Origin of the sequence: Jezberella montanilacus (assembly GCF_003003055.1) — a bacterium.
In the GTDB taxonomy this organism is placed as follows: domain Bacteria; phylum Pseudomonadota; class Gammaproteobacteria; order Burkholderiales; family Burkholderiaceae_B; genus Zwartia; species Zwartia montanilacus.
Genome location: NZ_PVTV01000001.1, coordinates 1 through 57,671, shown reverse-complemented (window position 1 = coordinate 57,671; position 57,671 = coordinate 1). Strand labels below are relative to the sequence as shown.

51 protein-coding genes, 3 tRNA genes and 1 pseudogene (1 of these 55 running past the window's edge) are annotated in these 57,671 nt (G+C 52.7%); 30 read left to right on the top strand and 25 right to left on the bottom strand.

The window, feature by feature from the left end; translation table 11 throughout:
* Positions 1-310 carry the start of a glycosyltransferase family 2 protein gene (locus tag BCM14_RS00270; RefSeq protein ID WP_106225998.1) on the bottom strand. It extends 722 nt beyond the left edge of the window, so only the first 310 of its 1,032 coding nucleotides appear in the window; its start codon is at positions 308-310; its stop codon lies off the left edge, out of view.
* 42 nt (positions 311-352) lie between these two features.
* Positions 353-484 (bottom strand): hypothetical protein, encoded by a 132-nt coding sequence (locus BCM14_RS15190; RefSeq protein WP_259673308.1) that lies wholly within the window; start codon positions 482-484, stop codon positions 353-355.
* Between the two features lie 96 nt (positions 485-580).
* On the opposite strand from BCM14_RS15190, the pseudogene uvrA reads away from it, so the two are divergent.
* Positions 581-4,277 (top strand): annotated as a pseudogene (uvrA, locus tag BCM14_RS00265) (excinuclease ABC subunit UvrA); the annotation flags it as partial.
* 2,078 nt (positions 4,278-6,355) lie between these two features.
* Here uvrA and BCM14_RS00260 read toward each other — a convergent pair.
* From BCM14_RS00260 to BCM14_RS00240, 5 genes are all read right to left on the bottom strand, one after another.
* Positions 6,356-6,760 carry a DUF2306 domain-containing protein gene (locus BCM14_RS00260; protein ID WP_106225996.1) on the bottom strand — a complete coding sequence of 135 codons (405 nt, stop codon included), beginning with the start codon at positions 6,758-6,760 and terminating at the stop codon, positions 6,356-6,358.
* A gap of 4 nt (positions 6,761-6,764) precedes the next feature.
* Positions 6,765-7,790, bottom strand: a complete 1,026-nt coding sequence (locus BCM14_RS00255) for a hydroxyacid dehydrogenase (protein WP_106225995.1) — start codon at positions 7,788-7,790, stop codon at positions 6,765-6,767.
* 117 nt (positions 7,791-7,907) lie between these two features.
* Positions 7,908-8,579: an RraA family protein gene (locus BCM14_RS00250; RefSeq protein WP_106225994.1), complete on the bottom strand. Its 672-nt coding sequence runs from the start codon at positions 8,577-8,579 to the stop codon at positions 7,908-7,910.
* Between the two features lie 43 nt (positions 8,580-8,622).
* On the bottom strand, positions 8,623-9,804 hold the full coding sequence (locus BCM14_RS00245; protein ID WP_106225993.1) for an alpha-hydroxy acid oxidase: 1,182 nt from the start codon (positions 9,802-9,804) through the stop codon (positions 8,623-8,625).
* Between the two features lie 36 nt (positions 9,805-9,840).
* Complete coding sequence (locus tag BCM14_RS00240) at positions 9,841-10,677, bottom strand: tRNA threonylcarbamoyladenosine dehydratase (RefSeq protein ID WP_106226039.1); 837 nt, start codon at positions 10,675-10,677, stop codon at positions 9,841-9,843.
* Positions 10,678-10,793: 116 nt separating this feature from the next.
* Here BCM14_RS00240 and BCM14_RS00235 point away from each other — a divergent pair, with 116 nt between their 5' ends.
* From BCM14_RS00235 to BCM14_RS00190, 10 genes are all read left to right on the top strand, one after another.
* Positions 10,794-12,017, top strand: coding sequence for an MFS transporter (locus BCM14_RS00235; RefSeq protein ID WP_259673305.1), 1,224 nt, complete (start codon positions 10,794-10,796; stop codon positions 12,015-12,017).
* Positions 12,018-12,040: 23 nt separating this feature from the next.
* Positions 12,041-12,673: a gamma-glutamylcyclotransferase gene (locus BCM14_RS00230; protein ID WP_106226038.1), complete on the top strand. Its 633-nt coding sequence runs from the start codon at positions 12,041-12,043 to the stop codon at positions 12,671-12,673.
* Positions 12,674-12,759: 86 nt separating this feature from the next.
* Positions 12,760-13,392 (top strand): pyridoxamine 5'-phosphate oxidase, encoded by a 633-nt coding sequence (gene pdxH / locus BCM14_RS00225; protein WP_106225991.1) that lies wholly within the window; start codon positions 12,760-12,762, stop codon positions 13,390-13,392.
* 2 nt (positions 13,393-13,394) lie between these two features.
* Positions 13,395-13,946: a flavin reductase family protein gene (locus BCM14_RS00220; protein WP_375318450.1), complete on the top strand. Its 552-nt coding sequence runs from the start codon at positions 13,395-13,397 to the stop codon at positions 13,944-13,946.
* A 16-nt stretch (positions 13,947-13,962) separates the two neighbouring features.
* Positions 13,963-15,081: an L-2-hydroxyglutarate dehydrogenase LghO gene (gene lhgO / locus BCM14_RS00215; protein WP_106225989.1), complete on the top strand. Its 1,119-nt coding sequence runs from the start codon at positions 13,963-13,965 to the stop codon at positions 15,079-15,081.
* Positions 15,057-15,911: a formyltetrahydrofolate deformylase gene (gene purU, locus BCM14_RS00210; RefSeq protein ID WP_106225988.1), complete on the top strand. Its 855-nt coding sequence runs from the start codon at positions 15,057-15,059 to the stop codon at positions 15,909-15,911. The genes lhgO and purU overlap by 25 nt, the downstream gene beginning before the upstream one ends.
* Positions 15,908-17,617 carry an acyl-CoA dehydrogenase family protein gene (locus tag BCM14_RS00205; protein WP_106225987.1) on the top strand — a complete coding sequence of 570 codons (1,710 nt, stop codon included), beginning with the start codon at positions 15,908-15,910 and terminating at the stop codon, positions 17,615-17,617. Before purU ends, BCM14_RS00205 begins: the two co-directional genes overlap by 4 nt.
* 4 nt (positions 17,618-17,621) lie before the next feature.
* Positions 17,622-18,737 (top strand): CaiB/BaiF CoA transferase family protein, encoded by a 1,116-nt coding sequence (locus tag BCM14_RS00200; RefSeq protein ID WP_106225986.1) that lies wholly within the window; start codon positions 17,622-17,624, stop codon positions 18,735-18,737.
* 52 nt (positions 18,738-18,789) lie between these two features.
* Positions 18,790-20,481: a thiamine pyrophosphate-binding protein gene (locus BCM14_RS00195; RefSeq protein ID WP_106225985.1), complete on the top strand. Its 1,692-nt coding sequence runs from the start codon at positions 18,790-18,792 to the stop codon at positions 20,479-20,481.
* Between the two features lie 77 nt (positions 20,482-20,558).
* Positions 20,559-21,752: an acyl-CoA dehydrogenase gene (locus BCM14_RS00190; protein ID WP_106225984.1), complete on the top strand. Its 1,194-nt coding sequence runs from the start codon at positions 20,559-20,561 to the stop codon at positions 21,750-21,752.
* A gap of 16 nt (positions 21,753-21,768) precedes the next feature.
* Here BCM14_RS00190 and alkB read toward each other — a convergent pair whose 3' ends face one another.
* The 6 genes from alkB to fba form a co-directional block, all read right to left on the bottom strand.
* Complete coding sequence (gene alkB / locus BCM14_RS00185; protein WP_106225983.1) at positions 21,769-22,419, bottom strand: DNA oxidative demethylase AlkB; 651 nt, start codon at positions 22,417-22,419, stop codon at positions 21,769-21,771.
* Entirely contained in the window at positions 22,416-23,507 is a 1,092-nt protein-coding gene (locus BCM14_RS00180; protein WP_106225982.1) for an L-threonylcarbamoyladenylate synthase, read from the bottom strand. Before BCM14_RS00180 ends, alkB begins: the two co-directional genes overlap by 4 nt.
* Positions 23,507-24,667: a 5-(carboxyamino)imidazole ribonucleotide synthase gene (locus BCM14_RS00175; protein ID WP_106225981.1), complete on the bottom strand. Its 1,161-nt coding sequence runs from the start codon at positions 24,665-24,667 to the stop codon at positions 23,507-23,509. Before BCM14_RS00175 ends, BCM14_RS00180 begins: the two co-directional genes overlap by 1 nt.
* Positions 24,664-25,125: a 5-(carboxyamino)imidazole ribonucleotide mutase gene (purE, locus tag BCM14_RS00170; protein WP_259673316.1), complete on the bottom strand. Its 462-nt coding sequence runs from the start codon at positions 25,123-25,125 to the stop codon at positions 24,664-24,666. The genes BCM14_RS00175 and purE overlap by 4 nt, the downstream gene beginning before the upstream one ends.
* 110 nt (positions 25,126-25,235) lie before the next feature.
* Complete coding sequence (locus tag BCM14_RS00165) at positions 25,236-26,129, bottom strand: phosphoribosylaminoimidazolesuccinocarboxamide synthase (protein ID WP_375318448.1); 894 nt, start codon at positions 26,127-26,129, stop codon at positions 25,236-25,238.
* Between the two features lie 30 nt (positions 26,130-26,159).
* Positions 26,160-27,224 carry a class II fructose-bisphosphate aldolase gene (gene fba / locus BCM14_RS00160; protein WP_106225979.1) on the bottom strand — a complete coding sequence of 355 codons (1,065 nt, stop codon included), beginning with the start codon at positions 27,222-27,224 and terminating at the stop codon, positions 26,160-26,162.
* A 27-nt stretch (positions 27,225-27,251) separates the two neighbouring features.
* Between fba and BCM14_RS00155 the strand changes: the two genes are divergently transcribed.
* A complete protein-coding gene (locus BCM14_RS00155; protein ID WP_106225978.1) occupies positions 27,252-28,400 on the top strand; it encodes a methyltransferase in 1,149 nt (382 codons plus the stop codon).
* An 18-nt stretch (positions 28,401-28,418) separates the two neighbouring features.
* Here BCM14_RS00155 and mog read toward each other — a convergent pair whose 3' ends face one another.
* Positions 28,419-29,045: a molybdopterin adenylyltransferase gene (gene mog / locus BCM14_RS00150; RefSeq protein ID WP_106225977.1), complete on the bottom strand. Its 627-nt coding sequence runs from the start codon at positions 29,043-29,045 to the stop codon at positions 28,419-28,421.
* A gap of 100 nt (positions 29,046-29,145) precedes the next feature.
* On the opposite strand from mog, the gene BCM14_RS00145 reads away from it, so the two are divergent.
* Positions 29,146-29,475 (top strand): DHCW motif cupin fold protein, encoded by a 330-nt coding sequence (locus tag BCM14_RS00145; protein WP_106225976.1) that lies wholly within the window; start codon positions 29,146-29,148, stop codon positions 29,473-29,475.
* Here BCM14_RS00145 and BCM14_RS00140 read toward each other — a convergent pair.
* The 3 genes from BCM14_RS00140 to tkt form a co-directional block, all read right to left on the bottom strand.
* A complete protein-coding gene (locus BCM14_RS00140; protein ID WP_106226036.1) occupies positions 29,472-30,662 on the bottom strand; it encodes a phosphoglycerate kinase in 1,191 nt (396 codons plus the stop codon). The two genes, BCM14_RS00145 and BCM14_RS00140, sit on opposite strands and share 4 nt — an antisense overlap.
* A 78-nt stretch (positions 30,663-30,740) precedes the next feature.
* Positions 30,741-31,751: a type I glyceraldehyde-3-phosphate dehydrogenase gene (gene gap / locus BCM14_RS00135; RefSeq protein ID WP_106225975.1), complete on the bottom strand. Its 1,011-nt coding sequence runs from the start codon at positions 31,749-31,751 to the stop codon at positions 30,741-30,743.
* A 45-nt stretch (positions 31,752-31,796) separates the two neighbouring features.
* Complete coding sequence (gene tkt / locus BCM14_RS00130; RefSeq protein WP_375318447.1) at positions 31,797-33,866, bottom strand: transketolase; 2,070 nt, start codon at positions 33,864-33,866, stop codon at positions 31,797-31,799.
* 75 nt (positions 33,867-33,941) lie between these two features.
* Between tkt and BCM14_RS00125 the strand changes: the two genes are divergently transcribed.
* Complete coding sequence (locus BCM14_RS00125; protein WP_106225973.1) at positions 33,942-34,673, top strand: 16S rRNA (uracil(1498)-N(3))-methyltransferase; 732 nt, start codon at positions 33,942-33,944, stop codon at positions 34,671-34,673.
* 8 nt (positions 34,674-34,681) lie between these two features.
* On the opposite strand, the gene BCM14_RS00120 is transcribed toward BCM14_RS00125, so the two are convergent.
* The 3 genes from BCM14_RS00120 to BCM14_RS00110 form a co-directional block, all read right to left on the bottom strand.
* A complete protein-coding gene (locus BCM14_RS00120; protein WP_106225972.1) occupies positions 34,682-35,146 on the bottom strand; it encodes a barstar family protein in 465 nt (154 codons plus the stop codon).
* A gap of 89 nt (positions 35,147-35,235) precedes the next feature.
* Entirely contained in the window at positions 35,236-37,533 is a 2,298-nt protein-coding gene (locus tag BCM14_RS00115) for an NADP-dependent malic enzyme (protein ID WP_106225971.1), read from the bottom strand.
* Between the two features lie 36 nt (positions 37,534-37,569).
* On the bottom strand, positions 37,570-38,502 hold the full coding sequence (locus tag BCM14_RS00110) for a hypothetical protein (protein WP_106225970.1): 933 nt from the start codon (positions 38,500-38,502) through the stop codon (positions 37,570-37,572).
* Between the two features lie 39 nt (positions 38,503-38,541).
* On the opposite strand from BCM14_RS00110, the gene BCM14_RS00105 reads away from it, so the two are divergent.
* Entirely contained in the window at positions 38,542-39,699 is a 1,158-nt protein-coding gene (locus BCM14_RS00105) for a pyridoxal phosphate-dependent aminotransferase (protein ID WP_106225969.1), read from the top strand.
* Between the two features lie 13 nt (positions 39,700-39,712).
* Here the strand turns inward: BCM14_RS00105 and BCM14_RS00100 are convergent, their stop codons facing one another.
* Complete coding sequence (locus BCM14_RS00100; protein WP_259673300.1) at positions 39,713-40,615, bottom strand: transglycosylase SLT domain-containing protein; 903 nt, start codon at positions 40,613-40,615, stop codon at positions 39,713-39,715.
* Positions 40,616-40,697: 82 nt separating this feature from the next.
* Here BCM14_RS00100 and BCM14_RS00095 point away from each other — a divergent pair, with 82 nt between their 5' ends.
* Complete coding sequence (locus tag BCM14_RS00095) at positions 40,698-42,242, top strand: UbiD family decarboxylase (protein WP_106225967.1); 1,545 nt, start codon at positions 40,698-40,700, stop codon at positions 42,240-42,242.
* 20 nt (positions 42,243-42,262) lie between these two features.
* Here the strand turns inward: BCM14_RS00095 and BCM14_RS00090 are convergent, their stop codons facing one another.
* The 4 genes from BCM14_RS00090 to dacB form a co-directional block, all read right to left on the bottom strand.
* Complete coding sequence (locus tag BCM14_RS00090; RefSeq protein ID WP_146129705.1) at positions 42,263-42,613, bottom strand: hypothetical protein; 351 nt, start codon at positions 42,611-42,613, stop codon at positions 42,263-42,265.
* Entirely contained in the window at positions 42,610-43,044 is a 435-nt protein-coding gene (locus tag BCM14_RS00085; RefSeq protein ID WP_106225965.1) for a phage holin family protein, read from the bottom strand. The genes BCM14_RS00090 and BCM14_RS00085 overlap by 4 nt, the downstream gene beginning before the upstream one ends.
* Positions 43,045-43,053: 9 nt before the next feature.
* Complete coding sequence (locus BCM14_RS00080; protein WP_106225964.1) at positions 43,054-43,365, bottom strand: ElaB/YgaM/YqjD family protein; 312 nt, start codon at positions 43,363-43,365, stop codon at positions 43,054-43,056.
* A 115-nt stretch (positions 43,366-43,480) separates the two neighbouring features.
* A complete protein-coding gene (dacB, locus tag BCM14_RS00075; protein ID WP_259673299.1) occupies positions 43,481-44,920 on the bottom strand; it encodes a D-alanyl-D-alanine carboxypeptidase/D-alanyl-D-alanine endopeptidase in 1,440 nt (479 codons plus the stop codon).
* A gap of 91 nt (positions 44,921-45,011) precedes the next feature.
* On the opposite strand from dacB, the gene queA reads away from it, so the two are divergent.
* The 14 genes from queA (at position 45,012) to BCM14_RS00005 (ending at position 57,567) form a co-directional block, all read left to right on the top strand.
* A complete protein-coding gene (gene queA / locus BCM14_RS00070; protein ID WP_106225962.1) occupies positions 45,012-46,079 on the top strand; it encodes a tRNA preQ1(34) S-adenosylmethionine ribosyltransferase-isomerase QueA in 1,068 nt (355 codons plus the stop codon).
* On the top strand, positions 46,060-47,199 hold the full coding sequence (gene tgt / locus BCM14_RS00065; protein WP_106225961.1) for a tRNA guanosine(34) transglycosylase Tgt: 1,140 nt from the start codon (positions 46,060-46,062) through the stop codon (positions 47,197-47,199). The genes queA and tgt overlap by 20 nt, the downstream gene beginning before the upstream one ends.
* Before the next feature lie 31 nt (positions 47,200-47,230).
* Positions 47,231-47,572 (top strand): preprotein translocase subunit YajC, encoded by a 342-nt coding sequence (gene yajC, locus BCM14_RS00060; protein ID WP_106225960.1) that lies wholly within the window; start codon positions 47,231-47,233, stop codon positions 47,570-47,572.
* 60 nt (positions 47,573-47,632) lie between these two features.
* Positions 47,633-49,501 carry a protein translocase subunit SecD gene (gene secD / locus BCM14_RS00055; protein WP_106225959.1) on the top strand — a complete coding sequence of 623 codons (1,869 nt, stop codon included), beginning with the start codon at positions 47,633-47,635 and terminating at the stop codon, positions 49,499-49,501.
* 15 nt (positions 49,502-49,516) lie between these two features.
* Positions 49,517-50,464, top strand: a complete 948-nt coding sequence (secF, locus tag BCM14_RS00050; protein WP_106225958.1) for a protein translocase subunit SecF — start codon at positions 49,517-49,519, stop codon at positions 50,462-50,464.
* Between the two features lie 95 nt (positions 50,465-50,559).
* Entirely contained in the window at positions 50,560-51,951 is a 1,392-nt protein-coding gene (gene miaB / locus BCM14_RS00045) for a tRNA (N6-isopentenyl adenosine(37)-C2)-methylthiotransferase MiaB (RefSeq protein WP_106226035.1), read from the top strand.
* Positions 51,948-52,976 (top strand): PhoH family protein, encoded by a 1,029-nt coding sequence (locus tag BCM14_RS00040; protein ID WP_106225957.1) that lies wholly within the window; start codon positions 51,948-51,950, stop codon positions 52,974-52,976. The genes miaB and BCM14_RS00040 overlap by 4 nt, the downstream gene beginning before the upstream one ends.
* Entirely contained in the window at positions 52,969-53,436 is a 468-nt protein-coding gene (gene ybeY, locus BCM14_RS00035) for an rRNA maturation RNase YbeY (protein ID WP_106225956.1), read from the top strand. Before BCM14_RS00040 ends, ybeY begins: the two co-directional genes overlap by 8 nt.
* Before the next feature lie 92 nt (positions 53,437-53,528).
* A complete protein-coding gene (locus BCM14_RS00030) occupies positions 53,529-54,401 on the top strand; it encodes a CorC family transporter (RefSeq protein ID WP_106225955.1) in 873 nt (290 codons plus the stop codon).
* 15 nt (positions 54,402-54,416) lie between these two features.
* The gene (lnt, locus tag BCM14_RS00025) at positions 54,417-56,000 is read left to right on the top strand and encodes an apolipoprotein N-acyltransferase (protein WP_106225954.1); all 1,584 of its coding nucleotides are present in this window, start codon (positions 54,417-54,419) and stop codon (positions 55,998-56,000) included.
* Positions 55,997-57,145, top strand: a complete 1,149-nt coding sequence (locus tag BCM14_RS00020; protein WP_106225953.1) for a GNAT family N-acetyltransferase — start codon at positions 55,997-55,999, stop codon at positions 57,143-57,145. Before lnt ends, BCM14_RS00020 begins: the two co-directional genes overlap by 4 nt.
* Positions 57,146-57,279: 134 nt before the next feature.
* Positions 57,280-57,355, top strand: a tRNA-Ala gene (locus tag BCM14_RS00015).
* 29 nt (positions 57,356-57,384) lie between these two features.
* A tRNA-Glu gene (locus BCM14_RS00010) sits at positions 57,385-57,460 on the top strand.
* 30 nt (positions 57,461-57,490) lie between these two features.
* A tRNA-Asp gene (locus tag BCM14_RS00005) sits at positions 57,491-57,567 on the top strand.
* The last annotated feature ends 104 nt before the right edge of the window (positions 57,568-57,671 follow it).

Sequence of the window (57,671 nt, the reverse complement as noted above, 5' to 3'; positions counted from 1 at the left end):
ACAATTCGCCTTGGGCGAGACGTACGCCGTGATTGAGGGCGACTTTTTTATGACTATTTGGCTGCCAGGCGTAGCGAATCGTAAACGGAGCTATTTTCTGACATCGCTCAACCCACGCACGCGTGTCGTCAGTTGAACCATCGTCGACGATAAGCCACTCAAAATCCCGACAAGATTGTGCGCACAGGGATTCGTATACCCGTGGCAACAGTTTCACACGGTTATAGGTGGCGGTGAGGACGGTAAAAAGCAAAAGGCCCGTTTGAGGGCCTTTTTCTTGCGCAGCAAACACATCGCCAGCACTAAGCATTGCGCAGGTCTTGTAGAAGTGCTTAAGTCTCAGACGCGAATATTAAACGCGCTTAACTTTCTCAAGCATTTTGAACACGCCTTTGGGCGAGTTAGCAAACAGGCGCTTGAAGGCCTTGCCCAAACATTTACGCTCGAGCGTGTTGCGACGTGTACGTTTTTTTTCAGAAGCCATGACTTTCTCCAGCAGGTAACTGAGTATATTAACTCAATTCTATCTCCCCATACACAATGGGGCATAAATGTCACGATTTAGACCTATGATTGAAGCATGAATCCAACTATCAAAATCACTGGCGCACGCCAAAACAACCTTAAAAATCTAGATGTCACACTGAATACTGGGGAGCTCACGGTTATTACTGGTGTCAGCGGCTCTGGAAAAAGTTCTTTGGCCTTTGACACGCTTTACGCAGAAGGTCAACGGCGCTACGTTGAAACGTTTTCGCCCTACGCGCGCCAGTTTCTAGATAGGATGGATAAGCCTCAGGTTGATCGCATAGAGGGCATTCTGCCAGCGATCGCGATTGATCAAACCAACCCGGTACGAAGTTCACGCAGCACAGTCGGTACGATGACTGAGCTGAACGACCACGTGAAACTGTTATTTGCCCGAGGGGCACACCTGCATTGTCGAGGTTGCGGCCAACTCGTTTGCAAAGATTCGACTGGGTCGATACTCAAAGCAATCACAGCCCGCGCTAGTGAGGCTAACGATCCAAGGCTCGTGGTTACCTTCCCGATCCAAGTCCCTGCCAATTTCACGCAGGACGAAGTCAAAGGCTTTCTGGATCAGCAGGGCTATACCCGAATCCATGCAGATTTGGCCACGGTTAATCCTGTTGCGCCGCCCACCTCGACCAAGACGAAGAAATCGACCAAGAAAGCTGCCACAGTCTCCCTACGGACTCTGCTGGTGGTACAAGATCGTTTTAGGCTCTCTAATGCTGATCCGTCCCGAGTGATGGAAGCCTTGGATATTGCCTTGAAAATGGGCAACGGCCTGATGGCCGTTCACGCCGTCGACGACGACGGGCAAGACCTGCATCATTGGAAATTCAGTGACAAGTTGCACTGTGCTGATTGCAACATCAGCTACAGCGACCCCCTGCCCAGTACTTTTTCATTTAACTCGCCCTTGGGTGCCTGTGAGGCCTGCCGGGGATTTGGCCGTGTGATCGGCATCGATTTCGGCCTGGTGATCCCTGACGAGAATAAAACGCTTGAAGGCGGCGCGATCAAACCGTTTCAGACACCGACCTATAAAGAATGTCAGGACGAAATGGCGAAGTATGCCGCGCGCGCCAACGTCTCGATGAACACGCCTTGGAAGCATCTTCCCCCTGAGCATCAAGACTGGGTGCTGCTGGGCGATCCGGCATGGGTTGGCGGCAACCAAGCCTGGAAGTCACAGTGGTACGGGGTACAACGTTTCTTTGGTTATCTCGAGAGCAAATCGTACAAGATGCATGTACGGGTATTGTTATCGAAGTACCGTAGCTACACGCCCTGCCCAAGCTGTCACGGTGCACGCCTGAAAGCTGACGCGTTGCTTTGGAAGCTACACGGTCACTCAGTGCAAGACTTAATGTTGATGCCCATCACCAAATTACGTGATTTTTTCGAGACCTTGAGCTTTCCTGGCGCGATGGATGCCGCGATGGATCTGGTCATGACAGAGATTCGCGCACGCGTGAAATTTCTTGGCGATGTGGGGTTAGGGTATCTCACGCTAGATCGACAAAGCCGCACGCTATCTGGGGGGGAGGTCCAGCGCATCAATTTGACGACGGCGCTTGGCACCTCGCTGGTCAATACTTTATTCGTTCTGGATGAACCCTCTATCGGTTTGCATCCCCGCGATATTCATCGTGTCGTGGAGGTTATGCAGCGTCTCGTCGTTGCTGGCAACACCTTAGTCGTTGTCGAACATGATCCCCAAGTGATGATTGCAGCGGATCGTATCATTGACGTGGGTCCTGGGCCTGGTGAGCGCGGTGGTCAGATCGTCTTCGATGGCACGCCCGCTGCCATTAAGTCGGCTGACACACTCACTGGTCAGTACATGGGTGGCATACTCAAGGTCGAGTCACCCAGGCCATTGCCCGTTGCCGACAACACGCCCCGCCTGTTGTTAGAGGGTGCCACTGCCAACAATCTAAAAAATATTTCGGTGGCTATCCCGCTCGGGCGACTGGTTTGCGTGACAGGTGTTTCTGGCTCTGGAAAGTCCACACTCATTCAGGATGTGCTCTATCCTGGTTTACTAAAAATCATGGGAAAACCAACCGAGTCACCGGGTGCGTTTGACCGCATTCTCGGCGCAGAGCAGCTTGCTGATGTAGTGATGGTTGATCAAGCGCAAATCGGCAAGACGGCTCGCTCGAACCCCGCCAGTTATGTTGGTGCCTTCGATCCGATTCGTAAATTATTCTCGCAAGCACCTTTGGCGCGTGAGCGCGGTTATACGGCCGGCACCTTTAGCTTTAACAGTGGCGATGGTCGTTGTCCCACCTGCGGCGGAACGGGTTTTGAGCACGTTGAGATGCAGTTTCTGTCTGATGTTTATATCCGCTGCCCAGACTGTGATGGCAAGCGCTTCAGACCAGAAGTGCGCGAAGTTGAAGTCGAGCATTTAGGGCGCCGCGCATCGATTGATGCCGTGCTGAACATGACGGTTTCAGAGGCACTTGAATTTTTTAAAGGGCTGAGAGATGTACAGCTTGGCCTGGCGCCCCTTGCCGATGTCGGACTCGAATATGTCAAGCTCGGTCAGCCTGTCCCGACGCTGTCGGGTGGTGAAGCACAGAGGCTAAAGCTAGCAGGCCATTTGGCCGAAGCCGCACGCAGTGGGATATCGACAGCCAAAGTCGCCAAAAAAGGCAGCCTGTTTCTCTTTGATGAACCCACCACTGGATTGCACTTTGACGATGTGTCGCGTTTAATGCGCGCTTTTAGAAAGCTGCTGGGTGCTGGCCATACGCTGCTTATCATTGAACACAACCTGGACGTGATTCGTGCTGCAGACTGGATTATCGATCTGGGACCTGAAGGCGGCGACGCGGGTGGCGAGCTGCTCGTATCCGGCACGCCCGATCAGGTGATGGCGCACGCCGGCTCATACACTGGCGCGGCCTTACGCGAGTACGCAACGGCAATGACGCCCGATGCGATCGGTGGCACAGTCGCTGCTGGGTCAATCAGGTCAAGCGCCTTGAAGGAGTCCGACTCTGGCAGCTCGTTACAAACCATCGTGAAAGAGCGACGTCGACTGGCGACGCATATCGATATCCTGCACGCGCGCGAGCACAATCTTAAGAATATTAGTGTCAAAATCCCTCACGACAAATTTACTGTCATCACTGGGGTCTCTGGTTCGGGCAAGTCCACGCTTGCTTTTGACATTCTGTTCAACGAAGGACAACGGCGCTATTTAGAATCTCTAAACGCTTATGCACGTGCCATTGTCCAACCTGCAGGCAAACCCGACGTCGACGCCATTTTTGGTATCCCACCAACCGTTGCGATCGAGCAGAGAACCAGCCGCGGCGGTCGTAAATCGACTGTAGCGACGATGACCGAGATTCACCATTTCCTGCGTTTGCTTTATATGAAGCTCGGTACGCAAATGTGTCCGACCTGTCACGTGAGCGTCGAGCCTCAAAGTGCAGATCAGATTGTCGCCAAGTTGCTACGCGAACACAAAGGTCAACATATCGGGCTCTTATCGCCTTTGGTCACCGCTCGCAAGGGTTTTTATACTGACCTGGCAAAATGGGCTGCAGGCAAAGGCCACACCCATCTACGCGTCGACGAGGCGTTTATCCCGACTGCTAATTGGCCGCGCCTTGATCGCTTTAAAGAACATACGATTGAGTTGCCGGTTGCTGATCTGACTGTCAGCGCAGACAACGAAGCAACGCTAAGAAAAGCGGTGCAAAGCGCGCTTGAACATGGCCAAGGCGTCATGAGTGTGGTTTGGCCTCTAGGCAAACTACATACAGATTTACAAGCCAAACTTGAACAACAGCATTTTTCGGTCAAGCGCGCCTGTCCGAGCTGCGGTACAAGTTTTCCAGAACCTGATCCGCGCATGTTCTCTTACAACAGTAAACACGGTTGGTGTCATAGCTGTTTTGGTACAGGTCTGCAATTGCAAGGCTTTGATGCAGAACAGACCGGTGAAGAAACTGCCTGGAACGCCTGGTACGAGGGTGAGGCGAAAGCTTGCAACAGTTGTCATGGTGCGCGATTGAATCCCGTTTCTCGTGCTGTCATTTGGCGCGAAAAGTCGATAGCAGAACTGGCCTCACTTGCTGTGTCCGATGCGCATACGTTTTTTACCGCCCTGGTAGCGAAAGGGCGTGAGGCTGAAATTGCCAGAGATATCCTGAGCGAGATCCGCAGCCGCTTGCTTTTCATGCAAGAAGTAGGCCTGGGCTATCTGGCTTTAGATCGCGCGGCTCCCACGCTGTCGGGTGGCGAAGCTCAACGCATTCGTCTGGCCGCGCAGTTAGGGTCAAATATGCAAGGTGTTTGCTATGTGCTGGATGAACCAACAATTGGTTTGCATCCGCGAGATAATCGTATTTTGCTTAGTGCCTTGACGCGTCTTGAAAAAAACGGCAACACCCTGGTTGTGGTTGAACATGACGACGATACGATCCGTCGAGCCGAACACATCATCGATATCGGCCCCGGTGCTGGGATCAGAGGTGGTCGCGTCGTCGCGGAAGGGACGCTACAAGACTTGATGGATGCCCCTGAGTCTGTGACGGGACACTATTTGAGGCATCCTCTCAAACATCCGCTGCAGCCAAGACGGGTGATCAATAAAGAAACACAAATGATCACAGTCAAGGGTGCTCGCCTGCATAATTTGCGTCACGTCGATGCCCACTTCCCGGTCGGTCGCTTGACCGTCGTGACAGGCGTGTCCGGATCTGGCAAATCCACGCTGGCCAGAGAGGTACTGTTAGATAACCTGCACGCTGCGGTACAGACTCGTGGTGAACCTCACTGGCAAGGCTGCGAGTCTATAAAAGGTTGGCAGATCTTAGATCGAGTCCTGGAAGTTGATCAGACACCGATCGGTAAGACACCCCGTTCGTGCCCGGCCACTTACATCGGCTTTTGGGATGACACCCGTAAGTTATTTGCGGATACCAACGAAGCCCGCATCAGAGGCTGGTCCGCTGGACGCTTCTCTTTCAATACTGGTGACGGTCGTTGCCCGATCTGCGAGGGTCAAGGCATGCGCACACTTGAAATGAGCTTTTTGCCAGACATCAAAGTGCCATGCGATGCCTGTGGTGGTGCGCGCTTCAATACCGATACGCTTGCGGTGCGCATGCGCGACAAGCACGCTGGCGAGGTGTTGAATATGGAGGTCGATGATGCGGTGGAATACTTTGCAGCCCATCCGCGCATCCGTCATCCCTTGCAGTTGATGCAAGACGTCGGGCTAGGTTATTTGACACTTGGACAACCTTCACCAACCCTATCAGGGGGGGAAGCACAACGAATCAAGCTCGTCAGTGAACTAGCTAAGGCGCGCATGACAGAAGGGGTTATCACGACAGGCCGAGCATCTCGACTGCCTCACACACTTTACGTACTGGATGAGCCGACCGTCGGACTATCCATGGCTGATGTTGAAAAGCTGATCCGAGTCCTACATCGCTTGGTCGAAGCGGGTAACACCGTCGTCGTCATTGAACACAATCTCGACGTGATCGCCGAGGCTGACTGGCTGCTCGACATGGGACCCGAAGGGGGTGACGGCGGCGGTCGATTGGTGATTGAAGGGACACCTGAAGAGATCATTGAGGCGCACGCAAGTTCGCACACCGGTGAGGTCCTTCAAGAATTCATGTTGCGCTAGATAAACTCTGTTTGTAGGTTAATCATTTTAAAGATGAGTAGCGAACCTGTTTAGCTTTGAAAAAATTGCAGCAGTCGCTTCGTGTTTACTGATGAATTTGCTAATCACGCGGGATGGACGACACTCGCCTATGGCGCGTCAGGCTGATGTGTCTCAACGCAATCAGCTAAAAAATAGCTGATACATCAAACGGCCTGGCAAGAAAGTAAACGCCCCCGCAATAATCAGCCCACCGGCGTAAGTGTAGGTCATCGCTTGCTTGTGTCTTTGAATATTGCCTTTGCGCGCAAAGTAAATACCCATCACCAGTTGAGACAAAACAAAAAGACTCAATAGATGAATCGGCGAGTAGCCCAAAAATGGGCTGGTCGGCCAAACTTCTTTGATCCAGAAAGAAGAAACTGAAATAACCACCATCATGAAGACCCAGATCCAACCAAGCACCCGATGCGTTTGAGTTCCTTTGGGCCTGAGGAGTTGAAAAGCACCAAGCGCGAAGGCACTCAGTGCAAAAACAAGGTGAATGACGGTCGCTAGACTTGCTTCTTGGAGCAAATGAAGATTCATATCGTTAACCCAGTCGGTTGAGTCTGTCGAGAAATACCGGCCAAACTTCTGGATTGGCCATCCTTGGCGCACGCTCACCTTTTAACAGGGCGGCAATTTGATCTGCTGCCATCACAGCAGCATTTCGGCGCGCTTCATGTGTGACACCTGCGGTGTGATAGGTCGCGACCACGTTCGGCATGGTCAGTAGCGCATGATCGCGCGCTGGTGGCTCGACTGTCCACACGTCCAGACCCGCACCCGACAGATGACCATCTTTCAGTGCGTCAACCAAGCTTTGTTCGTCATGAATACCGCCCCGGGCAGTCGACAGGAAGATTGCGCCAGATTTCATCGCGAAAAACTGTTCACGCCCAAATAGATTCAGTGTTTCGGGCGAACGGGGACAATGTACCGACACGACGTCAGCGCTTGAGATTACTTCAGTAAAGCTCAACGGGATTGCGCCACGCTTCTGGATTTCATCCGCTGAAAGATGAGGATCTGACGCAATGACTTTCATGCCGAAAGCAACTGCCAGTTTTGCGACTCGCCGACCAATGTTGCCGACCCCGATGAGGCCAATAGTCAAACCCTGGATTTCTCGACCCATCAGATCTTCACGTGTGGTGTAAGCCGATGCGCGCATGACTCGATCTGATTCAGCGATACGATGTTTTAACGATAACAAGAGGCCCATCGTATGTTCGGCCACTGAGTCTGCGTTGCAACCGGATTGATTCACCACCAACACGCCGTGCCGAGTGCAGGCTTCCAGATCCACCGGGTCGTAGCCAGCCCCAGAGCTTGAGGCACAAAGAAGGTTCGGGCACTGTTTAAGCAAATCCTCGGTTACCCAGTATTTAGCGGGCACTTCATCGCGGGCTGCGCATACGTGATAAACGTTTGCTTGACTCAACGCGCCGAAATTTACAGCATCCGTATCTGCGTAACGCAAGACGGTCAGGTCAATGGTGTCCTCGGTCGTGAGTTTGTCATCGAAAGCTGGATTCAGCCAAAAGTCAAACCTGACTACTTTTTTCTTTTTCATTTTTTTGTCTCGTTTAAGCGGCCGCCTTCTGTTGTACGGCTCATTTTTCAAACAGCGCCACCTCTGGCATGACGTTCTATGGCGTCACCACCGACTCAATCAGACACCGAGGCACGACTACTTAATAACTCCTTTGGCCCTCAATGTCACTTCCACCCAGGAGCGATCCAGTTTACCGGCAGCAATATTAGCCAGAATGGTTTTCTCTTTTTTCTCAACGAGCGCCACTTCTTTGGCTAGCTCTTTAGCAATTGCGGGGCTGATCGCTAACAAACCGTCCGGATCACCCACAATAATGTCACCCGGATGAACCACCATCCCATCAATTGATACTGTGACATTGATTTCACCCGGGCCCTCTTTGTAGGGACCGCGATGTGAAACAGACCGGGCAAAGACCGGAAACTTACCCTTGCCGAGTGCCTCGACATCCCGAATAGGGCCATCTATCACGATACCAGCGAGACCACGTTTCTCAGCAATAGCAGACATGATTTCACCGATGATGGCATTACGCACTTCACCACCCGCATCGACCACAATCACGTCGCCCGGCGCCGCCAAATTTAGGGCTGCATGAACCATTAAATTGTCACCTGGGGCCGTTTTGACGGTAAACGCACGGCCAAGGATTCGCCCCCCTTTATGAAATGGACGAAGATGAGTCGTGCCATTTGTTCTGCTCATCACATCGCTGATATTTGCCACAGCCAAGCTTGCGAATTTTTTTACTAATGCGGGGGATGCTGTGTGCTGATGCGTATGAATCTGAAAACCTAACTGGGACATGGCCGATCCTTTGGAGTTGAATTTTGGTCTAGCTTAAGCTCATTTAATGGACGCTGACAAGGCACTCTGGATTGAGCTCAGCGATCCTTGTTAACCCCATCATGCCCATGTTACGAGCGATTTCTTGCTGCATGATGTCGATTGCATGGTCCACACCCGCCCGTCCCGCAACCGCTGCAGCATAATTAAAGGGACGACCGATAAAGACGGCGCTAGCGCCAAGCGCCAAGGCTTTGACCGCATCGCTGCCTCGACGAATCCCGCTATCCATCATCACAGGGCCATCTTTGAACTGCTCCAGAATGCGAGGCAACACTCGCAGTGGCGCGGCAGCACCATCAATCTGACGCCCTCCGTGATTCGAAACAATAATGCCATCCATGCCGTATTGCCGACAGAGCGCCGCGTCAGCCGGGTTTAATATGCCTTTAATCACCATCGGCCCTTTCCAGCGGGAGCGAATCAATTTCACATGCTCCCAAGACAAATGTCCACGCGTGGAAAAATCACGCATGACTGATTTAGACATGATAGGTGCACCGCGTGTGGCGAACGAATTTTCAAAATGTGGCATACCGTGCTTGGCGATCGTCTTCAAAAAGGTACCAAACAACCAGCGTGGATGTGTCACCCCATCCCAGGCCAAACGCAGGCTTGGTCGAAGTGGTGTTGAGAACCCTGTGCGGATATTATTTTCACGATTTGCAGCGACTGGGGTATCAACCGTTATCACCAGAGTTTTAAACCCTGCAGCCGCGACGCGATCAATCAAAGCGTCTATCTGATCCTGCTTAGCAGGCAAGTAAGCCTGAAACCAGCTGCTGGGAGCTGCTTGAGCGATTTCTTCCATGGGAATCAAAGACGAGCCGCTCATAATCATAGGGATATTTGCCGCCTGCGCTGCCTGGGCAAACACGAGATCACCGCGATATGCCGACATGGCCGTGATACCCATTGGTGCCATACCGAAAGGGGCTGCAAACGTTTGACCAAAGAGTGTCACATCTGTATTGCGCTTCGATACGTCGATTAGCACCCGCGTTGTGAACTCATAATCCATGAATACATCACGATTTGCCTTTAATGATTGCCCATCTTCGCAGGCACCAGCGACGTAACCAAAAATAGGACGAGGCAAACGCTTTTGCGCTAGTGTCTCAAAGTCGGCAAGAGACAGAACCTCAGACAGTATGCGTGGCCGCTTCATTTGATCTGGCATGGACATCCTTTTTTTTACTTAATGGATGGGATCTTTTTTTGTTTAGTTAGTCGTCGGCCCAAGGCGGAGGGCCAGTATGCGTTTGATTGCCTCGTTAGCAGCAACGAGTCCCATCGTGGCTGTGACAGTAACGCTAGAACCATACCCTGCGCAAGACAGGCCTTGCGGTGAGGCAATGCTTACATTTGACTCCGCCTCGATCCAAGCTGAGGGCAAAACGGTGGGTTGATCGACCCACAACACGCTAACGCCCATCTTGGGAACACGCTTAAGTGACTGGCCGCCGGCGACACCGCCTTTGGCGAAGCCGTGATCCTTACGCAGCAGGTTACGCAGTCGTCCGAGCAAAGCGTCGTGCGTCGCCAGTGACAAATCGCCTGACCGGAGCGCTAAGGGATCCGTTTTACCTCCTGCCCCCCCGCAAACAATCAGCGGTTGCTGCCGTTCACGCGCCTGCAACACCATCGCGAGCTTGGCCGCGATCTGATCGGCACAATCGAGTATGACGGTCAATCGGGGGTCAAGCAGCTGGCCGACGTTATGAGGGCTCACAAAATCATCAATCAAGGTTAACTGGCAGTCAGGATTGATCTGCTCAATACGCTCGGCCATGGCGAATACCTTTGACTGGCCAAGCGTTTGGCTTAACGCGTGAACTTGCCGATTGATATTAGATTCAGACACATGATCAAGATCAATCAAAGTCAGTGATCCCACCCCACTTCGCGCCAGCGCTTCAGCAGCCCAAGAGCCCACGCCCCCGATACCAACCACCGCAACGCTGGCTTGTTGCAATGCAGCACCAATGCCAGTGCCAAATAAACGGCTCAGGCCGCCGAACCTGCGCTCGGCGTCGCTCTCTGGCGAGGGGTTGGTCATGTGTTGCAATCTCTGAATGTGAATGCTGCATTTTTGCACGTTCACGAAAAAAAATAACAGCAGGGACTCGACAGCAAGCTTACACAGGCACACAATGGAACGATAGAAAAAACAGCATGACTGACATTAATAACGCTTCTCCCCACAAAATCTTGCATGTGTCCCCTGGGGCTGTTCCGCTGTGCCTCCTTCTCCCTCTGGTGCACATGGCAATATCCGGCGGACGGGTCGCAGTTACGCTTAACGCACTCCAACTGGGTCGGTCAACCTTCGAAGTCGGTTTGCTGATTGCCGTCTTTGGCCTGTTGCCAATGCTGCTCTCTGTAAGCGCCGGTCGATTGATCGACAAGATTGGTCCTTATAAGCCCATGCAAGCCTGTTCAATATTAGTGGGTGCGGGTGTAATCCTGCCCGTCATCTGGCAGGACCTGATCGCACTCATCCTCTCGGCGGTATGCGTTGGCATTGGTCAAATGACCTTTCTTATTGCTATTCAGGGCCAGGTGGGACGAGGCAGCAGCGAGCAACGTCTTCGCAATTTTTCGCTGCTCTCCCTCATGATTTCCATATCTGGTTTTTTTGGGCCCTTAGTTGCTGGGGTCGCTATCGACAACTTGGGCTACCGCTGGGTTTTTTTGCTGCTGGGGATAGGCCCTGCTGTTGCCGCCGCGCGGGTCTATCAGATGCGACGAACGCTGATCGCCTCGCACAGTCGAGCTTCCGGCAATGAAGCAAAAAACCGAGGCAAATTGTTTGATTTGTTACAAATAAAAACCTTGCAAAAGGTCTTCATTGCAAACGTCCTGCTCTCAAGCGCCTGGGATACGCACATGTTTGTCGTGCCCATTTATGGCGTCACAATAGGACTTTCAGCCACAACTATCGGCGTAATCATCGCGTCCTTCGCGACAGCCACTGTCGGCGTACGCCTGTGCTTGCCCATCATTCAAAAGTACATCGCGCCGTGGCATCTGATTCATATGGCTCTGGTCGGCGCAGCAGTGAACTTCCTGCTTTATCCTCTGTGCTCACAGGTCTGGTTGCTGATGTCGATGTCATTTCTGCTGGGTATTGCGCTTGGTTCGACTCAGCCCGGCATTCTTGCTCTGTTGCAGCAGCATGCTCCGCCGGGACGAGTCAGCGAAGCGTTCGGGCTCAGAATGGCGCTGGTTAATACCTCACAGGTCTCATTGCCTCTTCTTTTCGGTGCGCTTGGAACCATCATCGGGGTGATGCCCCTTTTCTGGATCACGGCGACCGGCTTGGGCGTGGCACGCTGGGCCACTAAAGACTCAGGTAAAGAATCTGACCCTTCAAACGATAGCGATTATCTGGGCTGATCACTGTGACCGCTAACCAATCCATCAACTGCAAAACCCCTCCTGCCGCCGACACATTCAAGCGCTTAACTGATGAACAGCGAGCCGCGTCCTTAAAAGCCACGCTGGCGTCCCGTCAACCAGGCGAGGACTTATGGGTTTTTGGCTACGGATCACTGATCTGGAATCCAGGCTTTGATTATGTCGAAAAACGCTTAACTAGTCTGCGCGGCTATCACCGGTCGCTGTGTCTGTGGTCACGCATCAATCGCGGCACGCCGGAATGCCCGGGATTGGTATTTGGTCTCGATCGTGGTGGGTCCTGCCGAGGCATGGCTTTCAGAGTGCCACATGCAAATATTCCGCTGACTTTCGATGCGCTTTGGTTGCGTGAAATGGGCACGGGTGCGTATCACCCAAGATGGATCAATGCGGATTCCGAGCAAGGCCCAATTACCGTTCTCGCTTTTGTCATCAATCGCCAAGGTGCCGCTTACGTGTCTGGCTTATCGCACGATGAACAGGTACGCATTGTGATGGATGCTCACGGCACTTATGGCTCATGCGTAGATTACGTGATGCAGACTGCTCAAGCCTTGCTTGCTGAAGGCGTATGCGACGAGCGGCTCGGTGCGCTGGCCAACGAAATCCAGCAAAAACAAAAAAAATCCAACTAAAAACACCTCGCCTGCCTCACGGTACACTAGGCGTTATCCTGGTATTTTTATCAGATTCGTTAATCGAATCAACAAGGGTCAGACAAATGTCACTCGCAGATATTCGGCAAAGTTACGACAAAGGTCACCTCCTTGAGGATCAGGCCAAGTCCTCACCTTTTGAGCAGTTCGATTTGTGGCTGAATGAAGCCATTACGCAAAAACTGCCCGAACCAACTGCAATGACTTTGGCGACAGCAGACGGCCGTGGCTGGCCTTCAGCGCGCATCGTCTTGTTAAAGGGAGCTGACGCAAACGGCTTTGTGTTTTATACCAATTACGAATCTCGCAAAGGGCTCGAGATTGCGGCGCAACCCCGAGCCAGCTTGCTGTTTTTCTGGCAAGCCCTCGAAAGAGAAGTTCGCATCGAAGGCTTCATTGAAAAAACCACTGAACAAGAATCAGAAGATTATTATCAGAGCAGACCACTTGGCTCTCGCGTGGGTGCCATCACGTCGGCGCAAAGTAAGCCAACAACCATAGAGGCGCTCACCGCAAGAGCCGAAGCAGTTAAAGCGCAATACGGCGATCATCCGCCTCGTCCTAAGCATTGGGGTGGCTATCGACTCAAACCAGATTATTTCGAGTTTTGGCAGGGCAGACCGTCCCGTCTGCACGACCGCCTGACTTACACACCCAACGACCAAGGCTCATGGGCTATCGGTCGTCTTGCCCCTTAAAGATAATGACTGCCACCAATCCAAGTTTTGATTCTGCTTTTTTTCGCTCAGCGCTTGGGCGTTTTGCCACAGGCGTGACGGTGATCACCACCGCTACGAACGAGGCAACTGCTGTAACCAACCCACCCGCGCCAGCCGTGGGCTTGACCGCAAGTTCTTTTAATTCGGTTTCACTCGACCCGCCCTTGATCGTCTGGAGCTTATCCCGATCGTCTTCCTCACTCGCAACCATGACCAAAAGCGAGCGTTATGTGGTGCAAGTCATGGCTGCTCACCAAATGCCTCTTGCCAATCGCTTTGCGCGCGGCACAGCTGTCGAGCGCTTCGCCGGCGTCGAGCTGACCGAAGCACCAGGCGGGACACCCATGCTCGCTGGCGAGCCAGCAGCTTGGTTCGAGTGCTTCAATCGCAGCCAGTACGATGAAGGCGATCACATTATTTTTATTGGTCAGGTAGAACACTGTTCGCACAGCAACGCCATGCCACTGATCTACCACGCAGGTGGCTTTGATCTGACGCCAACGATTCCAGATGGCTCTCAGCCTCAATCCTAGTTAGTACGGATTCATCATGAGTGTAGATATCGATTGCATTGTTATCGGCGCAGGCGTGGTGGGATTGGCCATCGCACGAGAGTTAGCCCTGTCTGGCCGTGAAGTTATGCTGATTGAGGCGGCGGATGGCATCGGCACGGGCACCAGCTCAAGAAATTCTGAAGTCATACACGCTGGCATCTACTATCCCGCCAACAGCCTGAAAGCCAAACTTTGTGTGCGCGGCAAACAGTTGCTCTATGCTTACTGCGACGAAAAAAGCGTGCCTTATAAAAGGCTGGGCAAGTTGATTGTTGCCACCAGTGAAGAAGAAATCCCTCTGCTCGCGGGTATTCAGAATAAAGCCCGCGTCAATGGCGTTGACGATTTGGAATTATTAACCGCAGGACAGGCTCAAGCGCTTGAACCGGCGATACGGTGCCATGCTGCGCTGTTATCGCCATCTACAGGCATTATTGATAGCCATGCCTTAATGCTCGCCTATCAAGGCGACGCAGAAAATGCGAGCGCTCAATGTGTTTTCAATACCCCTTTGCTTGGCGGATCTGTCAGACCTGAGGGCGGGTTTACGCTTCAATTTGGCGGACAAGAGCCCATGGAACTGACCTGCAACGTTCTGATCAACTCAGCCGGTTTGCATGCGCCATCGTTAGCGCGACAGATCGCGGGTATCCCTCCCGAAACCATCCCGACCGAATATTTCTGTAAAGGCAATTATTTCTCGCTTCAAGGCCGAACCCCTTTCTCACGGTTGATTTATCCCACACCAGGCCACGCAGGGCTTGGCGTGCATCTGTCATTAGATATGGGCGGTCAAGTGAAATTCGGTCCAGACGTTGAATGGGTCGATAAAGAGGACTACTCTGTCGATCCCGCACGCTGCAATGATTTTTATGATGCTGTCAGGGCTTACTGGCCCGACATGAAAGATGGCACGCTTACGCCGACCTACTGCGGCATCAGACCCAAAATTGCTGGGCCTAACGACCCAGCCGCAGACTTTATGATTGCCGGTCCGGCTACACATCGTATCCGTGGATTAGTCAATTTATTTGGCATTGAATCGCCTGGGCTGACATCCAGCCTGGCCATAGCAGAAGAGACCCTGACATGTATCGCAACGACTTCATCCTGACCCTGTCATGCCCCGATAGAACGGGCATTGTCTACAACGTCAGCGGCTTGCTACTCAAACACCAGGGCAACATCATCGATGCTCAGCAGTTTGGCGATGCCGAGACTAACAAGTTCTTTTTGCGCGTGCATTTCGAATTACCTGAAGGCTCATCCGTCGAATTAGTCAAAACCGATTTTCTGATTCTGGCCCCTCAGTACGATATGCACTGGCAAATTCATGATGCGAAACAAAAGGCTCGGCTATTGATCCTGGTCAGTAAGCAAGGTCATTGCCTCAATGATTTACTGTTTCGCGTCCACTCCGGGCAACTCAATGTCGAGATTGCGGGCATCGTCTCGAATCATCGGGATTTCGAACCCATGGCGCAATCGTATAGCATCCCCTTTCATTACCTGCCGGTCACACCAGCCAGCAAAGCAGAGCAAGAAGGCGAGATTCTGGCCATCGCTACACGTGAGAGTATTGATCTTGTCGTCCTGGCACGTTATATGCAGATTCTTTCGCCCGAATTGTGTGCTGCGCTCGAAGGTAGGGCCATCAATATCCACCATAGCTTTTTACCTAGCTTCAAGGGTGCGCGCCCTTACTATCAAGCGCACGCGAGAGGGGTAAAAATTATTGGTGCGACCGCCCATTACGTCACACACGATCTGGATGAAGGCCCTATCATCGAACAGGACGTTCAGCGCGTCGATCACGCGATGAGTGCACAAGATTTGACTCAAGTGGGCAGTGATATCGAATCTCGCGTCCTGTCCCGGGCAGTACAGAGTCATGTCGAGCATCGCATCCTTTTGAACAACCACAAAACAGTTGTCTTCAGATGAGTATTCGGCAACCCGCAGAACAACTAACCGAACCGGTGGCAGAGCACCCGGTCCCGGACTCCCATGGCATCAACTTGTTTGAGGCGGATGCTGCGCGTGGTGTGATTGCCTGTTATTTGCCTAAAGACCTTCACGCCCACTTGGTGCCGCACCTCAAGCATCTGGGCGAACTCGCCGGATCCATCCTCGATGATTTGGCCGGCGTCGCCGATAAAAACCCGCCGAGCCTGGCCGTGCGAACTCGTACTGGCGTTGACGCTTCAGTCGTTAACAAGCATCCCGCCTATGTTGAGCTTGAGCGCTACGCCTATAGCGAGTTTGGCCTCGCAGCGATGTCGCACAGAGGCGGCGTGTTGGGTTGGGCGAAGCCCATGCCTCCTGCTGCGAAGTACGCCCTCACTTATTTGTTCGTTCAAGCCGAGTTTGGCCTTTGTTGTCCCGTCAGCATGACTGACTCGCTAGCAAGAACTTTGCGTAAATTTGGGGAATCCAAGTTAGTTGAGCAGGTTCTTCCGCTAGTCACGACGCAGGATTTTGATGTCTTACAGCAGGGCGCTATGTTCATGACCGAACAAGCGGCGGGTTCCGATGTCAGTGCAACGACCACGATTGCGGAGCAGGCTGAAGATGGATCATGGCGCCTACACGGCGACAAGTGGTTTTGTTCAAACGCCGACGCAGGCTTCGCCATGGTTTTGGCGAGATCAGAAGCTGTTCCCGGATTGAAAGGCGTATCGCTCTTTCTCTTACCCCGAGACTTAAGTGATGGTAGTCATAACCACTATCGAATCCTGCGCTTAAAAGACAAGTTAGGCACTCGATCGATGGCCAGCGGAGAAATCCGTCTCGAGGGAGCGGTCGCATGGCTGGTCGGTGAACGTGGTCAAGGCTTCAAGCAAATGGCCGATATGATCAATAACTCACGCCTGTCCAATGGGGTTCGGGCAGCTGGTTTGATGCGACGATCGTTGACTGAAGCGCTTTATATTGCCAAGAAACGGCAAGCTTTCGGCAGCCGTTTGATCGATATGCCTTTGATGCAAAAGCAACTGACCAAGATCGCGGTCACGACTGAACAAGCTCGCACCATGGTCTATCAAACTGCACAAGCCTTGGCCGCTTCGGATACGAATATCGCGAATCGACCACTGATGCGCATCATGACGCCCCTGATTAAGTTTCGCGCTTGTCGCGATGCACGCAAAGTAGCAGGCGACGCAATGGAAGTGCGTGGTGGCTGCGGCTATATCGAAGAGTGGGCGGATCCGCGCATTTTGCGCGATGCCCATCTGGGGTCTATCTGGGAAGGCACCAGCAACATCGTAGCGCTTGATGTAATGAGAGCGATTCAAAAAGAAGACTCACTCCCGGCCTTGCGAGCGCATGTCACGAAACTGCTTACCAGTGGCCTGCCTGTCGCGGATGAGTTAAAGGCTTTGCAAGATGAGCGTATTGAAGCTGCTTTTGCGTTTGCTCAGTCTACAGCTGACAACCACGCGACCGAAAACGCGCGGCAAATGGCAACGACGCTTTATCACGTGGTAACCATGGCGGGTATGCGTTGGGAAGCCAAACAGGCCAAGATGCCGATGCGGTCCAGATTGGCAGACTTGGTACTTAGACACAAATTGTGCGCCAGGGATCCTGTCAATGACAGCGCCCCTGCGGATCCAGGACTGGTGGAATGGCTGGCGGGGCCGATTTAAAAATATGTGGCAAAACAATCAAACTCAAGGCGCGCTGGCTGGTTGCCGTGTTGTCGATCTGAGCCGAGTGCTCGGTGGCCCCTTTTGCACGCAAATTCTTGGCGATCACGGAGCAGATGTGATCAAGCTCGAGCCCCCTCAGGGTGACGAAACACGCCACTGGGGGCCGCCGTTCGAAGACGGCATCGCCTCATACTTTATTGGTGTCAATCGCAACAAAACGGGATTGACTATCGATTTATCGCAACAAGAAGGGCAGGATTTTGTTCGATCGCTGCTCTCAGATGCGGACATCATGATAGAAAACTTCAAACCAGGCACTCTCGAAAAATGGGGCATGGGTTACGACGTTTTGAAAGAACAGTTTCCCGGTTTGATCCACTGTCGCATTAGCGGCTTTGGTGGCGACGGCCCGTTGGGTGGGTTGCCGGGTTATGACGCCTGCGCCCAAGCCCTGTGTGGTCTCATGAGCGTCAACGGTGAGAAGGACGGTGAACCCACTCGAGTAGGCTTGCCCGTCGTCGATATGGTCACGGGTATGAATGCCGCCCTTGCCATCCTGATGGCGATGAATGAACGTCATCGCAGTGGTCTGGGGCAGTTTCTCGACATCACGCTGTTCGACTCCGCGATTTCGCTCTTGCACCCTCACGCAGCCAATTTCTTCGGCAACGGCACTATTCCCGGACGCAGCGGTAACGCGCACCCGAACATCTCGCCCTACGAGACAGTCAACACGCGGTCCGGACAGTTATTTCTTGCAGTTGGCAATGACAGACAGTTTCAAATCCTGCTCAAAGTGATCAACGCAGAGGAATTAGCCAACGACGTACGCTTCACGACCAATCAGGACCGGCTCAAGAATCGCCCCGCTTTGCACACGATTCTCGAGGACAAGCTTTCTACACATGAGGCAGCAGAGATTGCTCAAACGCTACTCAGAGCGGGCGTTCCCGCCGCACCAGTGATGAATGTCAAAGAAATCCTTGAACACCCACACACGCATCATCGCAACATGGTGATCAACGAAGGCGCCTATCGCGGCTTGGGTTCACCCATCAAACTGTCCCGCACGCCTGCTAGTTTGCGCAAATTGCCGCCTGGGTTCAAGCAAACTTAAGCCCGCAGGCAGGATATGATTGAGATCTTGACCAGAAACCAATAAAACTCTTATGACAAATCAAGCTCCTTCGGCCTCTGGGCCACGCACCGGTGGCGAAATCCTGGTGGGCCAGCTCGTTGCCCACGGCGTCAAGCACGTGTTCTGCGTTCCCGGCGAGAGCTATCTCGCTGTGCTGGATGCTCTGGTAGACGTGAACATTGAAGTGACAGTTTGTCGTCAAGAGGGCGGCGCAGCCATGATGGCTGATGCCTTTGGCAAACTGACTGGCGAACCCGGTATCTGCATGGTCACGCGAGGCCCCGGTGCCTCGAACGCGCTTGCTGGTATCCATATCGCCAAGCAAGACTCCACCCCCATGATCGTGTTTGTCGGTCAGATCGAACGTGGTATGCGCGAGCGTGAAGCGTTTCAAGAGATGGACTATCGCGCAATTTTTGGTCAAGCCGCCAAGTGGGCAACCGAGATTGATGATGCAGAGCGAATCCCGGAAATTCTTTCGCGCGCATTTCATGTGGCGACATCAGGTCGTCCAGGCCCGGTCGTCATTGCGCTGCCAGAGGACATGCTGGTCGAACACGCCACGGTTGCCGACGCACCGCGTTATCACGCAATTGAATCAGCTCCATCGAAGGCACAGCTAGCCGAACTCGCTGAGCGCTTGGCCGCTGCCAAATCGCCCATGGCGATTGTCGGTGGCACGCGTTGGACGGCTGAGGCGGTAAAAGACTTTACGGTCTTTGCAGAAGCCTTTGAATTGCCTGTGGCTGTGTCTTTCAGAAGGCAAATGCTTTTCCCGGCTGATCATCGGCTGTTCATTGGCGATGTAGGCATTGGTATCAATCCGGCATTGCTCAAGCGAGTCGCCGAGGCGGATTTAGTGTTGCTGGTGGGTGGGCGCATGTCAGAGATGCCAAGCCAGTCCTACACGCTCTTCGATATACCCGTCCCGAAACAAACCCTTGTGCATGTGCATCCTGATAGCGGCGAGCTGGGTCGAGTCTATCGCGCAGCCCTCGCTATCAATGCCTCGCCCAGCGCGTTTGCGGCCGAACTAGCCAGCTTAACGACGCCTGTCGCTAAACCATGGGCCTCAAGCAACGGGGCGATGCGTCAAAGCTATCTGGCCTGGAGCGATCCTGCCCCAATCCAGACACCGGGCACCCTGCAAATGGGCGGCGTCATGCAATACCTTGAAGCGAATTTGCCGGCGGACGCCATCATGGCAAATGGTGCCGGTAATTTCGCCACCTGGCTGCACCGTTTTCATCGCTTCACCCATTTTGGCACGCAGCTCGCCCCGACTTCGGGCTCGATGGGTTACGGCCTGCCTGCCGCTGTCGGAGCGAAAAGATTCTCTCCAGACAAAATGGTTGTCTGCTTTGCAGGCGATGGCTGCTTCATGATGCATGGACAAGAGTTTGCAACTGCGGTGCAATACAAGTTGCCCATCATCGTCCTGATCATCGATAACGGCATGTATGGCACGATCCGCATGCATCAAGAGAAACACTATCCTGGTCGCGTATCTGCCACACACTTACAGAATCCAGATTTCAAAGCCTATGCGTTTGCTTTTGGTGGGCACGGTGAGCGAGTCGAGAAAACTGAAGAATTCGGACCGGCTTTTGAGCGTGCGTTGGCGAGTGGCAAACCAGCGATTATTCATTGCCTGATTGATCCTGAGACCATCACACCAACCACCACGATTTCGAAGTTGCGCGCAGCGGCTCAAAAACCTTAAAAACCCTACTGCTCAAGCAGGAAATTCTCGCTATTTTTCGTTAACATCCGTCAAAGATTTTTTATTTGGAGCATTACATGGCCGCTGAAGCGACTTTCAACTGGGAAGACCCGTTATTGCTGGAAAGCCAGCTCACTGACGACGAACGCATGGTGCGCGACGCCGCTCGTGCCTACTGTCAAGACAAACTGGCGCCGCGTGTGAAAGAAGGGTTCCGTAACGAAATTACTCACGTTGAGATCTTCCCAGAGATGGGTGAACTCGGATTGCTTGGCGCCACCATCCCCACTGAATACGGCGGGTCTGGCCTGAATTACGTTTGCTATGGTTTGATCGCCCGTGAAGTTGAGCGGGTTGATTCAGGTTATCGATCAATGATGAGTGTGCAGTCATCGCTTGTTATGGTGCCCATCAATGAGTTCGGCACAGAAGCGCAGAAGCAAAAATATCTGCCTAAGCTGGCGACCGGCGAGTGGATTGGTTGCTTTGGCTTGACTGAGCCAAACCACGGTTCAGATCCCGCAGGCATGGAGACCCGCGCCGTGAAAACGGCTGATGGCTATTCATTGACTGGTAACAAAATATGGATTTCCAATTCACCGATTGCTGACGTTTTTATCATTTGGGGCAAATGTGTCGGCGGTGACTACGATGGTCGTATCCGTGGCTTCATCCTTGAGAAAGGCATGAAAGGCTTGAGCGCCCCCACGATTAAAGGCAAAGTGGGTTTGCGCGCCTCAATCACGGGCGAAATCGTCATGGATAACGTTGAAATCAGTGACGACCAAATGTTGCCAGGTGTAAGCGGTCTGAAAGGCCCTTTCACTTGTTTGAATTCGGCTCGCTTCGGTATTGCCTGGGGTGCCTTAGGTGCGGCTGAAGCTTGCTGGCACACAGCCCGTCAGTACACGCTGGATCGTAAACAATTTGGTCGCCCCTTGGCTGCCAACCAGCTGATCCAGAAAAAACTGGCTGATATGCAAACTGAAATCACGCTGGCACTGCAAGGTTGCTTGCGTCTGGGTCGCATGAAAGACGAGGGGACAGCCGCGGTCGAGATCACCTCGATCATGAAACGTAACTCATGCGGCAAGTCTCTCGATATCGCTCGTATGGCTCGTGACATGCTGGGTGGTAACGGTATATCAGATGAATACGGTGTCGCTCGCCACTTGGTGAATCTGGAAGTCGTCAACACCTATGAAGGGACCCATGATATTCACGCCCTGATTCTAGGACGTGCGCAGACTGGGATACAGGCGTTCTTCTAAATATACGCCGATTAAATCAGCCAGCTTTACGCCAGGTAAGATTAATGCGTGTTTGTCCGCACACAGGGTGCTCGCCTGGTTTTACCTGCTTCACCCCGTGAAACCGCATCCGATCTGGCCCACCCCACACCATTATGTCGCCATGCTCGAGCAGGATATTGCTGTACTTGTCGCTGCGTTCATCACCACCGAACATGAAAATTGCAGGTAATCCCAGCGATAATGAGACGACAGGCCAGCGATAGTCTTTTTCATTTCTATCCTGATGCAAAGACATTTTGCACCCCACGTCGTACCGATTAATCAGGCACGCATCAGGTTCGAAGCCTGGATAACCTGCCGCTTCAGCTGCTTGTTTAGCTAAGCGCTCAAGAGATTCAGGCATCGGCTGCCAAGGTAATCCCGTAAGCGGATCAAGTCGCTCATAGCGATAGCCCTTGAGATCAGACACCCAACCCAACTCACCACAGTTTGTTGTAGAAACAGACATTTGGTAACCGCCCGCCGTCACCATTTGCCTGAGTTTCGATTGTTGAATGACTTGTTGCACGTCTGAATAAACAGCGTCCACAGCTTGCAAGGCGAACGCATGCAGCAAAACACTACCTGGTCCTAAGTGTTCTGACCAGACAGGTTTCTCAGTCACGTCAGAAAACAGGTCGCTCACTCTTGGCTATCCTCACTGTCTTCTATTATGTTTTTATCTGCTGCCGCACGACTCAGCCTATCTCTCACGGCAAGCCACTTGGGAGTGTCTGGGACCTGTTCAAACACGATCCGTGCATAACCTCCTTTATCAAGAGCGCGTAACTGCATGTAAAGGTCATGAGCATAGATGACAGGGTCTGTTGAGGCAGCAATCCAATCAACCTGTGGATTCTCAGTCATCGAGTTCACGGGCTTCGAATGCGCTACCAACGCTATCCTTTGGCTAAAGTCGTGAGGGCTTAACTGTTGAGCCAGTAAGGTTAATTCAGCCATGGATGCTAGCGCCAGCGGTGTGTTTGGTGCGTAATGCGACTTCAGAGCGCCAGAAACTCTTGGGGCTTCCGCGTCTGGTTCCAAGACAGCTTGCCCCAACACATCCTCAATCTGTTCAGCGCTAATAAAGCCAGGCCTCAACAACACCGGCCCGAGTCCGCTATCAACCCTCGATAAATCGATGATGGTCGATTCAATCCCCACCTCGCTCGCACCGCCTTCCAGGACTGGCATCCCGTCCGCGAGCTTTTCGGGAAACTCCTCCCGAACATGTGACGCATGCGTGGGCGACACATGCCCAAATTTATTAGCTGAGGGGGCTGCGATACCACCCTGCCCAGATGGTTTGCCACGTGCAAAAGCACGCAGCAGTTCAATCGCAATGGGATGTGAAGGGCAACGTAGCCCGATACTATCCTGCCCACCACTCACCTGTTGAGGGATGTGAGCCGCACGCTTGAGAATCAAGGTCAAGGGGCCTGGCCAAAACTGATCGATTAGCCGCTGGGCTTGCCAAGGCAAAGCAGCGACCCAGTAAGACAAATCTGCCTCTGGGGCAACATGCACAATGACAGGATGATTTGAGGGCCTGCCTTTGGCTTGATAAATTCTTTCGACAGCCTCAGGGTTCTCGGCATCTGCACCCAAGCCATAAACAGTTTCGGTTGGAAAAGCGACAAGGTGACCAGAGAGCAGGACATCAACGGCTTGGTCGATTGCCACCTGGCTGCTGGGCAAATGAATCACTTTCGACAGGCCGGTGGACGAAGTCATCACATTACAGATGCTTGGACGGGCAGCTTCAATAAATGGACGATGTGATTCGCTGTATCAACGGCGTCAGCAAGCGTCGCCCCCGTGCAGTTGATATGACCCATCTTACGAGCACGACGAGCCTCTGCTTTACCGTACAAGTGCAGTGACGTTCTGGGCAACTTCAATACTGCAGCCCAATCAGGCTCAACCTGCAGGTCACCTGAACCCGGATACCAGACGTCACCTAAAACATTCAACATCACCACTGGGGCGAACAATTCAGTGCTACCCAGCGGCATACCAGCCATGACACGAGCCTGTTGTTCGAACTGGCTCGTCGCACACGCATTCATCGTATAGTGCCCACTGTTGTGGGGACGCGGGGCAATTTCATTGACCAACAATTGGCCGTCTTGCAGCACAAAAAATTCAACGCACAGCACACCGACATAATCCAAACCGTCCGCAATCGCGATGGCAGCATCCGTCGCGGGCTTGGCAAATTCGGATACAAAGTTATCGACCACCGTCACAGCCAAAATGCCCTCATGGTGAACATTTCGCGCAACTGGGAACACAGCGCATTCGCCATTCAGTCCTCGCGCCATGATCACGGACAACTCTTCTTTGAGATCGAGCATGGCTTCAAGCACGCAAGGGACTTCTTCAAACGATTTGAAGGCGGCGACGGCTTCTTCTTTAGTTTTAACACGCGCCTGACCTTTCCCGTCATAACCCAACCGGGCAACCTTTAGAATCCCAGGAAACAAGTTCGCAGGTGCCGTATCCAGATCAGCTGCGACTCGCACAGCCCGATGGGGTGCGACGGGCACACCCAAACCAGCAACAAAGGTTTTTTCTGCAATACGGTCTTGCACGACTTCAACAGCACGCGCGCCTGGCGTAACGCGCAGCTGAGAAGCAAGGTAGGCCAAACTATCTGCAGGAACGTTTTCAAACTCAGTCGTGACCGCTCTGGTGTGTTCTGCTAATTTGATTAAGCCCGCTTTGTCGTCGTAATCAGCTTTGATGTGTTTATCTGCCACATCAGCAGCGGGGCCCTCTGCGGCGGGATCCAAAACCATGACGCGATACCCAAGTGCCTGCGCTGCGTGACAAAACATTCTGCCTAGCTGACCACCGCCGAGCAATCCTAGCCATTCACCAGGTGCGATCACTGAGGCACCTTCATCGAACGTGCAGCCTCGGTCTGTTTTGTACGATATTGGATCAGCTTTTCTCTTAAGACTGGATTGGTCGTCGCGAGATTCGCAATGAGATGCAGCGCTGCATTGGCAGCACCCGCTTCACCGATCGCAAACGTTGCAACAGGCACACCCTTAGGCATTTGCACAATCGACAATAAAGAGTCTTCACCACGCAAATACTTGGACGGCACTGGCACGCCGAACACAGGCACTTCAGTCAGTGCTGCCATCATGCCAGGCAAATGTGCCGCACCACCGGCACCCGCTATGATTGCGCGCAATCCGCGAGCAGCCGCTGTTGCCCCGTACTCAACCATGTCGTGTGGCATCCGATGGGCTGAAACGACTCGTGCCTCGTAAGCAATGTCAAACGCATCCAAGACTGCCGTCGCATGTTGCATCACGTCCCAATCACTTGAAGATCCCATGATCACACCAACAACGGGGGCTTGATTGGTGACATCTTTCGATGCAGCAGTGTTTAAATCAATTGCGTCAGGCATGCGACGACCTCAGGTGGTTAGCTGTTCTTGTCGGATTAGGTGGTTAACCGATCCAGTGCTTCGCGATATTTTGCAGCAGTCTTTTGAATCACATCAGCCGGCAGACGTGGCGCGGGAGGTGTTTTATCCCAAACTTGGGTCTCTAGCCAGTCGCGGACAAACTGCTTGTCGAATGACGGTGGGCTCATCCCTTCTTGATAGCCCTCAGCTGGCCAGAAACGCGACGAGTCGGGCGTCAGCACCTCGTCCATCAGATGCAAGGTGCCGTGCGCGTCAAGACCAAATTCAAATTTGGTATCGGCAATCATGATGCCTTTGGTTGAGGCGTAGGCCGCCGCTTCGCTGTAGAGCCGCAAGGTCACGTCACGAATGCGCTCAGCCATAGCAAGGCCAATCGTCTTGATCACATAATCAAAGTCCACATTTTCATCGTGTAAACCGAATTCAGCTTTGGCAGCTGGCGTGAAAATCGCCTGGGGCAATTTACCAGCCTGTTTCAGGCCCTGCGGTAAGGTGACGCCGCACACAGAACCTGTTGCTTGATAATCCTTCCAGCCCGAGCCAATGAGGTAGCCCCTGGCAACCGCTTCAACGAGAATCGGCTTGAGACGCTTAACCACGACTGCGCGACCGAGGACTTGATCACGTTCCTGCGCTGCCACGACATCCTCTGGATTGATCCCTGTAGAGTGATTTGGCAGCACATGCGAAAGCTTGTTAAGCCAGAAGTCTGTTAGTTCTTTTAAAACCTGACCTTTGCCAGGAATGGGATCATCCAGAATCACGTCAAAGGCTGAGATGCGGTCGGTAGCAACAATCAACAACTTATCATCACCCACTGCATACATATCGCGCACTTTGCCACGCGCCAAAAGAGGTAGCGATTGAATCGAAGACTGCAAAAGCGGTTGTGTCACTAGAAAATCCATAAAAAAAGCGGACGAAAAGTCCGCAACAACTTATTGAACAACCTGTGCGAGCTTGCCGGCTGCGTACTGCGTTGCAACTTCAGTCAATGGCACAACCTTGATCTTGCTGGCGTTGCCAGCTGTGCCAAATTGTTGATAACGTTGAACGCAAATAGCCTTCGCCGCTTCACGAGCTGGTTTCAGATATTCACGCGGATCGAACTTGCCAGGATTTTCAGCAAAGAAGCGGCGGATCGCACCGGTCATCGCCAAACGAATATCGGTATCGATATTGATCTTGCGCACGCCGAACTTGATGGCCTCTTGAATTTCTTCGACGGGCACACCATAGGTCTCTTTCATGTCGCCGCCGAACTGACGGATCTCGGCAAGCAGCTCTTGCGGCACGCTCGAACTGCCGTGCATCACAAGGTGAGTGTTGGGCAACCGCTTGTTGATTTCTTTAATGCGTGAAATCGACAGGATATCGCCTGTGGGCTTGCGAGTAAATTTGTAGGCACCATGGCTGGTACCAATGGCAATCGCCAGTGCATCCAATTGTGTTTGACGCACGAAGTCAGCAGCTTGCTCAGGGTCAGTCAGCAACTGATCCATTGTCAATTTGCCATCAGCACCGTGACCATCTTCTTTATCGCCTTCCATGGTCTCAAGCGAACCCAGACAGCCGAGCTCGCCCTCAACTGTCACGCCAAGCTTGTGTGCCATATCAACGACTTGTTTTGTCACTGCAACGTTGTAGTCATAATCTGCAATTGACTTACCGTCTTCCTTGAGCGAGCCATCCATCATCACGCTTGAGAACCCGAGATCGATCGCACCTTGACAGATTTTCGGTGATTGGCCGTGATCCTGGTGCATCACAACTGGAATATGAGGATAAGATTCGACTGCGGCCTGAATAAGATACTTAAGGAAGCCTTCACCCGCGTATTTGCGTGCACCGGCAGAAGCCTGCATGATGACGGGACTGTCGGTTTGAGCGGCCGCTTCCATGATGGCCTGCACCTGCTCAAGGTTGTTCACGTTGAAAGCGGGGATACCATAACCATGCTCGGCAGCATGATCTAACAATTGGCGCATGGAAACGAGAGCCATGAAGAAATCCTTTAAATTTTGGACAAAATGTCGATAAGTGAAAATCCAACCCCGTATTTTACCGTTGATAATGCCTTGTTTGCGAATTGGCGGTCAGAGAATGGCTGGGGTGCCCCTAAGCGTTATTTGGATGCCGACGATACGATGACCGCCGACTCGGCTTATCGCTATGTCAGCGAAGGGATCGGACTGCTTTGGAAAGGCGATTTTCAGAATGGGCGGCAGCTCTTGCAGGCGCTCATCCGCCGCCTCGACAAACGGCCACCCAAGTTGGGTGACCTGACTTACCCTGAACGATTTTATAGAATTCGTTTGAACCGAGCGCAACGAGCGAGGACCTTGGGGATGCTATTAGTCCCCTTCGAGACGGGACATCGCTTAACACACAGGCGGGCGCCAGACGTTACCCTAGCCTGTCAGGAGGCCTACGGGGACAGCGACGCGCCCCTCGTGATCCCGTTCACCGAACTACTCGGCGTGATCAGCGCCCACGAGTGGCGAAAAAAGGGGCTTCGTATAGCAGCCCTAGACGGCAACATCCACGCCCATTACGGCGTATTTGCACCGACTCGCAATGAATATCTTGATTTGATTATGCAAGCGCCACTGGCTCGGGCTGAACTCGCCATGGACATCGGCACAGGCACAGGCGTCATCGCGCTGGCGCTTGCAAAACGCGGGATAAAAAAGATTATCGCGACCGATAACAATCCGCGAGCCATGGCCTGCGCTTCGAGCAACATTGCGCTTTTCAGCTTGGGTAAGCAAATTGAAATTCAACAAACCGATCTGTTTCCCGCGGACAAGAGCGGATTGATGCAGCAGGCAGACCTGATTGTTTGTAATCCGCCCTGGATTCCCGGCAAGCCCAGCTCACTGCTTGAGACAGCGGTCTTCGATCCTGATCAACACATGCTCAAGGGCTTTGTTAAACAGGTTGGTCAATATTTGAAACCAGGCGGTGAAGCCTGGCTTGTATTGTCGGATCTGGCCGAATATCTGGGTTTGCGGCAACGTGATGAGCTGTTGAGTCTCTTTACCGATTCTGGTCTGAAAGTGATTGATCGCCTTGAAATCAAACCAACACATCGAAAAATCAACGATGCGGATGATCCGCTTGCTGAGCTGAGGTCAAAGGAAATGACTTCGTTGTGGCGGTTAAAGGTAAATAAATGATCACAACGCTCAAGGAAACTAGGCCTCAATAGGACGTCGTGCGGTTTTCGGCCTGAAGGATTTGACGATAGCCTCGTGGGTTTCAAGGTAAGGCCCACCAATTAGTTCAACGCAGTAAGGGACGGCGGCAAAGATGCCAGATACCAAGCTACTGCCGTCCTCTTTCTTTAAGCCTTCGAGCGTTTCGCTGATTGCCTTGGGCTGGCCGGGCAGGTTGATAATCAGGGCGGCGTGATCGTCAATCTCGCGCAAAACCGCAACTTGTCGGGACAAGATTGCAGTTGGTACAAACTGCAGACTGATTTGCCGCATCTGCTCGCCAAAGCCGGGCATTTCGCGTGTAGCAACTGCTTGAGTTGCCTCGGGTGTCACGTCACGACGCGAGGGGCCTGTGCCGCCTGTGGTCAATACGAGATGACACTTTTCAATATCCACCAGTTCTTTAAGCGCCGAGGAGATCGTATCTTTGTCATCCTGGATCAAACGGGTCACAGCGACGACAGGATTTAACAGGGCTTTAGTCAGCCAGTCCTGCAAAGCAGGGATGCCCTGATCTGCATAGACACCCGCTGAGGCACGATCTGAGACGGATACCAGACCGACGCGCAATACTTCTTGTGATATTTTGACTGGGGTAAGACTCATTGAATGACCTCGTTAAACCCGGTTGTGCTGAAAGGATAAACTACAAGAACAACTAAACGCTCACGCGCTAAATCCATCACCACACGATAGCAAAGCGATCATGAATATTCAAAACATCCCGTTCGGCACCACAGACTGGTCGCTGATCTCACCGACCACTCATCCCGGCACCACAGGCACAGCGCTTTGGCGTACCCAACAATTTGGGGATATTCGGGTTCGCATGGTGGATTACAGCCCTGGTTATCTAGCCGATCACTGGTGCGAAAAAGGCCACATCCTGCTGTGTCTTGAGGGTAGTCTCAACACCAATCTCAAGGATGGGCGTACCTTCACCCTCACCCCAGGCATGAGTTATCAGGTGGCTGATGGTGCTGAGCCGCACCAATCGCAAACCGCGACGGGCGCGAAACTCTTTATCGTCGATTAAGCCCGCTTTTGCAGGATATCGACTGCGGGTAAAACTTTACCTTCGAGATACTCAAGGAAAGCCCCGCCACCGGTCGAAATATAGCCGACTTTATCAGTGATGTTGAACTTGGCAATGGCCGCCAAAGTATCGCCGCCTCCCGCAATCGAGAATCCAGCTGAGTCAGCGATCGCCTGCGAAATCACCTCGGTGCCTTTTGCAAACGCGTCGAATTCAAACACGCCTAAGGGGCCATTCCACACAATAGTCCCTGCATTTTTCAAAATCTCGACCAATTGAGCTCTCGAAACTGGGCCAATATCGAAAATCAAATCATCACCAGCGACGTTGCTAGCTGATTTAGTTGTTGCAGCCGCTGTGGCAGAAAACTCTTTCGCGCAGACCACGTCAACAGGGATAGGCACAGCAGCACCACGTGCTTTCATTTTGTCGATCACAGCCCGAGCTTGATCGACCTGCTCGGGTTCGGCAAGAGACTTGCCAATCGCCATCCCTTCAGCGAGCATAAAAGTATTGGCGATACCACCGCCAACCACCAGCTGATCCACCTTATCGGCCAGCGATTGCAGAATCGACAATTTTGTCGATACTTTTGAGCCACCAACAATGGCAACCAGCGGACGCTTAGGTGCCTGCAGTGCTTTACCCAGCGCGTCGAGTTCAGCAGCAAGCAAAGGGCCGGCGCATGCAATGGGCGCGTATTCAGCGATGCCATAGGTGGTTGCTTCAGCCCGATGTGCCGTGCCAAAGGCATCGTTCACGTAAACATCACAGAGGGCTGCCATTTTCTTGGACAGCACAGCGTCGTTCTTTTTTTCGCCTTTGTTGACGCGACAGTTTTCGAGTAACACCACTTCACCGGGGGCAACCGTGACACCATCTACCCAGTTTTGTACCAGCTTGACGGGTTTACCGAGTAACTCGGTCAGCCTTACTGCGATCGGCGCCAACGAATCTTCGGGATTCAATGTGCCTTCGGTTGGACGACCTAAATGCGAAGTGACCATGACGGCTGCACCAGCGCCTAGTGCCATCTGGATAGCTGGAACTGAAGCACGGATACGCGTGTCTTCAGAAATATTGCCCTCATCGTCAAATGGCACATTCAAATCCGAACGAATAAAGACACGTTTGCCTGCCAGTTGCCCTGACTCTGCCAGAGCTGAAAGAGTTTTGATTTTTGTCATCATTGCTTGCCGAAAAGACCAAAGTTGGTCATCAAAAAATAAAAGGGGCCCATCGGGCCCCTTTGCATCACCACGCGCTTACTTAGCAGTCATCAACGCGACAGTGGTGTCCAACATGCGATTGCTGAAACCCCACTCGTTGTCGTACCAGGAAGACACTTTGACCAAAGTACCTGACACCTTGGTCAGGGTCGAGTCAAAATTACTTGAGGCAGGATTGTGATTAAAGTCGACAGAGACCAAAGGCTCAGTGTTGTAGGTCAAAATGCCTTTCAAGGTGCCTTCTGATGCTGCCTTCAGAATGTCGTTGACTTCGTCAACCGTTGTGTCGCGCTTAGCGACAAACGACAGGTCAACCAGTGACACGTTAATGGTTGGGACGCGAATCGCAAACCCATCAAGCTTGCCGTTCAGTTCAGGCAAAACCAAACCGACCGCTGCAGCAGCACCAGTCTTCGTCGGGATCATGCTCATGGTGGCGGACCGCGCGCGCCGCAAGTCTTCATGATAAACGTCGGTCAACACTTGATCGTTGGTGTAGGCATGGATGGTCGTCATCAGACCGGTGACAACACCCAGCTTCTCGTGCAGCGGCTGAACTAAAGGTGCTAAGCAATTGGTCGTGCATGATGCGTTAGAAATCACCGTGTCGGTTGATTTCAGAACACCTTGATTCACGCCATAAACGACAGTTGCATCAACATCTTTGCCGCCGGGGGCAGAGATAATGACTTTTTTGGCACCGCCTTTGATATGGGCAGAAGCTTTTTCTTTCGTTGTGAAGAAACCCGTGCACTCGAGCACAACGTCTACTTTCAGCTCACCCCAAGGCAGCTCTGCGGGATTGCGGTTAGCAAGCACGCGGATCTTGTCACCATTGACGACCATGTAATCGCCTTCGACGCCGACAGTACCAGGAAACTTGCCATGAGCCGTATCGTATTGTGTCAAATGGGCGTTGGTCTTAGGATCGCCCAAGTCGTTGATGGCGACGATTTCAATATCGTGCTTTTTGCCACCTTCGTAATGTGCACGCAGGATGTTGCGTCCGATGCGGCCATAGCCGTTAATTGCGACACGAATAGTCATGTAAACATCTCCCTAGGTATTAAAGTTTTCAGAAATTTTATGGATTTACAAAATCTGTTTGACGGCTGCAGCGACTTTCTCGGCTGTCAGTCCAAAATATTTAAACAATACGCCCGCGGGGGCAGACTCACCGTAGGTGTCGATGCCAACGACCAAGCCATCTAGGCCGACGTACTTGTGCCAGAACGCAGTCACACCAGCCTCAACTGCTACGCGCGGCATACCCTTAGGCAATACCGAGCCACGCCAGGCGGCATCTTGTTTATCGAAAACATCGGCGCTGGGCATTGACACCACCCGAACGGCTATACCCTCAGCTGCAAGCAGTTTTTGTGCATCGATTGCAATAGCGATTTCAGAACCTGTTGCGATGATTGCCGCGCGAGCGCCAGCAGCGTCTTTCAGGACGTAGCCACCTTTAGCAACAGCAGCCAGTGTTTCTTCAGATCTTTCGATGAAGGGTAGATTCTGACGTGAGAGCAAGAGAGCGGTCGGACCGCCGGCATGCACAGCCATCCCTATACTAGTGGGCTTCTCAACGGCCGCAAGCCATGCTGCAGCAGTCTCGACGGTGTCGCACGGCCGCCAGACTGAAAGATTAGGGATCAGCCGCAAGCTACTTGCATGCTCGACCGATTGATGGGTAGGGCCATCTTCGCCTAGTCCGATCGAATCATGAGTAAACACATGTACGACGCGTTGTTTCATGAGCGCAGCCATTCGCAATGCATTACGCGAATAATCCGAGAAGGTCAGGAAGGTACCACCAAAAGGCAGATAGCCACCGTGCAGCGCGACACCATTCATGATCGCAGCCATACCAAACTCACGCACGCCATAGTTAATATGACGACCAAACTGCAAGCCCTGAGCTCTGCCACGCACAGCCACTGCGCCTTTCCAATCGGTAAAGTTTGACCCGGTGAGGTCAGCAGAGCCACCAAGCATCTCAGGCAAAACATCGACTAATTCTGTAATGGCTGCCTGCGACGCTTTGCGTGTGGCGATCGTTTCTGCCTTGGCATTGACCGAAGCCAATAACGCCTGAGCCTTTGCTGCGAAGTTTGCAGGCAATGTACCCTGCATGCGACGCGTGAATTCAGCCGCCTCAGTTGGAAATGCCTGTGAATAAGCTGAAAAACTATTTTGCCAAGCGGCCTGTGCCGCCGATCCCGTTACTTTGGCATCCCAGCCTGCGTAAACCTCGGCAGGGATTTCAAACGGAGCATAGGGCCAGCCCAGCGCCTCTCGCGTGGCTGCGATTTCGCTGACACCAAGCGGTGATCCATGAACTTTGTCGGTACCTGCAACGTTAGGAGCACCTTTACCGATGATGGTCCGGCACATGATCATGGTGGGCCGTCCGAGCTTAGCGCCCTGCTCGTGCGCCTGCGCGATGGCGGTATCAATCGCGTCAACGTCATGGCCGTCAGCAACACGGATGACATTCCAGCCGTAAGCCTCGAATCGCTTGCCCGTATCATCGGCAAACCAGTTTTCAACCTTGCCGTCAATCGAGATCCCGTTATCGTCGTACAACACGATCAACTTAGATAAACCCAAGGTGCCAGCGAAGGAACAGACCTCATGAGAGATGCCTTCCATCAAACAGCCATCACCCACAAACGCATACGTATGATGATCGACGATTGCATGACCGGGCCGATTGAACTCGGCCGCTAACAGCGCCTCTGCCATCGCCATCCCGACTGCATTAGCTAGCCCTTGGCCGAGCGGACCAGTGGTCGTCTCAACACCTGGCGTAATCCCCACCTCGGGATGGCCCGGCGTTTTGGAATGTAATTGTCTGAACTGACGTAGCTCATCCATTGGCAGGTCGTAACCAGTCAAATGCAGGAGCGCGTAAATCAGCATCGATCCGTGACCATTTGACAATACAAAACGATCCCGATTGGCCCATGCTGGATCGGATGGGTTATGTTGTAGGTGTCGGGTAAATAGCGCTTGCGCCATTTCTGCCATGCCCATCGGGGCGCCGGGGTGACCTGAGTTTGCCTGTTGGACGGCGTCCATTGCCAAAGCTCTGATGGCATCTGCCAACTTGACGGGGATAGCTGGGGTAAGGCTCATAAAATGTAGGTCCCGCCCGGTCATGAGCCGGATCGAAAATGGGTTACAAAACCGTGAAGTTTAACACTCGCACTACCACTCACTTAGGCTTAGTATTGCATGGCTAATCCCCGTTTTTTTTGCCCCATCGCTCTGCCAACAGGCGAAACCATTGAGCTCCCTGACGAGGTTTCCCATCACATCAAGGTTTTACGGCTCGCTGCTGAATCGCCGATTATTCTGTTCAACGGCAACGGCGGCGAAATATCAGGTCGGCTTCACTTCGATGGCAAAACAGCGTTGGCGACTTTAGGAGACCATCGCCCGAGGGAGGCTGAACTAAAGGGTGAGATTACCCTTTGGCAAGGTCTAGCCTCGGGCGACAAGATGGACTGGATCGTCGAGAAATGTGTCGAAATCGGGGTGACTCGAATTATTCCCATTTCAGCCCAACGCAGCGTGCTTCAATTAAGCGGATCAAGGCTTGATAAACGAGTCGAGCACTGGCGCAAAATAGCCCAAGCCGCATCTGAACAGTGCGGTCGCAATAGGCTGATGCGGGTTGATCGTCCAGTATCGTTGCAGCAATGTACGTCGATTGAAAAAAAAGCGTCCGAGAGATTCATATGCGACCCGGACGCTTCGCTGGATATGGGCGCCCTGTTGCGTGGACAACCAGAAATAAAAGTAATAGAGCTACTGATCGGGCCAGAAGGTGGATGGAGCGATAGTGAAACAGCGATAGCAGTCACCAACGGGGCGACTGCGATACGGTATGGTTCAAGAATTTTAAGAACAGAGACTGCAGGAATCGCCCTAGCGTCAGCGACAACTGCACTGATGAACTGGTAGTAGCCTGATCAACTCGGCTCGTCGCTCCAGCTATGTACAACGCCAGGGATGGCCTCTGCATGCCTGCCAGCGTGAATAATGGCATAGATGAACGCACGTCCGTTGTCTTTGGCAAAGTCGACGGCGTCACCCAGAACCTGTTTGAACCGTTCGTCTTCCTCAACAATCGCCGGATCAGCCGAATGCAGTTTGGAAAAAACCAATACCAAGCCAGCCTTCTGATCCAATAACGTGTCACACAGGCAATCGTACAGGCCGTCAAATCCATTACTAAAAAACTCGGGGAAGTCCACCGCTTTCACGGTTGAGCGAAACACTGCGGACCAACTCCGCGCTTTCTCGCAGTCAGCAACGCACCAAACCAAACCAGCTTGGACTGACGCAGCCTTAAGCGCCTCAAGATCGTCGCTCTGAGAGTACTCGCCACCACGTTCGAGCAACTTACGCAATGCAGCTTGTTCTGCTTTACTCATCACGATGACCTCCCGAAAAAATACTGGGTATTAAGCATTTGTTCGAATTTATACCAAGGCGGCAGAAATGCTCAAGCAAATCATACGGCTCAAAATCCTGACCGATTCAAATTTGCCTCAACCACAGTCAGAGCAGTCATATTAACGATCCGTCTGACAGTAGAACTGGCTGTCAAAATATGAACCGGTGCATTGACACCCAACAAGAAAGGCCCCACTGCGACGTTACCGCCAGCAGCGGTTTTAAGCAGGTTGTAGGCAATATTGCCCGAATCCAAGTTCGGGCACACTAGCAGATTAGCGGCACCTTTGAGAGTTGATGTCGGCAAAATTTGCAGTCGCAAGGCCTCATTAAGTGCGCAGTCGCCATGCATTTCTCCGTCCACCTCCAGCGTTGGCGCTGCCGTCTTGATCAGTTCCAGTGCTTGTCGCATTTTTTCACCAGAACCAGACTTGCCTGAGCCAAAATTCGAACTGGATAGCAAAGCCACTTTTGGCGTGACATTGAGCGCCCTCATTCTTTCGGCAGCCGCCATGGTGAACTCAGCAATTTGCTCGGCTGTCGGGTCGTCGTTGATATGCGTGTCAACCAGCGCAATGCTTTGCTCTTGGAGCAAAACGATATTCATCGCTGCGTAAGTTGTTGCGCCCTTGCGCTTACCGATCATTTGATCGATGTAGCGCAAGTGATCACTGTATGCCCCCACGATGCCGCAGATCATGCCATCGGCATGGCCCATCTTGACCATGGTCGCACCAATCAACGTCAGACGGCGACGCATCTCGACACGCGCCATTTCTTTGGATACACCACTGCGGCACATGGTCTCCCAATACGCCATCCAATAGTGATGAAAGCGCTCGTCATAGTCTGGATTAACAACCTCAACATCCACGCCGAGCCGCAATCTGAGGCCGAAGCGTTCAATACGTGTCTTCAAGACCTCGGGACGGCCAACCAGAATTGGCTTAGCCAAATGCTCGTCAACAATGACCTGAACGGCACGTAACACGCGCTCATCTTCGCCCTCAGTGAAAACAATTCGAGCCTTAGATCCCTCGCGCACCCGAGCTTTGGCTGCCGAGAACATTGGCTTCATAAATGCGCCAGAGCGATAAACGAATTGCTCGAGCTGCTCAACGTAAGCATTCAAATCGGCTATTGGTCGAGTCGCAACACCATCCTCCATTGCTGCCTTGGCAACCGCAGGAGCGATCCGTACGATCAATCTCGGATCAAATGGCTTGGGAACGAAATAATCACGCCCAAACGATGTGTCATAGGTGCCATAAGCAGCAGCAACCACGTCGCTCTGCTCTTCTTGAGCCAGCCGACCGATCGCAACCGCTGCAGCTTTCTCCATGCCGCGAGTGATGGTCGTAGCGCCCACATCCAATGCGCCCCTGAATATATATGGAAAGCACAAAACATTGTTGACTTGATTGGGATAATCCGAGCGACCTGTCGCCATCACAACATCGTCACGGACAGCGTGAGCGTCTTCGGGCAAGATTTCTGGATTGGGATTAGCCAAGGCTAGGATCAAGGGATTGGCGGCCATTTTCTTGACCATCTCGGGCTTCAAAACCCCGCCCGCAGACAAACCGAGAAAAACATCAGCGCCATCAATAATTTCGCCGAGTGTGCGTTGATCCGTTTTTTGAGCAAACCGCGCTTTGTCCGGGTCCATTAAGGTGGTTCTGCCTTCGTAGACCACTCCTTCGATGTCTGTGACCCATACATGTTCGATTGGCAAACCCAGATCAACCATCAAATCCAGACAGGCAAGCGCAGCTGCTCCGGCGCCTGATACGGCCACTTTGACGTCGCTCACCTTTTTACCAACGACCTCCAGACCATTCAGGAATGCCGCGGCAACACAGATCGCTGTGCCATGCTGGTCGTCATGAAACACAGGGATGCGCATGCGTTCGCGAAGCTTGCGCTCAACGGTAAAGCACTCAGGTGCTTTGATGTCTTCAAGGTTGATACCGCCGAATGTGGGCTCGAGGCCTGCAATGATCTCAACCAGCTTATCTGGATCCTGCTCATTGATTTCGATATCAAATACATCGATACCGGCAAATTTCTTGAACAGCACAGCCTTGCCTTCCATGACCGGTTTGGATGCGAGTGCGCCAATATTGCCTAAGCCAAGCACGGCTGTGCCGTTAGTAATGACCCCGACCAGATTGCCACGTGCCGTGTACCGGAAAGCATTAGCCGGATCGGCAACGATCTCTTCGCAAGCTGCGGCGACACCCGGCGAATAGGCCAGAGCAAGGTCGCGCTGATTCGACAAGGTTTTGGTCGGCACGACCGATATTTTGCCCGGGCGACCCTGCTCGTGATATTCGAGCGCAGCTTTACGAAAATTCTCTTCCATTTTTACTCGATACAGTAGTTGAAACGATAAAATTACTCACAATGAGCCAGATTCTAGTCCTTTTGTTGGGCGAATCGGTGCAAAGACGTTTGACGGGTCGAAGGCCTGCTTAACTTGCCGATTGAAGGCGTCAAGCGCGTCGCTGTCCAGACTCTGGTGAACCGGTTGATGAGCGACCGATCGACGAGCAAGCTCCGTATCTCGAACCAGCCAAACAGCCCAGAGCCAGACCAAGCTGCCACCGTGGCCAGTCAGAATACGTGCCAGATTGACGTCATCGGTTGACCTTGGTGTCAAGGCATCCAAACGATAGGGTGCAGGCCACCGAGAGCATGCCATCATGGCTTGCGCGATGGGTGATCGACTCAATTCAAACAAATGAGGAACCATCTTTTGCACGCTGATACTTTGCAGCGGTCGTTTTGCCTTTGTGCCGAACTCACCAAGCACCGCTGTCGTTCCGTCTGCCAAGAGCACTGACGCTTGCAGGACATGACTAGCTGAGCCGTCTCCTGGGGTCCACTCTGAAGCAAGCTCCGAGGCCAACCAGCGCGCAATGCTCCAAGCAGGATCGACTTGCCGCAGCCAGTCGAAGCCGCTGGTTTGCAACTGAGCCACCGTGCAACCTGCGTCAACCCGCCAAACATCTTGGTGAGGTAGATGGGCATTGGTTGACTCCAGCCGTGCCCAAGCAGACCCCGGCTCGACAAGCAGGATGGCCTGCTCATGCTGTGGTGATCGCAATGGCGGCCCGTCCAGCCAGATCTGAACGCCGTACTCTTTGCACAACGCAAGCGCGTGCCACACATCTTTGTCGCGACTAGGAACAAGGCGCGCGATTTTGATTGTTTCGTCAACATCCCAACTGGTTTGGCCTTGTGCAGTTCGCGCCAGGCGAGCACAAAATTGCCCCCAACTAGAGGGGGCTGAGCGACTGCCGAACAGGAAACTGCGTCTGGATGTTGGCATGACCACTACAATTGAAAAGAGTTAACGGAGAAATTATTCATGATCAAGCTCGCTGCACGCATGCGCGAAACAATCACTTTTCATGCTGTTGAAGTTTTTAAAGATGCCCTCGCCCTGCGCAATCAAGGTCATGATGTCATCAGTTTAAGCGTAGGTGAACCAGACTTCACAGCGGCTCCTCTGGTCGTTGAGGCTGCCAATCGGGCAACCCGCGCCGGATTAGGTGGCTATACTGCCCCCGCTGGCCTATGGGCACTGAGAGAAGCTATCGCTAAATTTTACGGAACCCATTTAGGGGCCAATATAAACCCCGCGCGTGTCATCGTCACGAACGGCGCCAGCGGAGCACTATCACTCGCCGCGATGGCAGTGGTTAACCCCGGCGACGAAGTCTTGATGGGTGATCCTTGTTACCCGCCCAATAGAAATTTCATCTCGTCTGCGGGCGGTACAACCAGACTCATTCCAACCTCGGCCGACAATCGCTTCCAGCTTAGCGCCGCAGACATCGACGCAAACTGGGGCAGCCAAACCAAAGGCGCCTTGATCGCCTCGCCCAGCAACCCAACTGGCACCTCATTGACAGTCGAGGCACTCAGTGCGTTGATACAGGCAGTCAACGGTCGTGATGGTTTCGTCATGATGGATGAGATCTACCTTGCCCTGTCGTTTGACTCAACTGCACGCTCGGCGCTCACCCTTGATGACAACTTGATTGTTTTAAACAGCTTTTCAAAGTATTTTGCGATGACGGGCTGGCGGTTGGGCTGGATGATTGTGCCCGAGCAACTTGTTGATCCTATTGAAAAACTTGCCGCCAGCCTGGTTATTTGTGCACCCACGCTATCTCAGCATGCTGCGCTGGCCTGTTTCGAACCTGAATCACTCGCTCTTTACGACAGTCGCAGGCTTGAACTCAAGCGCCGCAGGGATTTTCTAGTACCAGCCCTGAAAAAAATGGGGATCGATGTGCCAGTGATGCCTGATGGGGCGTTTTATGTGTACGCAGATATTTCTCAGCATTCGTCCGACAGTATGTCCTTTGCAAAACACCTTCTTGCCAATGCCCACATTGCCTGTGTACCGGGTGTCGACTTTGGCCCAACCCACGCTGCAAGTATGGTTCGCATTGCTTACACCAACAGCATGGAGAAGCTGGAAGAAGCGGTTCACCGTCTGTCAAAATATTTAGCCTAAAGAGAGGTTATGCTCAATCCCTTGCAGGGATAGACGCAGCGAGCGCCATCCTGTGGCGTTCGGCCTGAACTTTTTCGGCATACCCCCCATCCTTGGATGGATCACTCGCCCCGACGTAACAGACCAGTCCCAACGCGACGGTCCCTCTGCGATTGATGCACTCAGCCAAAATATAAGCACCAATTTTGCCGTTTATGGCAGGGTTATAAAATCCGCTTTCGCCTCTGCCGAAACGGTTCACCTTATCTCGATGCACACTGCTCATGATTTGCATCAAGCCGGTCGCACCACCCCTGGGCCCACCCGCGTATGGATTAAAACGCGACTCGATCGCCATCACGGCCAGCAGTAAGAGTGGATCAACCTTGTACTCACCACCGGTCGAATGTGCAATGTCGACAAACAACAAAGCTGCATCCTGAGAGACGAGATACTTGCGAGAGATGTAGTTCACCAACGCTTCTACTTGAGTATTGGTTAAGTCACGAACCCCGTTTTGAGCAGCGGTTGTTTCCGTCACATTAATTTGTGCCTGGTCGGCAGAAATTCGTGGCTGAAGCCTTGCCGCGGGGGAAGCTGGTGGTTTCTCAGCTGAACTCGGTTTACCACCAGCGGGTGCCGGTAGCAAACCAGAACCAGGAATCGAGTCTAATCTGACCGACGATACTTGTGGGCCTTCCTGCAGCTGCGCAAAGTTATCATCGATCTGTGCATCTTCAGGCGCAAGGGTATCAATCACACTGCGATGCATCTGTGCAACTTGATTACGAAGAACCGGCATGCCCAGCACCATGACGGCTGAGACTAGAACGGCAATCCCCAGGTAAATAGCACTGGTCCGCACCAGTTCCGATAAGTTTCGATATGCCCCATTCGCAAAATGACGCGTCAAGGACAGGGCTGTCGCCAGGGACATCTTTTCCTCCTGATCAGGGTTGACGACGTGGATGGTAAGCTTCCACTGAAGCATTAAATGTAACCTTTTTGCGGCGGTCAACGTGCATTACAAAGATCTGCGGGACTTCATCGGACAGCTCGAGCTTAAGGGAAACTTGCGACGTATTCAGACGCCAGTCTCGACCTCACTTGAAATGACCGAGATTTCTGATCGAGTCTTACGTGCCGAAGGCCCTGCTTTGTTGTTTGAAAATGCGCAGCACGCAGGCAGAACTGCGTCAATGCCAGTGCTTGCAAATCTTTTTGGTACACCTGAACGCGTGGCATGGGGCATGGGCGCCGAAAACGTCACCACTCTGCGCGACATTGGCGAATTATTGGCTTCTTTGCGCGAACCCAGCCCGCCTAAAGGATTCCGTGACGCACTAGCCAAAGTAGCAATGCTGAAAGCAGCACTTTGGGATATGAATCCAAAAACAGTGAGCGCACCGCCTTGTCAGGAAATTATCTGGGAAGGCAACGAGGTCGACCTTGCCCGCTTACCGATTCAAACATGCTGGCCTGGCGATGTCGCCCCTCTGTTGACCTGGGGTCTGGTCATCACTAGAGGGCCAAACGCTCGGCGCCAAAATCTCGGCATCTATCGACAGCAAGTTATCGGCCGTAATAAGCTCATCATGCGTTGGCTCTCACACCGAGGTGGAGCGCTCGATTTTCGTGATCACGCGCTCGCTCACCCTGGCGAGCCGTTCCCGATAGCGGTGGCGCTCGGCGCAGACCCCGCAACAACACTTGGTGCCGTGACACCGGTCCCGGACTCATTGTCCGAGTATCAATTTGCCGGCTTACTTCGCGGTGCACGGACAGAGGTCGCTAAAGCGATCGGTAGCGATTTAAGCGTACCTGCGACCGCTGAAATCATTCTTGAAGGCCATCTATTGCCAAACACGGATCCGCGGGCGACGCCACCGTCAATCCCGGCTGGGGTCAACCCGCCGCCGAAGTCTGATTATGAAATAGCCTTAGAAGGACCTTACGGCGATCATACGGGCTACTACAACGAGCAAGACTGGTTTCCGGTCTTCACGGTAGACAGAATCACCATGCGACGCAAGCCCCTCTATCACACGACCTACACAGGCAAGCCACCTGATGAACCCGCCGTCTTGGGGGTCGCGCTCAATGAAGTTTTTGTGCCGATTTTGAAGCGGCAATTCCCTGAAATTGTCGATTTTTATTTGCCGCCTGAAGGCTGTAGCTACCGTCTGGCCGTCGTTTCAATCCGCAAACAGTATCCGGGACATTCCAAACGCGTTATGTTTGGCTTATGGAGCGTTTTACGGCAATTCATGTATACAAAATTTATTGTCGTCGTCGATCACGACATTAATGTAAGGGATTGGAAAGAAGTCATCTGGGCGATGACTACCCGGATGGATCCAGCTCGGGACACCTTGCTGGTTGAGAACACGCCAATTGACTACCTCGATTTCGCCTCACCAGTCTCCGGCCTAGGAGGAAAAATGGGTATGGACGCCACTAATAAATGGCCAGGAGAAACCCAACGAGAGTGGGGAACCCCCATCAGCATGGACAATGAAACGAAACGCCGCGTTGATCAAATATGGGGAGAACTCGGTCTTTAAAAACAACAGCGCTCAATCTCTTAGCGCTGTTGGGAGTCCTGTGCTGCGTCTGGACGCTCCTGGGTACCTCGATAGGCGAACCAGGCGACAGCTGCAAGACCCGCTACTTTGACCCATCTCAGCTTCGATCTCACAAACAAGCCTGACAGGGCGGACAATAAATAGGGGTAGGTTTTAGCGAAACCAAAACCCCTGGCAAGCAAGCCAAAACCAGACTGACTGGCCAAGCCTCCGAGCATTGATCGCACAGAAAATTTCTTGCTGACTTGAAGAACAGATAACGCGAGTGCTTCACGTTCAAGCATTGCGCGGGTGCGAAGAATTTCTATCCTTACCATCCGATCAAACTCGGCACTTTTAGGTCGCCTCAACGCACATCCCCTTCTGCATTCCCTGAACGCTCAGGCTCTCTCGAGTCACGCTGCGCCGCCGCAAAACAGCTGGCGCGCAGCATCTCTAAATCTTGTGTCAAAACCTCTACAGAAGCAGCAAAAGCTTGCCCTCCTCTTCGCAGCCGTCGGCGTAGTTTGGTCAGAAAATATCCACCGATCAAGAGATAGCCAAAGGCTAGTGAAGCGATTGCAACGTATCGATATTCACCAGCCCAGAACAGCAACGCAATCCAGACAGAAAAAACCAGCAAGCCCATCAACATGAACAACGACGCGGCCAGCGCTAACAACACGGCGTTCAAGAATCGCGATCGCTCTTGCGCAAACTCGAGAGAAAACAATTCAACTCGAGTTCGCATCAAGGTCGCAAAATCCCCTGCGATTGCACCAAGCGCCTGACGAATTGTCACGTGGGCTTCTTACCGGCGAGCGATCAAGAGACCGAGAACCAGACCAACCCCTGCAGCAATGCCAACTGCCTGCCATGGATTGTCATGCACATAATCGTCCGTGACACGCACAGCCTGCTTACCTTTTTGTAAGGCAGTCTCTTGTGCAACCAGTAAAGCTTCTCGCGTTGACTTAAGCGAGGCCATCGCACGTTCACGCAACTCGGTCGCGCGGTCACCTGTGCTCTGTGCGGCTTCGCGCAATAACTCCTCCGCAGCGTCCAGACCGTGTTTCAGGCCACTGATCACTTTTCCTTGTTCCTGGCTAGTTGTGTGTTCCATTTCGATCTCCGATCACGCCGTTGAAAAATTCATCATAGCAGTCATCGACTGACAACAAGATGAACGATTAGTTCTACAGGTCAAATTAAAAAAATACTTTTTCATGCGCGAGCAACTAGTGAGCGATTAGCCAGGCGATCACTGTATCTTCAAAACCCCGCACATCATTGGCACGCTCGTGATTGGTCAAACTCACCAATATGTAACGCTTGCCACTATTACCCATCACGTAGCCAGCCACCGAACGCGCATCTCTAAGCAAGCCTGATTTCATGTGAGCACGAGCCTGTGTGTTTTCGGCTTTCAACCGGTTACGCATGGTGCCGTCAACCCCGAGTACCGAAAGCGAAGAGAGGTATTGCTGCCTGAACTGAGACTGCCAAGCTTTTCTTAACATTTGAGCGAGATTGGCGGACGAGACCACACCAGTACGCGACAAGCCTGAGCCATTGTCAAGAATGAGCCCTTTCATTGGGATACCTTGTTCAGCGAGGATATTTTTAACAACTTCGGCGCTGCTCTCAACCGTCGCGGGACGCCTGCCAGCTTCAGCACCAAGGGTCAATAACAATACCCTGGTCATCACGTTATTGCTTGTTTTGTTGATCAAACGAATGATCTCGGCTAACGGTTCTGATTCATTCGTCGCCACCACTTTGGCATCAGCGGGGATAGATCCTTGTTTCACTGCACCCGTCATGGTGCCACCGAGCTCTTTCCATACGCTTTTGAACACTCTTGCCGCATAGTCCTGTTGGGACAATGCCAATTTATATTCATCAAACTCGCCACACGACCCAGCAGCCTGACCTGAAACTTTGAAACGAACCTGTCCGTCGACCGTGATGGTCTGTACGTTTACGGCGGGCGCACTCAGGCATTTCCCATCCTTCCATTCCACAGCACCCTCCACGCCGACACCCTCAATAGCGGGATCGATCGAAGGCTGCCAAGTGCGGGTCGCTTCATCTGGACTAAAGAGCAACCTTAAAGCACCAAATCCGATAATGAAGGCATCGGGACTAGCGTTATAGGGACGGTCTGCTGCACCGTCAAAACTGCCAGGATCAATGGCGACATCGCCAAAAATAGACCGATCGACAATCACTTCAGAGAGTTGTGTGATGCCGCGCAACTTCAACGCTTCCAACAAATGCGAAAAATTCTGAATCAGCAACAGTGGATCACCGCTAGCCCTGACGTATAAAGGACTAGAGAGCACGCCGTTACTGACTTGGGCATCCGCATTAATCAATAAATCTGTGCGCCACGCATAGTTGGGGCCTAAATGGGATAGCGCCGCATAGGTGGTCACCAGTTTCATGACTGATGCTGGGTTGCGCGGCACATCTGGGTTGACGGCGAACAATCTGGGACCGCCAATTTCTTCTACTGTGAGAGACAAAGCGGCTTCTGGTATGTTAGTTTTCGCCCACGCCTGGGCCAGTTCAGGCGGAAGCTTGCCTTGGGCCTGAACGCTCGCGCCTAACACCAAGAACCCCGTCAACAGTACACGCAAAAAACCGCTCATATGTTCCGTTATAAAGCCTTGCATGCCACACCTGTTTGTTCATCACCAGACGACAGCATACAAAAAACCAGGTGAGACGGCTTAAAATGCGCCCTCGCCAACTTGAGATTTGCACGTGACCGGCTTTTTAACCCTTAAAGATTTTGACTACATTCTGCCCGATGAACTGATCGCGCAACAACCTGCTGCCACTCGAACGGACAGCAGGTTGTTGCATGTCGACGCGCGGGGCCAGCTATTCGATCGAGGCTTTATCGCTTTGCTGGATCTACTCAAACCCAATGATCTGCTGGTGTTTAACAACACACGCGTCATCAAAGCCAGACTATTTGGACAAAAAGAATCGGGCGGCAAAGTCGAGGTGCTTGTCGAGCGAATCACTTCGCCCCACTGTGCCTTGGCACACATCCGCTCAAGTCGATCGCCACTGGAGGGAAGTCGACTGAGGCTCGCAGACGCCTTCGAGGTCCTTGTCACGGGTCGAGAGCATAATCTTTTCAAACTACAATTCGATCAGCCGGTACTCGAACGACTAGAACAATACGGCAGCACACCACTACCGCCATATATTGAGCATACCCCTGACGAGCATGATATTGAGCGCTATCAAACTGTTTACGCGACGACGCCAGGCGCCGTGGCCGCCCCGACCGCCGGCCTGCATTTTGATGATTCACTGTTGGCTCAGCTTAAGTCCAAGGGTATTGAGCAGGCTTTTGTCACCCTGCATGTAGGGGCTGGTACCTTTGCGCCAGTAAAACTAGAAAAGCTCGATGAGCACATCATGCACGCCGAGTGGTACGAAGTACCAACAGCAACGGCAGACGCGATTGTTCAAGCAAAACGAAGTGGCGGGCGCGTTATCGCAGTCGGCACAACGAGCGTCAGAGCACTGGAGTCAGCCGCCAGAGCGCAAGCCATCGCGGACAGCCATCTGGCACTAACCGCCCACTCAGACGACACCAGGCTATTCATTACTCCTGGCTTCAAATATCAGGTAGTTGATGCGCTCATTACGAACTTTCATCTGCCTCAATCCACACTGCTTATGCTGGTCGCAGCCTTCATTGGCTTACCCCGCATGAAACTGGCCTACCAGCATGCAGTCGAGCAGCGCTATCGATTTTTTAGTTACGGCGACGCCATGTTTTTAGAAAAAGACCTTGAAAATGCTCAAATTTGAACTCCTAGCGACTGATGGACACGCCAGGCGCGCCCAGATGACTTTGAATCACGGCGTGGTGCAAACGCCCATGTTCATGCCAGTCGGCACCTACGGAAGCGTCAAAGCCATGATGCCCCATGAGCTCGAAGAGGTCGGTTCGCAGGTGATCTTAGGCAACACCTTCCACCTGTGGCTGCGCCCAGGCACAGAAGTTATCGCCAAGCATGGTGGGCTGCACGGCTTCATGCAATGGCCAAAGCCAATTTTGACTGATTCGGGTGGCTTTCAGGTCTTTAGCTTGCAAGGCATGCGAAAAATCACTGAAGAAGGTGTGAAATTTGCATCCCCAATTGATGGGTCGCGACTATTTTTGACCCCTGAAGAGTCGATGAAGATCCAAACAGCACTCAATTCAGACATCGTCATGGTGTTTGATGAATGCACCCCCTACATGATCAAAGACAAACCCGCGACCGAGCTAGAAGCGGCCGTATCAATGCGGATGTCACTGCGCTGGGCCAAACGTTCGCGCAATGCCTTTGACGACTTGTCCAACAACAACGCCTTATTCGGCATCGTTCAGGGCGGCATGTTCGAAGACTTGCGGGACGAATCTCTATCGGGCCTCGAAGAAATTGGTTTTGATGGCTATGCGATTGGAGGCCTGTCAGTGGGTGAACCTAAAGAGGACATGCTAAGAATTTTGACGCATGTGGCCCCCAAACTGCCAGAACAGCGCCCTCGCTATCTCATGGGTGTCGGGACACCCGAGGATCTGGTTGACGGCGTTGCCCGCGGTATCGACATGTTCGACTGTGTCATGCCCACTCGGAACGCCCGTAACGGGTGGTTATTTACCCGGTTTGGTGATGTCAAAATTCGCAACGCCAAATACAAAGATGATACCGCCCCGCTGGATCCCAGTTGTGGCTGCCACACCTGCCAGCACTTCTCGCTCGCCTATCTTCATCACCTGCAGCGAGCCAACGAAATTACTGGCGCCAGACTCAATACACTCCATAACCTGCATTTCTATCTCACCATCATGGCCGAGATGCGTGAGGCGATTGAACAAGGACGGTTCAAAACGTGGCGTGAACAGTTTGACAAAGACAGAACAAGCAAATCGGTACAATAGCCCGCTAATCGCTTTATCCACAGGAGACTTTATGTCCGTTTTCTCAATCCCTAGTCTGATCGTCGCACAATCCGCTGAGACGACCAATTCGCTGATCCAGATGGCTCCCATTGCCCTGATGTTCGCGGTGGTTTATTTCCTAATGATCCGCCCGCAAATGAAGCGTCAAAAAGAATTGCGCAACTTGCTCGGCGCGCTCGCAAAAGGCGATGAAGTAGTCTGCGCGGGCGGTGTTCTGGGCAAAATCAGTAAGGTCAACGACAATTACGTGACCGTGGAAATTGCCGAACAGGGTGGTTCTGTCGTTGAAGTCATCATGCAAAAAGGCTCGGTGACTGCTGTGCTGCCTAAAGGCACGATCAAGGCGCTGTAATCGTTATACAGCCTCAGCGCATCGTGTGCTGAGGCTAAACCCTTCTTGTTTGCTTAAACAATGAATCGCTATCCACTCTGGAAATACCTGACGGTGCTGTTCGCCGTTCTCATCGGCTTACTCTATACCCTCCCCAATCTGTTCGGCGAATCTCCTGCCGTGCAAGTTTCGAGTGCCAAAGCAACGATCAAAATTGATCCGCGCATGCTTGATAGAGTTCAAGAGATACTAAAGCAAGCTGGTATTAAAGATACGGGTGCAAGCTTCGAGCAAAATGGTCCTGCTGGTACCGTGCGCGTGCGCCTCGCTGACACAGACATCCAGATCAAGGCTCGCGATATTGTTGAAAAAGCGCTGAACCCGAACGCTGGCGATCCAAGCTATACGGTGGCACTCAACCTTTTACCTGCATCACCGTCTTGGTTGACGGCTCTTGGTGCCCACCCCATGTATTTGGGCCTGGATCTGCGCGGTGGCGTGCATTTTCTGCTGCAAGTCGATATGCAGGGAGCCTTAACCGCACGCTATGACTCGATGGTCACTGATATCCGCGCGAGTCTGCGAGACCAAAAAATCGACACAACGGGCATTGAAAGAAGTGGAATGTCTGTCCTTATCAGCTTCAGTGACGATGCATTGCGAAATAAAGCCTTGGCGCTCTTGCGCACACGCAACAACGACTTGCAACTGGTCGAACAAACTGATGGCGCTAAATTTCAACTCAACGGATCGCTGAGTCCGACGGCAGTGGCCGCTGTTCAAACCAATGCGCTCAAGCAAAATATCGCAACCTTGCACAATCGAATTAACGAGCTAGGCGTGGCTGAACCCATCATTCAGCAGCAAGGTAATGATCGGATCGTCGTTCAGTTGCCAGGGGTACAAGATGTCGCGAAGGCTAAGGACATTCTGGGTAGAACCGCGACGCTTGAAATTCGCATGGTCGATGACTCGCCAACCGCACAGAGCGCCCTGGCTGCAGGCACCGTCCCGTTCGGTCTCGAGCGTTATCTTGATCGGGACGGGCGGCCGATTCTGGTCAGACGACAAGTGCTGCTAACCGGCGAAAATCTGCAAGATGCTCAGGCGGGCCGTGATTCTCAATCGCAGCAAGCGGCGGTCCATTTGACACTAGACACGAAAGGCGCAAGAATTTTTCGGGATGTCACCCGTGACAATATCGGCAAGCGCATGGCCATTCTCTTATTTGAGAAAAATCGTGGTGAGGTCGTGACTGCACCAGTGATTCGAGGCGAGATCCCTGGTGGTCAAGTCCAAATTTCTGGCAGTATGAACTCGGAAGAAGCAGCCGACATCTCGCTACTGCTCCGCGCCGGTTCATTGGCTGCCCCAATGGAAATCATCGAAGAGCGCACAATCGGGCCAAGCCTTGGTGCGGACAATATCGCCAAAGGCTTTAATTCGACTCTCTACGGCTTTCTGGCAATCGCCGTCTTCATTATTCTTTACTACCAGTTATTCGGAGTGTTCTCGACCATTGGCCTGAGCCTCAACGTATTGATGCTGCTTGCAGTGCTGTCGTTATTGCAAGCCACACTCACCTTGCCCGGCATTGCCGCTATCGCTCTGACGCTAGGCATGGCGATCGATTCGAATGTGCTGATTAACGAGCGGATCCGTGAGGAATTGCGCAATGGCGAATCGCCACAGAACGCGATCAACATGGGCTTCGAGCGAGCCTGGGGCACCATCCTTGACTCGAATATCACAACACTGATTGTCGGTTTGGTACTGTTCGGTTTGGGGTCAGGTCCCATCAAAGGCTTTGCAGTCGTGCACTGCCTGGGCATCCTGACATCGATGTTCTCGTCGGTCATCGGCGTTCGTGCGCTCGCCAACCTCTGGTACGGCCGCAAGAAGAAACTGTTGTCGATTTCGATCGGAACCGTCTGGAAACCCAAGGACTGAAGGAATATATAGATCATGGAATTTTTCCGAATCGGTCGCACGATCCCCTTTATGCGCCACGCAGTGGTGCTCAACATCATCAGTTTTGTGACCTTTCTTGCTGCGGTATTTTTTATCGCTACGCGTGGATTTCATCTATCGATTGAATTCACCGGTGGGACGGTTATGGAGGTCAACTACACCCAGTCTGCGCCAATCGAGAAGGTGCGGTCGGTTGTGTCAGATCTGGGCTACACCGATTTTCAGGTACAAAATTTCGGCACGACCCGCGACGTCATGATCCGGTTGCCCTTGATTGCTGGTCAATCATCGGCAGCCCAGAGTGACACAGTCCTGAAAGCGCTCAAAACTGCTGACTCAAGTGTCGAACTCCGGCGGGTAGAGTTTGTCGGCCCCCAAGTTGGTCGAGAGCTCGTTGAAAATGGTCTCCTGGCACTGTTTTTTGTGGTGCTTGGTATCGTTGTTTACCTGGCTATTCGATTTGAGTGGAAGTTCGCAATCGCGGGGGTTTTAGCTAACCTGCACGATGTGATCATCATTCTTGGCTTCTTCGCTTTCTTCGGTTGGGAGTTCTCGCTCTCCGTTTTGGCGGGGGTATTGGCGGTGCTTGGCTACTCAGTCAACGAGTCGGTGGTGATCATGGATCGAATCCGCGAGAACTTTCGGAAAGAGCGTGACCTGTCAGTCGCCGAAGTCATCAACGGTGCAATCACCCAGACCATCTCGCGCACCATCATCACCCACGGCTCAACACAGATGATGGTGATGTCCATGCTGATCTTTGGTGGGCCAACGCTTCATTACTTCGCATTGGCGTTGACCATTGGCATCTGGTTCGGTATCTATTCGTCTGTTTTCGTCGCTGCGGCGATCGCCATGTGGCTAGGCATCAAACGTCAAGACCTGATTAAGCCGATTAAGGTCAAGACTGAGGACACGGAAGAAACCTACACGATCGACTAATCGACAACGTGAAGCTGCGACGGCTATCGCACTCGCGGTAAAATAGTTGCTTCACCACTTCTGCCCCCGGGATGAACACCCGTCACGGCGCCATTATGCAAAAAACAGATACCCCCAATCAGGGTGACAAAATCTTGTCCCCCAAAAAAGTTTTCATCCGCACCTTTGGCTGCCAGATGAACGAGTACGACTCTGACAAAATGTTAGATATGCTGGGCCAAGAACGTGGCGTCGTCGTCACGCAAAACCCTGAAGAAGCAGATGTCATCCTTTTCAATACCTGTTCAGTCCGAGAAAAAGCTCAAGAAAAAGTATTTTCAGATCTCGGCAGAATCAAACATTTAAAAAAATCGAATCCTGATCTGGTAATTGGTGTTGGCGGATGCGTTGCTAGCCAGGAGGGCAGCGCCATCGTCGACCGAGCACCTTATGTCGACGTGGTTTTTGGTCCTCAAACCTTGCACCGCCTGCCAGAACTGATTGCGCGCCGTCGCAGCGAAGGTCGCTCGCAAGTCGATATCAGTTTCCCCGAAATCGAAAAGTTCGATGCCATGCCGCCCCCACGGGTTGAAGGGGCCAACGCTTTCGTATCCATCATGGAAGGCTGTAGCAAATATTGCAGTTTCTGTGTCGTGCCTTATACCCGTGGCGAAGAAATTTCTCGACCGTTTGAAGACGTGCTGACTGAAGTTGCAGACCTCGCAGACCAAGGTGTCAAAGAAGTGACTTTGCTTGGACAAAACGTCAACGCGTATCGCGGCAAAATGGGTGATAGCCAGGACATCGCTGATTTCGCGACCCTGCTTGAATACGTGCACGAGATACCCGGTATTGAGCGCATCCGTTACACCACGTCGCATCCAAAAGAAATGACCACGCGGATGACGGATGTGTATGCCAACCTGCCCAAACTCGTCTCGTTTCTGCACTTGCCCGTGCAGTCCGGTAGCGACAGGATTCTAGCCGCCATGAAACGGGGCTACACCGCAATTGAATTCAAATCTATCGTTCGCAAGCTGAGGGCCGCACGCCCGGGGCTGACCTTGTCGTCGGACTTCATCGTAGGCTTTCCCGGTGAAACAGAAGACGATTTCAACAAAACCATGCGCCTGATAGAAGAAGTGGGCTTTGATACTTCATTCTCTTTTGTTTACTCGCGTCGTCCCGGCACACCAGCAGCAGATTTGGTGGATGACACGCCACAGACACTCAAACTGCAACGCTTACAAAAGCTTCAAGCACTGATCAATGAGCAAGCTAATGCTATCGCACGCGACATGATTGGTAGCGTCCAGCGCGTACTTGTAGAGGGAACCTCTACAAGAGACTCCAGTGAACTCGCCGCACGCACCGACAATAACCGTATCGTCAATTTTGCGGGCCATCCCCGACTGATCGGGCAAATGATTGACGTCACCATCACACAAGCCATGGCCAATACTTTTCGTGCAGAGGCGATCACGTCACTCGGGCAAGCGCAAACATGAGCATAACGCCTGCCCGTGCATCGACCCGTTCTCGCCCCAAGCCAGTGATCGTTCGCTTAGAGGGTAGTAATCAACAACTATCCAACCTCTGCGGGCCACTGGACGCTAATATCAAGCAGATAGCCACCGCACTGGATCTTGATATCTCTCGCCGAGCGGGCAAAATATCGATGCTGGGCGCCCACGCAGAGGCTGCCAGTAAAATGCTGTTTGCTTTTCATGATCTGGCTGAGCAGCGCGCTTTGTCGATTGAAGACATACAGCTTGGCCTGGTCGAACTTGGGGTTGGGCGACAAACACCTGTCAGTTCATCCAACTTTGATGCCAACGAGTTTCCTCCCCTGGACGATGCAAGCGATTCGATCGCCCTACGCACCCGGCGTACCGATTTGAGACCCCGTACGCCGAGGCAAAGGGACTATCTCAACAACATTCTAAAAAGCGACATCACGTTTGGTGTTGGGCCAGCCGGGACAGGCAAAACCTGGCTTGCGGTCGCCTGCGCCATCGACGCCATGGAACGCGAGAGCGTCCAACGCATCGTTCTGACTCGACCTGCCGTTGAAGCCGGTGAGCGGCTGGGCTTCTTGCCCGGTGATCTCGCACAAAAGGTGGATCCCTATCTTCGACCGCTTTACGATGCACTCTATGACCTGATGGGGTTTGAGCGCGTGCAACGGCTTTTTGAAAAACAAACGATCGAAATCGCACCGCTTGCCTATATGCGCGGTCGCACGCTCAACCACGCGTTCGTAATTCTGGATGAAGCGCAAAACACCACGCCGGAACAGATGAAAATGTTTCTGACTCGTATTGGCTTTGGTAGCAAAGCAGTCATCACAGGCGATCCTTCTCAAGTTGATCTGCCCAAAGGACATCGCAGCGGTTTAGCGCACGCAGTCAAAGTACTTGAGGATGTAAAAGGGATTGCTTTCACCAAGTTTACGAGTCGCGACGTGGTGAGGCACCCTCTCGTAGCCAGAATAGTGGATGCCTACGAAAAGGCTGAGCAAGACAATGGCTAGGCTGTCGGTCTCCGTCCAGTATGGGGTTCAAGCACCCTTGTTGTCTCGCACCAGATTACGTCGCTGGGTAGCCAAAGCTGTTGACATCGCTCGTGAAGATGACTTGGTAAAGTTTGACCACGTAGCCATTGTCATCCGTTTAGTCGGTCTCTCAGAAGGTCGCAAAATCAATGGTGGCTATCGCGACAAAGACTATGCAACCAACGTACTGACCTTCGAATATGGGCTACAGCCCGATCAATCCATCATGGGTGACGTCATCATTTGCGTGCCTGTCCTGATAAAAGAGGCCAAAGCGCAAGGCAAGGCTTTTTTAGATCATGCCGCCCATCTCACCCTTCACGGAACGCTGCATGCGCTTGGCTACGATCACATCAAAGCCAGCGATGCCAAACGCATGGAAGCGCTAGAAATCCGTACACTCGAAAAAATGCGGATTGCTAATCCTTACCTTGCATAATTGCCATGGTGGGAACAGCAGCTTTAGCCATGACACCCTGATCACTCAACTTTGGGTTATCCTATCTTTATTGAAATTTTGTCCGACGGACGATGCCAGAACCCTACCCACCTGCCGACGCTGACGCGCAAACGGCCAAAACCTCACGCAACTCCTTTATCGACCGGCTGCTATCCCGAGTCAGGCGTGAACCCGAAGATCGCGAAGACATCATGGCCGTACTCGAGGCAGCCAGAGCTCGCGACCTGATCGACAACGACTCGTACTTAATGCTCAAAGGCGCTTTGGCCGTCTCTGAGCAGACCGCCGCTGACATCATGGTGCCCCGGGCACGCATGGATATGATCGACCTGGCTCAGCCGCTCAACAAGCTATTGCCCGTCATCATTGAGACCGCGCATTCAAGATTCCCTGTGTTTGAAGGTAGTCGGGACAATATCGTTGGTGTCGTCATGACCAAAGATCTTTTGCAATGTATGGTTGATGAAACCTTAACGCTGAAAGACCTTGTCAGACCTGCTGTGTTCATACCTGAAACCAAACGGCTCAATATCTTGCTGCACGAATTCCGTATCCGGCGCAACCACATTGCAATAGTGATCGACGAACACGGTGGGATAACGGGTCTTGTCACACTGGAAGATGTGCTCGAACAAATCGTCGGAGAAATTGAAGACGAATACGACGTGGATGGCGTGAAAACCATTTTCAATGACGGGGCAAATACCTGGCGTGTCTTGGCTACAACAGAGATCGAAATCTTTAACACTCAATTAAAAGCCAATATCCCTCAAGGCGATTACGACACGATCGGTGGTTGGCTAGCAGACGAACTCGGTCGCATCCCCAAACGCGGGGATCTGGTCAAGCAAGGTGATCTGCAAATTGAAGTCATGCGCGCCGAGTCACGACGCGCACTCTGGTTGCGCGTCCGAAGGCGCTCTATCAGCCCAAAGGGCGAATAGTTTGAGGACACCGGCGTGACTGAATTGGCCATCGCCGCCTTGCTTGTTTTGGCTGGTACCGTCCACGCCTTAAGTTTTGCACCAGACCCGATCTCTGCTTGGTTAATCGGGCCTACCAACATCGCCATGTTGGCCCTGCTCATCACCGCGATCTGGGCAGCACCCAGTCGAGCAACCGCAGTCTGGCGTGGCTGGATATTCTCGGTCAGCAGCTTTTGCGTGGGTCTCTACTGGCTCACGATCAGCATGAATGTGTCCGGCCACATGCCACTGCCGCTTGCGGGCGCAGCGCTGTTTGCTTTGTCCGCCTATCTGGCAATTTATCCCGCTGCTGCTGCCTATTTGGCTTACCGTTTTAAGCCATCGCGTACAGCTTCACTAGCTGGCGTGCTTGCTTGGGCTTCGAGCTGGACACTCACCGAGTGGCTGCGCGGCACTGTCTTCACTGGCTTCCCCTGGCTTAACACCGGTTATTCACAGCTTGAAACGTATTTGGGTGGCTGGGCAGCCTTGGGGGGTGTTTATCTGGTGACCTTCCTGAGTGCGCTCCTTGCGGGTTTGCTTGCGCTAGTTTTATTTAAACCACTCCAGTCCTTACTCCCGACGAAGCGATCAATACTTAACCTCACGGCTGCTTGTCTAGTGACGCTGGGCGGTGGTTGGCTGATAGACCAACAGGCATGGACGACACCTGCTGGCGACCCGCTCAACGCGCGTCTGGTTCAAGGTGGGATCGAACAAGACATGAAGTTTGAACCTGAAAAAATCCTTGCTCATATCGAGCAACACCGGGTGCTTGCGCTTGGTTCAACACTTGCTGAGCAGCGTCCCGCACTTGTGTTGATCCCTGAAACAGCCATGACGGTCTTTCAAGATCAAGTCTCGCCAAGTGTCTGGCAAGCCTGGATCAATCTCGCTTCAGAACAGAACAGCACCATCATGCTGGGAGCGCCGCTACTGAACCGACAAGAACGACGCTACACCAACAGTGTGATTGCGATCGATCAAGACACGCCTCTTTCGCAATTGACCACAGGCCAAGTCGACCGACGCTACGATAAACATCACCTCGTCCCTTTCGGTGAATTCATTCCTTGGGGCTTTCGCTGGTTCGTCGACCTGTTGCACATACAGATGGGCGATTTTGATAGAGGTCTAAAAAACCAGACTTCCTTCAAAATCCGCGATCAATTGATTGGTCCCAATATCTGCTATGAAGATGTCTTTGGTGAAGAATTAATAGCCACCGTTGACACATCTAGTAAACAGACGGACGCAACAATTCTTGCGAATTTTAGTAATTTGGCGTGGTTCGGTGATTCATGGGCGTTACGCCAACACTGGCAAATGTCACGCATGCGAGCAATCGAAACGTCACGACCTATGTTGCGATCGACTAATACTGGCATCACAGGTGCGATTGACCATAAAGGGCATGCACTGGGCACTTTACCTACTATGCTTCCGGGTATTTTGGATATCACCGTGCAAGGCCAGCGTGGTCAAACCCCTTACGCACGCTTAGGTAATATGCCCATCTTGTTATTGTCGCTTGGCTTTCTAATCTGGCTTTACATCCGACAACGGACGACTCGATGACTGGCCTGAAACTTCGCACGGTGGGCCGAATGGCAGATATCGACGCTGCCGACTGGGACAAGCTTGTCACTGCAAGTGGCGGCTCTGTCATGCTGAAACATGCTTTTCTACAAGCGTTTGAAACATCGACCAGCGTCAGTCTAGACACCGGCTGGCAACCCCAGCACTTGCTGTTTCTGGATGAAAAAGAACTAGTCGGTGCGATCCCGTTGTACGCAAAGTCTCACTCATACGGCGAGTTTGTCTTTGATTGGGCCTGGGCCGATGCCTATCAGCGAAATGGCTTGAAGTACTACCCGAAATGGCTCTGTGGCGTGCCGTTTACGCCAGTGCCTGGCCCACGGCTATTGACGACCGATGCTTACCGACCAGCGGTTGCTGCCGGGTTGCTCGAATGGGCCAAGCTCAGCAAACTGTCGTCGCTACATGTGCTCTATACCGAACCAGCAGATCAAGAGGCCTTGGTTGAAACGGGTTGCATGCCGCGCAGCCACACCCAATTTCACTGGTTCAATCGGGGCTGGCATTCGTTTGATGCGTTTCTTGCCAGCCTAACCCAGCCCAAGCGTAAAAAAATCAAAGCGGAACGTCGCAAAGTCAGGCAGGCGGGGATAGTCACCAAGGTTTTCACCGGCACCTCCTTAAGCCCAGCGCATTGGGATTTCTTTTATCGCTGTTACGCCAACACTTATCACATGCGGGGCAACCCGCCCTATCTAACACCCGCTTTTTTTGAGCAAATCGCCAACACCATGGCTAAGCATTGCGTGATGGCACTGGCCTACGAGGGCGAGCGGCCGATTGCAGCTTCATTGCTATGGCGTGATCACGCGCACGGTCAACAACGCTTGTATGGCCGTTATTGGGGTGCGATAGAACACGTTGATTGCCTGCATTTCGAACTTGCCTATTACACCCCGCTTGAATGGGCGATTGCCAATGGCATTGACGTGATCGAGGGGGGGGCTCAAGGTGAACACAAACTGGCCAGAGGTTTTGTGCCGGTAGAAACACAGTCAGCGCACTGGCTGGCGCATCCAGGTTTTGCCGATGCAGTCGAGCAATTTCTGGCACGTGAGCGTGAAGGGGTTCAATCCTACGCAGATAGTCTCACGTCACCTTTCAAGCCCGAAATTGGTGATTAAGCGTGCTGTTTGAGCCATCGTACGCAAGGGCCGACTTGCGCGAAAGCCGAAACTTGTGCATAATCTCGCTTCTTCGCTACTGACACACTCTGGGTGAAACCTTAGTGCCAAGTCTGAAAGCAATTTCAGTATCTGGGGGTATAGCTCAGCTGGGAGAGCGCTTGCATGGCATGCAAGAGGTCAGCGGTTCGATCCCGCTTACCTCCACCAGTCGCAGTGAAGTTGGTAGCAAAAGTCCTGTCCCCATCGTCTAGAGGCCTAGGACATCACCCTTTCACGGTGAGTACAGGGGTTCGAATCCCCTTGGGGACGCCAGTCTTTCTGGTATCTATAGTAAACCGCTGCGGAGCGGTAGTTCAGTTGGTTAGAATACCGGCCTGTCACGCCGGGGGTCGCGGGTTCGAGTCCCGTCCGCTCCGCCATGTAGTCAAGGCTCTACCCCATTAACGGGGGATGAGCAGTATTCATTAAACAACAGCACTCATCAAACACGGCTAAATACGCCGTTCCAACCGCAGTGGGCCAA

Bases quoted from the DNA above. Each gene is read 5' to 3' on its own strand.
- BCM14_RS00140 (WP_106226036.1), bottom strand. From the start codon at position 30,662: ATGACAAAAATCAAAACTCTTTCAGCTCTGGCAGAGTCAGGGCAACTG.
- BCM14_RS00115 (WP_106225971.1), bottom strand. From the start codon at position 37,533: ATGGAAGAGAATTTTCGTAAAGCTGCGCTCGAATATCACGAGCAGGGT.
- BCM14_RS00250 (WP_106225994.1), bottom strand. From the start codon at position 8,579: ATGTCCCAGTTAGGTTTTCAGATTCATACGCATCAGCACACAGCATCC.
- BCM14_RS00205 (WP_106225987.1), top strand. From the start codon at position 15,908: ATGAGTATTCGGCAACCCGCAGAACAACTAACCGAACCGGTGGCAGAG.
- BCM14_RS00155 (WP_106225978.1), top strand. From the start codon at position 27,252: ATGTCGATAAGTGAAAATCCAACCCCGTATTTTACCGTTGATAATGCC.
- BCM14_RS00145 (WP_106225976.1), top strand. From the start codon at position 29,146: ATGAATATTCAAAACATCCCGTTCGGCACCACAGACTGGTCGCTGATC.
- BCM14_RS00100 (WP_259673300.1), bottom strand. From the start codon at position 40,615: ATGTCCCTGGCGACAGCCCTGTCCTTGACGCGTCATTTTGCGAATGGG.
- BCM14_RS00110 (WP_106225970.1), bottom strand. From the start codon at position 38,502: ATGCCAACATCCAGACGCAGTTTCCTGTTCGGCAGTCGCTCAGCCCCC.
- purE (WP_259673316.1), bottom strand. From the start codon at position 25,125: ATGGGATCTTCAAGTGATTGGGACGTGATGCAACATGCGACGGCAGTC.
- BCM14_RS15190 (WP_259673308.1), bottom strand. From the start codon at position 484: ATGGCTTCTGAAAAAAAACGTACACGTCGCAACACGCTCGAGCGTAAA.
- BCM14_RS00260 (WP_106225996.1), bottom strand. From the start codon at position 6,760: ATGAATCTTCATTTGCTCCAAGAAGCAAGTCTAGCGACCGTCATTCAC.
- miaB (WP_106226035.1), top strand. From the start codon at position 50,560: ATGCAAAAAACAGATACCCCCAATCAGGGTGACAAAATCTTGTCCCCC.
- BCM14_RS00120 (WP_106225972.1), bottom strand. From the start codon at position 35,146: ATGAGTAAAGCAGAACAAGCTGCATTGCGTAAGTTGCTCGAACGTGGT.
- ybeY (WP_106225956.1), top strand. From the start codon at position 52,969: ATGGCTAGGCTGTCGGTCTCCGTCCAGTATGGGGTTCAAGCACCCTTG.
- yajC (WP_106225960.1), top strand. From the start codon at position 47,231: ATGTCCGTTTTCTCAATCCCTAGTCTGATCGTCGCACAATCCGCTGAG.
- BCM14_RS00200 (WP_106225986.1), top strand. From the start codon at position 17,622: ATGTGGCAAAACAATCAAACTCAAGGCGCGCTGGCTGGTTGCCGTGTT.
- dacB (WP_259673299.1), bottom strand. From the start codon at position 44,920: ATGCAAGGCTTTATAACGGAACATATGAGCGGTTTTTTGCGTGTACTG.
- lhgO (WP_106225989.1), top strand. From the start codon at position 13,963: ATGAGTGTAGATATCGATTGCATTGTTATCGGCGCAGGCGTGGTGGGA.
- BCM14_RS00080 (WP_106225964.1), bottom strand. From the start codon at position 43,365: ATGGAACACACAACTAGCCAGGAACAAGGAAAAGTGATCAGTGGCCTG.
- BCM14_RS00125 (WP_106225973.1), top strand. From the start codon at position 33,942: ATGGCTAATCCCCGTTTTTTTTGCCCCATCGCTCTGCCAACAGGCGAA.
- fba (WP_106225979.1), bottom strand. From the start codon at position 27,224: ATGGCTCTCGTTTCCATGCGCCAATTGTTAGATCATGCTGCCGAGCAT.
- tkt (WP_375318447.1), bottom strand. From the start codon at position 33,866: ATGACCGGGCGGGACCTACATTTTATGAGCCTTACCCCAGCTATCCCC.
- BCM14_RS00165 (WP_375318448.1), bottom strand. From the start codon at position 26,129: ATGGATTTTCTAGTGACACAACCGCTTTTGCAGTCTTCGATTCAATCG.
- BCM14_RS00040 (WP_106225957.1), top strand. From the start codon at position 51,948: ATGAGCATAACGCCTGCCCGTGCATCGACCCGTTCTCGCCCCAAGCCA.
- purU (WP_106225988.1), top strand. From the start codon at position 15,057: ATGTATCGCAACGACTTCATCCTGACCCTGTCATGCCCCGATAGAACG.
- gap (WP_106225975.1), bottom strand. From the start codon at position 31,751: ATGACTATTCGTGTCGCAATTAACGGCTATGGCCGCATCGGACGCAAC.
- BCM14_RS00020 (WP_106225953.1), top strand. From the start codon at position 55,997: ATGACTGGCCTGAAACTTCGCACGGTGGGCCGAATGGCAGATATCGAC.
- secF (WP_106225958.1), top strand. From the start codon at position 49,517: ATGGAATTTTTCCGAATCGGTCGCACGATCCCCTTTATGCGCCACGCA.
- BCM14_RS00030 (WP_106225955.1), top strand. From the start codon at position 53,529: ATGCCAGAACCCTACCCACCTGCCGACGCTGACGCGCAAACGGCCAAA.
- secD (WP_106225959.1), top strand. From the start codon at position 47,633: ATGAATCGCTATCCACTCTGGAAATACCTGACGGTGCTGTTCGCCGTT.
- BCM14_RS00235 (WP_259673305.1), top strand. From the start codon at position 10,794: ATGACTGACATTAATAACGCTTCTCCCCACAAAATCTTGCATGTGTCC.
- BCM14_RS00245 (WP_106225993.1), bottom strand. From the start codon at position 9,804: ATGTCCATGCCAGATCAAATGAAGCGGCCACGCATACTGTCTGAGGTT.
- BCM14_RS00190 (WP_106225984.1), top strand. From the start codon at position 20,559: ATGGCCGCTGAAGCGACTTTCAACTGGGAAGACCCGTTATTGCTGGAA.
- pdxH (WP_106225991.1), top strand. From the start codon at position 12,760: ATGTCACTCGCAGATATTCGGCAAAGTTACGACAAAGGTCACCTCCTT.
- BCM14_RS00255 (WP_106225995.1), bottom strand. From the start codon at position 7,790: ATGAAAAAGAAAAAAGTAGTCAGGTTTGACTTTTGGCTGAATCCAGCT.
- BCM14_RS00180 (WP_106225982.1), bottom strand. From the start codon at position 23,507: ATGACTTCGTCCACCGGCCTGTCGAAAGTGATTCATTTGCCCAGCAGC.
- BCM14_RS00195 (WP_106225985.1), top strand. From the start codon at position 18,790: ATGACAAATCAAGCTCCTTCGGCCTCTGGGCCACGCACCGGTGGCGAA.
- mog (WP_106225977.1), bottom strand. From the start codon at position 29,045: ATGAGTCTTACCCCAGTCAAAATATCACAAGAAGTATTGCGCGTCGGT.
- BCM14_RS00240 (WP_106226039.1), bottom strand. From the start codon at position 10,677: ATGACCAACCCCTCGCCAGAGAGCGACGCCGAGCGCAGGTTCGGCGGC.
- BCM14_RS00105 (WP_106225969.1), top strand. From the start codon at position 38,542: ATGATCAAGCTCGCTGCACGCATGCGCGAAACAATCACTTTTCATGCT.